General features: G+C 56.2%; 33 protein-coding genes, 1 tRNA gene and 1 pseudogene. 24 read left to right on the forward strand and 11 right to left on the reverse strand.

What is annotated here, in order from left to right:
* The 12 genes and pseudogenes from ACEYDX_RS07505 to ACEYDX_RS07560 all read left to right on the forward strand — a co-directional run.
* A partial coding sequence (locus ACEYDX_RS07505) for an NADPH-dependent FMN reductase (protein ID WP_373741401.1) occupies positions 1-394 on the forward strand: 394 nt, incomplete at its 5' end.
* A gap of 78 nt (positions 395-472) precedes the next feature.
* Complete coding sequence (locus tag ACEYDX_RS07510; RefSeq protein WP_373741402.1) at positions 473-1156, forward strand: alpha/beta hydrolase; 684 nt, start codon at positions 473-475, stop codon at positions 1154-1156.
* 222 nt (positions 1157-1378) lie between these two features.
* Positions 1379-1900 (forward strand): translation initiation factor IF-3, encoded by a 522-nt coding sequence (gene infC / locus ACEYDX_RS07515; RefSeq protein WP_373741433.1) that lies wholly within the window; start codon positions 1379-1381, stop codon positions 1898-1900.
* A gap of 172 nt (positions 1901-2072) precedes the next feature.
* Entirely contained in the window at positions 2073-2270 is a 198-nt protein-coding gene (rpmI, locus tag ACEYDX_RS07520; protein ID WP_373741403.1) for a 50S ribosomal protein L35, read from the forward strand.
* Between the two features lie 13 nt (positions 2271-2283).
* Positions 2284-2640, forward strand: coding sequence for a 50S ribosomal protein L20 (gene rplT, locus ACEYDX_RS07525; protein ID WP_373741404.1), 357 nt, complete (start codon positions 2284-2286; stop codon positions 2638-2640).
* 293 nt (positions 2641-2933) lie between these two features.
* On the forward strand, positions 2934-3923 hold the full coding sequence (pheS, locus tag ACEYDX_RS07530; RefSeq protein WP_373741405.1) for a phenylalanine--tRNA ligase subunit alpha: 990 nt from the start codon (positions 2934-2936) through the stop codon (positions 3921-3923).
* Between the two features lie 27 nt (positions 3924-3950).
* Positions 3951-4550 (forward strand): annotated as a pseudogene (locus ACEYDX_RS07535) (Dam family site-specific DNA-(adenine-N6)-methyltransferase); the annotation flags it as partial.
* Between the two features lie 11 nt (positions 4551-4561).
* Positions 4562-5335, forward strand: a complete 774-nt coding sequence (locus ACEYDX_RS07540; RefSeq protein WP_373741406.1) for a DpnI domain-containing protein — start codon at positions 4562-4564, stop codon at positions 5333-5335.
* A 257-nt stretch (positions 5336-5592) separates the two neighbouring features.
* Positions 5593-7953 (forward strand): phenylalanine--tRNA ligase subunit beta, encoded by a 2361-nt coding sequence (pheT, locus tag ACEYDX_RS07545; RefSeq protein WP_373741407.1) that lies wholly within the window; start codon positions 5593-5595, stop codon positions 7951-7953.
* A gap of 155 nt (positions 7954-8108) precedes the next feature.
* Positions 8109-8411, forward strand: a complete 303-nt coding sequence (locus ACEYDX_RS07550; RefSeq protein ID WP_373741408.1) for an integration host factor subunit alpha — start codon at positions 8109-8111, stop codon at positions 8409-8411.
* On the forward strand, positions 8395-8721 hold the full coding sequence (locus ACEYDX_RS07555) for a hypothetical protein (RefSeq protein WP_373741409.1): 327 nt from the start codon (positions 8395-8397) through the stop codon (positions 8719-8721). The genes ACEYDX_RS07550 and ACEYDX_RS07555 overlap by 17 nt, the downstream gene beginning before the upstream one ends.
* Positions 8722-8747: 26 nt before the next feature.
* Positions 8748-8824 (forward strand) — tRNA-Pro (locus ACEYDX_RS07560).
* Positions 8825-9238: 414 nt separating this feature from the next.
* Here the strand turns inward: ACEYDX_RS07560 and dnaX are convergent.
* The gene (gene dnaX / locus ACEYDX_RS07565; protein ID WP_373741410.1) at positions 9239-11524 is read right to left on the reverse strand and encodes a DNA polymerase III subunit gamma/tau; all 2286 of its coding nucleotides are present in this window, start codon (positions 11522-11524) and stop codon (positions 9239-9241) included.
* 285 nt (positions 11525-11809) lie between these two features.
* On the opposite strand from dnaX, the gene ACEYDX_RS07570 reads away from it, so the two are divergent.
* From ACEYDX_RS07570 to ACEYDX_RS07580, 3 genes are all read left to right on the forward strand, one after another.
* Entirely contained in the window at positions 11810-12547 is a 738-nt protein-coding gene (locus ACEYDX_RS07570; RefSeq protein ID WP_373741411.1) for an aldose epimerase, read from the forward strand.
* A gap of 158 nt (positions 12548-12705) precedes the next feature.
* A complete protein-coding gene (gene mltB, locus ACEYDX_RS07575) occupies positions 12706-13773 on the forward strand; it encodes a lytic murein transglycosylase B (protein ID WP_373741412.1) in 1068 nt (355 codons plus the stop codon).
* Between the two features lie 566 nt (positions 13774-14339).
* Positions 14340-15263 (forward strand): AEC family transporter, encoded by a 924-nt coding sequence (locus ACEYDX_RS07580; RefSeq protein ID WP_373741413.1) that lies wholly within the window; start codon positions 14340-14342, stop codon positions 15261-15263.
* A gap of 159 nt (positions 15264-15422) precedes the next feature.
* Here ACEYDX_RS07580 and lptG read toward each other — a convergent pair whose 3' ends face one another.
* Both lptG and lptF read right to left on the reverse strand, forming a co-directional pair.
* Entirely contained in the window at positions 15423-16493 is a 1071-nt protein-coding gene (lptG, locus tag ACEYDX_RS07585) for an LPS export ABC transporter permease LptG (protein ID WP_373741414.1), read from the reverse strand.
* Positions 16490-17608 (reverse strand): LPS export ABC transporter permease LptF, encoded by a 1119-nt coding sequence (lptF, locus tag ACEYDX_RS07590; protein ID WP_373741415.1) that lies wholly within the window; start codon positions 17606-17608, stop codon positions 16490-16492. The genes lptG and lptF overlap by 4 nt, the downstream gene beginning before the upstream one ends.
* 157 nt (positions 17609-17765) lie before the next feature.
* Between lptF and ACEYDX_RS07595 the strand changes: the two genes are divergently transcribed.
* Positions 17766-19190: a leucyl aminopeptidase gene (locus tag ACEYDX_RS07595; protein WP_373741416.1), complete on the forward strand. Its 1425-nt coding sequence runs from the start codon at positions 17766-17768 to the stop codon at positions 19188-19190.
* 156 nt (positions 19191-19346) lie between these two features.
* On the opposite strand, the gene ACEYDX_RS07600 is transcribed toward ACEYDX_RS07595, so the two are convergent.
* Positions 19347-20252 carry a BPSS1780 family membrane protein gene (locus tag ACEYDX_RS07600; RefSeq protein ID WP_373741417.1) on the reverse strand — a complete coding sequence of 302 codons (906 nt, stop codon included), beginning with the start codon at positions 20250-20252 and terminating at the stop codon, positions 19347-19349.
* A gap of 470 nt (positions 20253-20722) precedes the next feature.
* Here ACEYDX_RS07600 and fdhD point away from each other — a divergent pair, with 470 nt between their 5' ends.
* Both fdhD and fdhE read left to right on the forward strand, forming a co-directional pair.
* On the forward strand, positions 20723-21523 hold the full coding sequence (fdhD, locus tag ACEYDX_RS07605) for a formate dehydrogenase accessory sulfurtransferase FdhD (protein WP_373741418.1): 801 nt from the start codon (positions 20723-20725) through the stop codon (positions 21521-21523).
* 394 nt (positions 21524-21917) lie between these two features.
* Entirely contained in the window at positions 21918-22838 is a 921-nt protein-coding gene (fdhE, locus tag ACEYDX_RS07610; protein WP_373741419.1) for a formate dehydrogenase accessory protein FdhE, read from the forward strand.
* A gap of 765 nt (positions 22839-23603) precedes the next feature.
* On the opposite strand, the gene bfr (ACEYDX_RS07615) is transcribed toward fdhE, so the two are convergent.
* Both bfr (ACEYDX_RS07615) and bfr (ACEYDX_RS07620) read right to left on the reverse strand, forming a co-directional pair.
* On the reverse strand, positions 23604-24077 hold the full coding sequence (bfr, locus tag ACEYDX_RS07615) for a bacterioferritin (protein WP_373741420.1): 474 nt from the start codon (positions 24075-24077) through the stop codon (positions 23604-23606).
* Positions 24078-24105: 28 nt separating this feature from the next.
* A complete protein-coding gene (gene bfr, locus ACEYDX_RS07620) occupies positions 24106-24570 on the reverse strand; it encodes a bacterioferritin (RefSeq protein WP_373741421.1) in 465 nt (154 codons plus the stop codon).
* Between the two features lie 468 nt (positions 24571-25038).
* On the opposite strand from bfr (ACEYDX_RS07620), the gene typA reads away from it, so the two are divergent.
* Both typA and ACEYDX_RS07630 read left to right on the forward strand, forming a co-directional pair.
* Positions 25039-26850 (forward strand): translational GTPase TypA, encoded by a 1812-nt coding sequence (gene typA, locus ACEYDX_RS07625; RefSeq protein ID WP_373741422.1) that lies wholly within the window; start codon positions 25039-25041, stop codon positions 26848-26850.
* A 481-nt stretch (positions 26851-27331) separates the two neighbouring features.
* Positions 27332-28108, forward strand: coding sequence for an SDR family NAD(P)-dependent oxidoreductase (locus ACEYDX_RS07630; RefSeq protein WP_373741423.1), 777 nt, complete (start codon positions 27332-27334; stop codon positions 28106-28108).
* A gap of 370 nt (positions 28109-28478) precedes the next feature.
* On the opposite strand, the gene ACEYDX_RS07635 is transcribed toward ACEYDX_RS07630, so the two are convergent.
* Together ACEYDX_RS07635 and ACEYDX_RS07640 are read right to left on the reverse strand one after the other, a co-directional pair.
* Complete coding sequence (locus tag ACEYDX_RS07635; protein WP_373741424.1) at positions 28479-28724, reverse strand: hypothetical protein; 246 nt, start codon at positions 28722-28724, stop codon at positions 28479-28481.
* Positions 28725-28778: 54 nt separating this feature from the next.
* Entirely contained in the window at positions 28779-30065 is a 1287-nt protein-coding gene (locus tag ACEYDX_RS07640) for a malic enzyme-like NAD(P)-binding protein (RefSeq protein ID WP_373741425.1), read from the reverse strand.
* Between the two features lie 290 nt (positions 30066-30355).
* Here ACEYDX_RS07640 and ACEYDX_RS07645 point away from each other — a divergent pair, with 290 nt between their 5' ends.
* Positions 30356-30559, forward strand: a complete 204-nt coding sequence (locus ACEYDX_RS07645; protein WP_373741426.1) for a hypothetical protein — start codon at positions 30356-30358, stop codon at positions 30557-30559.
* Positions 30560-31066: 507 nt separating this feature from the next.
* Here the strand turns inward: ACEYDX_RS07645 and ACEYDX_RS07650 are convergent.
* The gene (locus ACEYDX_RS07650; protein ID WP_373741427.1) at positions 31067-31885 is read right to left on the reverse strand and encodes a pyruvate, water dikinase regulatory protein; all 819 of its coding nucleotides are present in this window, start codon (positions 31883-31885) and stop codon (positions 31067-31069) included.
* Positions 31886-32309: 424 nt separating this feature from the next.
* Here ACEYDX_RS07650 and ppsA point away from each other — a divergent pair, with 424 nt between their 5' ends.
* A complete protein-coding gene (ppsA, locus tag ACEYDX_RS07655; protein WP_373741428.1) occupies positions 32310-34700 on the forward strand; it encodes a phosphoenolpyruvate synthase in 2391 nt (796 codons plus the stop codon).
* A 173-nt stretch (positions 34701-34873) separates the two neighbouring features.
* Complete coding sequence (gene serS / locus ACEYDX_RS07660) at positions 34874-36178, forward strand: serine--tRNA ligase (protein WP_373741429.1); 1305 nt, start codon at positions 34874-34876, stop codon at positions 36176-36178.
* A gap of 327 nt (positions 36179-36505) precedes the next feature.
* Here serS and ACEYDX_RS07665 read toward each other — a convergent pair whose 3' ends face one another.
* Both ACEYDX_RS07665 and fabI read right to left on the reverse strand, forming a co-directional pair.
* On the reverse strand, positions 36506-36994 hold the full coding sequence (locus ACEYDX_RS07665; protein WP_373741430.1) for a DUF302 domain-containing protein: 489 nt from the start codon (positions 36992-36994) through the stop codon (positions 36506-36508).
* A 77-nt stretch (positions 36995-37071) separates the two neighbouring features.
* Positions 37072-37824 (reverse strand): enoyl-ACP reductase FabI, encoded by a 753-nt coding sequence (fabI, locus tag ACEYDX_RS07670; protein ID WP_373741431.1) that lies wholly within the window; start codon positions 37822-37824, stop codon positions 37072-37074.
* A 273-nt stretch (positions 37825-38097) separates the two neighbouring features.
* Here fabI and ppk1 point away from each other — a divergent pair, with 273 nt between their 5' ends.
* Positions 38098-40164: a polyphosphate kinase 1 gene (gene ppk1, locus ACEYDX_RS07675; RefSeq protein ID WP_373741432.1), complete on the forward strand. Its 2067-nt coding sequence runs from the start codon at positions 38098-38100 to the stop codon at positions 40162-40164.
* The last annotated feature ends 231 nt before the right edge of the window (positions 40165-40395 follow it).

Consider the following 40395-nt stretch of genomic DNA (forward strand, 5'->3'; position numbering starts at 1 on the left):
CCTCGATGCCGGAAGCGTGCCGCAATACGAACGCGTGGGCGCGCAGCTCAATGCCGCCGACGCCGTGCTGATTGTCAGTCCCGAACACAACCGCGCCATGCCCGCCGCCGTGAAAAACCTGATCGACATCGCCTCGCGCCCCTACGGCCAAAACGTGTGGCAGGGCAAAAAAGTGGCCATTGTTACCGCCTCGCCCGGCAGCTACGGCGGCATCAACAGCGGCCTGCAAATCCGCCAAAGCCTGCAATCGCTGGGGGCAAACGTGTTAATCGCTCCCGAAGTGTTCCTGAGCCGCGCCAACGCCGCGCTGGACAACGGCAAAGTGGCCGACGAGCGCACCGCGCAGTTTTTAAACAAATTTGCCGCCGCCTTTTACGCTTGGGCGGGGCAATAAAGCGAAAGGCCGTCTGAACGTTTGTTTGCAGACTTTCAGACGGCCTATCCATACACATCAATTTTAAAGGAAATAAACATGAACAAACCTGCAATCGTATTAGTACACGGCTTTTGGGGCGGAGCCGCCCACTGGGCCAAAGTGATTCCGCTCTTGCACAAGCAGGGTTTCGAGGTGCATGCCGTAGAAAACCCGCTTACTTCGTTGGCCGACGATGCCGAACGCACCCGCAAAATGGTCAAACAGATTGAAGGCGACGTTTTGCTGGTCGGCCACTCATACGGCGGCAAAGTGATTACCGAAATGGGTAATCTGCCGAACGTCAAAGGCTTGGTTTACATTGCCGCCTTCGCGCCCGACGCAGGCGAGAGCGCAGGCGGCATCAGCCAAGCCAACCCGCCCGCCGCCTTTGCCAACATCACACCCGACAGCGACGGCTACTTGTGGGTAAAACCCGAGCTGTACCGCGAAAGCTTTTGCCAGGATTTGAGCGAAGAAGAAGCGTTGGTCATGGCCGTTACCCAAAAAGCCCCGGTCGGCTCGACCTTCGGCGACACGGTAAGCGCACCGGCTTGGAAAGAAAAACCGAGCTGGTATCAGCTTTCCACCCAAGACCGCATGATTCATCCCGACAACCAAAAAATGATGGCCGAACGTATCAACCCCAGAAAAATCCTGACGCTTGATGCCAGCCATGCTTCCTTGGCCTCGCAGCCCGAAGCCGTTGCCGCATTGATTATCGAAGCGGCCCAGAATATCTAAAACTTAAAAGGCCGTCTGAAAAAGCGCAACCGCCGTTTTCAGACGGCCTGCCCGCACACAAATGCCTGTCTGAAAATTTTTCAGACAGGCACCGCCAAAAACGATTAAAATACGGGAATTTTACCGGCAGGCCGTCTGAAAGCCCGCCGCTTTCCGCAAAAGCACGCAGCAAAAACAGACCCGAAATGCGTGCAAAACCGATTAACCTGTATAGGAGAATTCATCATCGCACAAGAACGCGAAGCACGGATTAACGGCGAAATCACCGCCAAAGAAGTGCGTTTAATCAGTGGTACGGGCGAGCAGCTCGGCGTAGTGAACATCAAAGAAGCCATGGCCATGGCCGAAGAGCAGGACGTTGATTTGGTGGAGATTTCCCCAACGGCGAAACCGCCCGTCTGCAAACTGATGGACTTCGGCAAATACAAATACGAACAGTCCAAAAAACGCGACGAAGCCAAGAAAAAGCAGAAACAGGTGCAGATTAAGGAAATCAAGTTCCGCCCCGGCACCGACGACGGCGACTACAACATCAAAATGCGCAACATCAAACGCTTTCTGGAAGACGGCGACAAGGTCAAAGTTACCCTGCGCTTCCGCGGCCGCGAAATGGCCCACCAGGAACTCGGCGCGCAACTGTTGGAACGCGTGAAAGCCGATTTGGCGGAAGAGGGCCAGGTGGAGCAGTTCCCGAAAATGGAAGGCCGCCAAATGGTGATGATGATTGCGCCGAAAAAGAAATAAGGCTATAATTCCGCGCTTCCGATTCGAGCCGCAGTCGGAAGCGGTTTTTCAGACGGCCTGTCTGAAAAACAGGAAAACGGCGGCAAAAAACCGTGGTTGCGGGTTACAAGTATTCCGCCGAAAAGCGCAATCTCCCGCTGCCTTATCCGATAAAATCCAATGGAGTTTTCCCATGCCTAAAATGAAAACCAAGTCCGGCGCGAAAAAACGCTTCAAAGTCTTGGGCAACGGCGGCGTAAAACGCGCACACGCGTTCAAACGCCACATCCTGACCAAAAAAACCACCAAAAACAAACGCCAGCTGCGCGGCACCGCCATGGTGAACGATCGCGATTTGGCTTCTGTTGCCAAAATGTTGCCCTACGCTTAAAGGAGTTTAGAATATGCCACGCGTAAAACGCGGTGTAACCGCACGTGCCCGTCATAAAAAAGTATTAGCATTAGCCAAAGGCTACCGCGGCCGCCGCAAAAACGTCTACCGCGTTGCCAAGCAGGCGGTAATGAAGGCAGGCCAATATGCCTACCGTGACCGCCGTCAGCGCAAACGCCAGTTCCGTCAATTGTGGATTGCCCGTATCAATGCCGGCGCGCGTCAACACGGTTTGTCTTACAGCAAATTCATGAACGGCCTGAAACGCGCCGCCATCGAAATCGACCGCAAAGTATTGGCCGATTTGGCCGTATTCGACAAAGCCGTATTCGCCCAACTGGTTGAAAAAGCAAAAGCAGCCTTGGCTTAAGCGATTCAAGATGAGAAAGGAAACTTCGGTTTCCTTTTTTGTTTTTCAGACGGCCTGAACTTTCAATGGGCTGCGGCAGCAGGCGGGCACAGTTTTACCGTTGGCCAAGCCGTAAACTGCGTTGTTTTCGGCAAGCCAAACCGGTTTATAAAACAAGCAATTTGCGTTAAAATGCGGCCTTGTCGAATTTTAGCGGATTGGCCGGAAGGCCGTCTGAAAACAGTTTTTCAGACGGCCTTATTGTATTTTGTACAATTTGCCATCCGCTTCGGAAAAACCTTAGAAAAAACATCATGCAAAACGTAGACCAAATCGCCGCCGCAGGCATCGCCGCCGTAGAATCCGCCGCCGACTTTCAAACGCTGGAACTCGTCAAAGCCCAATACATGGGCAAAACGGGCGAACTGAACGCCCTTTTGAAACAGCTCGGCCAAATGTCGCCCGAAGAGCGCAAGACCGCCGGCGCGCACATCAACGAATGCAAAAACCGTTTTCAGACGGCCTACAACGCCAAGCGCGACGCGCTCAACGAAGCCAAGCTGCAAGCCCAGCTTGCCGCCGAAGCGCTCGATGTTACCCTGCCCGGACGCGGACAGGAAAGCGGCGGCCTGCACCCCGTCACCCTCACCCTGCAACGCGTGGTCGAACTCTTCCACGGCATGGGTTTCGAAGTGGCCGACGGCCCCGAAATCGAAGACGATTTCCACAACTTCCAAGCCCTCAACATCCCGCAAAACCACCCCGCCCGCGCCATGCAGGACACGTTCTACGTCGAAAACGGCGACGTATTGCGCACCCACACCTCGCCCATCCAAATCCGCTACATGTTGGACAAGAAAAACCCGCCCATCCGCATCATCGCCCCGGGCCGCGTGTACCGCGTGGACAGCGACGCCACCCACTCGCCCATGTTCCATCAAGCCGAAGGCCTGTGGGTGGAGGAAGGCGTCAGCTTCGCTGACCTCAAAGCCGTGTTCACCGAATTCATCCGCCGCTTTTTCGAGCGCGACGATTTGCAGGTGCGCTTCCGCCCCTCCTTCTTCCCCTTCACCGAACCCTCCGCCGAAATCGACATCATGGGCGACAACGGCAAATGGCTCGAAGTCGGCGGCTGCGGCATGGTGCATCCCAACGTATTGAAAAACGTCGGCATCGACCCCGAACAATACACCGGCTTCGCCTTCGGCATCGGCCTCGACCGCTTCGCCATGCTGCGCTACGGCGTAAACGATTTGCGGCTGTTTTTCGATAACGATTTGGCGTTTTTGAAGCAGTTTAAGTAAGTTAGCGGTTCAAGGCCGTCTGAAAACATGGCAACTTCCAAACCCTTTTTAAAATGGGCGGGCGGAAAAGCAAAGCTCGTCCCGTTTATATTGAGCAACTTTCCCAGCCAGCCCCGCAAACGCTTGATTGAACCGTTTGCAGGTTCGGCGGCTTTGTCGTTGGCTGTGGATTTTGACGCTTATCTGCTGAACGACAGCAACGCCGACCTCATCAATCTCTATCGGATATTGAAACAGGAAAAACAAGGATTTATTGCTTACGCGCGTTCGTTTTTCACGCCCGAAAACAATCAGGAAAACCGTTTTTACGCGCTGCGTGAACAATTCAATCAAAGCTAAGACGCAGCCGAACGCTCGGCCTTGTTCGTTTATCTGAACCGCCACGCTTTTAACAGGCTTTGCCGCTACAACAGCAAAGGCGGGTTTAACGTACCGTTCGGGCGTTATGCCGCACCGTACTTTCCCGAAGCGGAAATGCTGGGGTTTATCCAAAAATCCGATCGTATCGAATTGCTGTGTGGCGATTTTCAGACGGCCTTGGATGGGGCAAATGACGATGATGTGGTGTATTGCGATCCGCCTTATGTGCCGTTGAGCGAAACGGCTTCGTTTACTGCTTGTGTAAAAGGTTTTGTGCAATGAACCTGCATTTTGATACACGTTTAGCAGAAGGTTATAAAAGTGCTTCACAAATTGCGCGTGTTTTAACTGAAAACTGGATGGGTACAAATGTTTATTGCCCGAACTGCGGTTGCAAGCCAATAAATAAAGCACCGAATAACCGTCCTGTACAAGATTTTTTATGTTCACAATGTGATGAGCAGTTTGAGTTGAAAAGCAAAAACGGAAAATCAGCAGGAAAAATGGTTAATGATGGCGCATATCAAACCATGATTGAACGCATTCAGGCTGATGACAATCCCAACTTCTTTTTTCTGTCATACCGAAAAGCTGATTATTCCGTACAACAATTGATGCTTGTGCCAAAACATTTTATGACTGCTGATATGATTGTTCGCCGTAAACCGTTGCCCGAAACGGCAAAACGAGCAGGCTGGGTTGGTTGTACGATAAATATCAGCAGGCTGCCTGAAAGCGGTAAAATTTTACTGGTTAATCAAGCTCGGATTGTTGAGCCTGAACAGGTACACGAACAATGGAATGCCAACCTGTTTTTGCGAAAACAGAAATCAGCAAGCAAAGGATGGCTGTTAGCTATTATGAAGTGTATTGAAAGGCTGCCTGAAAAATTTGATTTGAAACAGATATATGAATTCGAGAAACAATTAGCAGTTCAATTTCCTGAAAACAATCATATTAAGGATAAAATCCGCCAGCAGTTGCAGATTTTGCGAGACCAGAATGTGATTGAGTTTTCTGCTCGCGGGCAGTATCGGAAAATTACTATTTAATATAAAGAGAAACTGAATATGGCATTATTTGAGATTGAAGTTAGAGAGGTTTTTAGCCGTAATGTCATTGAAGCAGATGAACACAAGGGTTACGAACGTAGCAATTTTCCCAAGAAACACATTTTTCATTCTGTTCTAGCATTAAAAGATATATTGGAAATTTATAAATGAACTGCCGTTTTATTTGATGAAATTTCCTATAAGTATTTGTTTTATATGCGAATAACCTTTTACATTTGGATTTAAAGATAAATAACATGCAATTCCCCTACACCTGGCTCAAAACCCAAGCCGATACCGATTTGTCCGCCGACCAACTTGCCCACCTGCTCACCATGGCCGGTTTGGAAGTGGAAGAAACCGCGCCTGCTGCTCCCGCATTTTCCGGCGTGGTGGTGGCGGAAGTGAAGTCCGTTGAAAAACATCCCGACGCCGACCGCCTGAACGTGACCCAAGTGGACGCGGGTACGGGCGGTTTGCTGCAAATCGTCTGCGGTGCGCCGAATGTGCGGGCGGGGATGAAGGTGCCGTGCGCGCTCGACGGCGCGGCCTTGCCGAACGATTTCAAAATCAAGCCGACCAAGATGCGCGGGGTGGTTTCCAACGGCATGCTGTGTTCCACCAACGAATTGGGCTTGCCCGACGACGGTGTGGACGGCCTGCACATTCTGCCCGCCGATGCGCCCGTCGGCCAAAACCTGCGCGATTATCTGGATTTGGACGACACGCTGTTCACGCTGAAAATCACGCCGAACCGTGCGGACTGCCTGAGCATCAAAGGCTTGGCGCGCGAAGTGGCGGCGCTGACGGGCTGCGCGTTCAGGCAGCCTGAAATTCAGACGGCCTCGGTGCAGAGCGCGAAAACCCAGCCCGTGCGCATCGATGCGCCCGAAGACTGCGGCTGTTTCCTCAGCCGCGTGATTGAAAACGTGAATGCCGCCGCGCCCACGCCCGCGTGGATGCGGCAGCGGCTGGAGCGCAGCGGCGTGCGCAGCATTTCCGCGCTGGTGGACATCGGCAATTATGTGATGCTGGAACTCGGCCAGCCGATGCACGTTTTCGATGCCGACAAGCTTTCGGGCAGCCTGATTGTGCGCCGCGCGAAAGAGGGCGAAACGCTGGCCTGCCTGAACGAGAAAACGGTATGCCTGTCTGAAAACACTTTGGTGATTGCCGACGAAAAAGGCGCGCTGAGCATGGCTGGTTTGATGGGCGGCGAGGCGAGCGCGGTTTCAGACGGCACCCGTAACATCGTGCTGGAAAGCGCGTGGTTCAAACCGGAGATTATTGCCGGAAAATCAAGGCAATACGGTTTCGGTTCGGACAGCTCGTTCCGCTTCGAGCGCGGCGTGGATTACCGCTTGCAGCGCGATGCGGTGGAGCGCGCCACCGAACTGGTGCTGCACATCTGCGGCGGCGCGGCGGGCGCAATTACCGAAGCCGAAGGCAGGCTGCCTGAAAGCCGCCAAGCCGCGCTGCGTTTGGCGCGCGTGGAAAAATTATTGGGCGTGAACATCGACGCCGAGCGCGTGCGCCAAATCCTGCACGGTTTGGGTTTGCAGCCCGAAGCAACCGCCGACGGCTTCCGCGTAACCGCGCCGTCGTTCCGCTATGATATTGAAATCGAAGCGGATTTGATTGAAGAAATCGCCCGCGTGTACGGCTACGAAAACATCCCCGACGATTACACCGCAGGCCGTCTGAACATGATGGCGCTGCCCGAAACCCGCCGCCCGCGTTTTGCCGTATACCAAAAAATGGCCGAACGCGGCTACCGCGAAGTGGTCAGCTACGCCTTTGTGGACGAAGCGTGGGAGCAGGATTTCGCCTCCAACGCCGACCCCATCCGCCTGCAAAACCCGCTGGCCGCGCAATACAGCGTGATGCGCTCCACGCTCATCGGCGGCTTGGTGGAAATCCTGCAAAACAACCTGAACCGCAAGCAGAACCGCGTGCGCATCTTTGAAATCGCCCGTGTGTTCCGCAAGCTTTCAGACGGCACCTTCGCGCAAAACGAACGCATCGGCGGCCTGTGGTACGGCTCCGCGCTGCCCGAACAATGGGGCGAAAAGACGCGCCCTGCCGATTTTTACGACATCAAAGCCGACGTCGAAGCCCTGCTGCAAGGTCAGGCCGTGTCGTTTGTGAAAGCCGGGCACGCCGCGCTGCACCCCGGCCGCACCGCCGAAATCGTTTCAGACGGCCAAGTCATCGGCTTCGTCGGCGAACTGCACCCGAAATGGCTGCAAAAATACGACCTGCCGCAAGCTCCGCTGGTGTTCGAAATCGACATGGCCGCCGTGTCGGCCACCGAGAAAACCCGCTACCGCGCCGTATCCAAATTCCAACCCGCCCGCCGCGACTTGGCGTTCGTGATGCCCGAAACCATGAGCCACGACGAACTTTTGGCGGTATTGAGAGACGTGAAAAGCCCGCTGGTGCAGGAAATCGAAGTGTTCGACGTTTACCGCGGAACAGGCCTGCCCGAGGGGACGAAGAGCATGGCGGTAAAAGTGATTTTGCAGGATGCGGACGCAACGCTGACGGATGAGGCAGTCGAATCAGTGATGACGGAGTTGGTTGCGGCGGCGGAGCAAACCGGCGTGAAGCTGCGCTGAGAAAAGGCCGTCTGAAAACCGGCCGAAAGGCCTGAACGGGTCTGTTCGGGCGGTATCGTTCCGGTCTGTCCGAAGCGAAAAATTTTCAGATATTCTCTTGAATTTCAAGCGGAATTTAGTGATAATGCCAACCTGTTCAAAATAAAGGTAAAAAAATGACATTAACCAAAGCCGAATTAGCAGATATTTTGGTCGACAAGGTCAGCAACGTGACCAAAAACGATGCCAAAGAAATCGTCGAACTCTTTTTTGAAGAAATCCGTACCACGCTCGAGCGCGGGGAAGAAATCAAAATTTCCGGTTTCGGCAACTTCCAATTGCGCGACAAACCGCAACGCCCGGGCCGAAATCCGAAAACCGGCGAAGAAGTGCCCATTTCCGCCCGCCGCGTGGTGACATTCCATGCCAGCCAGAAACTGAAAGGCATGGTGGAGCATTACTATGACAAACAGCGTTGATCAAACCATTCCGGCAAAACGTTATTTCACGCTCGACGAAGTGTGCCAACTGGTGCAGATCAACCCTGCGCAATTCGTCCGCTGGCAGCATGAAAACGGTGCGGTTATCGGCTACGGCGGCGAGCATTACACGCGCTTGGATGTGGTGAAACTGATGAAGTTGAAAGACAGCTTCGCGCCTTATGTCGACGGTTTCAACTACAACCTGAACGATGCGGAGGGAAACCCTGCCGCAGATGCGGAAGAAGTGCGTGCCGGACTGGAAAATATCCTGTCGGACATCGAAAAAGCACTTGCCAATCCGGCATAAAAAAAATATAATCTTTCTCCTTGAGTCGGAGTGTGGCGCAGTCTGGTAGCGCACTTGCATGGGGTGCAAGGGGTCGAAGGTTCGAATCCTTTCACTCCGACCAAAAACATATAAAGTCAGCTTGTTATCAGGCTGGCTTTTTTGTTGTCTGATGATTTGGAGTGGGGAAACAAAGCCGTTTAGGACTATGCCGATTAGGATTTTTGCAGATTTGGATGCGGGTGTTTAATGGGTGATTTCTGTTGCAGGCATCTGATGCGGTACGGGGCAGAATAGGTGAGGTTGCTGGCTTGCTGTTTGTGCGGGAATGTTTGCGGGAATGTTTGATGTACAAACGTACAAACATACATAACACCGTTAGAACCCGGATGAGCTGCATTACCTGCGAAATTAAGAGGTTTGCCAAAGTATGGTGATTTGATTTGGGATAAATTTTGCGAAGTCAGGAAAACATATATTCAGGCCGTCTGAAAAACGTTCAGACGGCCTGAATTTTTAAGGATATCGGTTTGGGCGGTCAGCTGTTATTTTCCGCTAAAACCAAGGTATCGGGCAGCCATTGGGCTTCGAATACCTGCAGAATCTGCTGTGCGGCGGCATCGGCTTCGAGTAGGGCGCGGGCGCGCTCCTTGCCTTCCTGCTGCCGTCGGCGGGCATACATGGACGGGGTTTCCCAGCCTGCATCGTCGCGCCACGGCTCGGTTTGCAGTTTGAGCGGCAGGTTGTATGCGGCGGCGAGGGTGTCGCGGATTTTGTCGAGACGCTCTTTGTTGGTGGTGGCGCGGGCTTCATCGGTAAGCGACAGCTTCATCAGGTGGGTATCGCTGTCGTAGCCGGTAAATGCAGCGTGTTGGGCCACCATTTGCGCCGCACCGAGCCTGCGGGCAAAGTGTTTGGCGATGTCGTGCCAATGTTCCGGAGCGAATGGTGGCGGTGGGGAGAATGCGGTATCGTCTTCCGCAGCTCCGGTGTCGGGTTCATCTGTTTCATCCGTACTGCTAGGGACGTCGGGAGCGGATGGCTCGGAAATGTCCGCAAGATAATCGCCGTCGTCGGGAAAGTAGGGCGGTTCGGGATAATCGGGCCGGTCTGTATGGTTGTAGGCAGACGTGTCGTAGGCCGTCTGAATACTGCTTTCCGAAGCGGGAAAACGGTTGTCGGACGGCGAGGTTTGGGCGGTTTCTCCGGGGGCGGACAAGGATGCGTTGTCTGCCAAGCCGTCGGAACCGTTTTCAGACGGTCTGTTCGGAGAAGATGCCGTCTGAACGTTATGCCGCGTGTTTTCCGGAACATCGGAATGAGGTTGAACGGATGTTTCGTCTGCCGGAGTATCTGTTCCGCCTGTCGGTCGGTTTGTTCCGGCGGTTGTCGGTTCGGCGGATTCAGGCGGATTGACCGTATGCGGGGCCGTCTGAATGCGGTCGGTCGGTCGGGCTGTGTGCGGCGTTTCTTCCCAAGGCGGAGTGTCCTGCAATGCCTGTGTAGCGGCGGATGCGGAGCGGGTGTCGCTTTGTGCCGGCTGCGGCTGTTCCGCTTTTTCAGACGGCGTTTCAGGTGCGGGATGAGATGCAGGAGCAACGGCCGTCTGAACGGAATCGGGCGAAGCTGCGGCGTGTTCAGACGGCCTGCTGTCGGGCAGGCTCAAGGGCTTCTTTGCCGCGTGTTCCGCATGAAGCTGCGTGCCTTCGATTACGCCGTCGGCGCTGTGGTTTTTGGCGGCAAACGGTGCGAACGCCAGCATCCGCAGCAGCGTCATCACGAAGCCGGCGTATTCGTCGGGCGCAAGGCTCAAATCCTGTTTGCCGTGGACGGCGCATTGGTAGTAGAGCTGAATCTGTTCGCCGCTCAGGTATTGGCTGATGCGCAGCAGGGTTTCGCGTTCGGGGTCGTCGGCGGCAAGGGAGGAGGGCACAATCTGGATGGTGGCCAGCCGTTGCAGCAAAACGGCCAGCTCGCTCAAGGCGCTGTCGAAACCGATGGCGCGGGCGGCCATTTCCTGAGCTTTGGCCAGCAGGGCTTCGCCGTCTTGGTTGACGATGCCTTGCAGCAGTTCGTACAGATAATGTTTGTCGACAGCGCCGATCATCTGGCGCACGTCGTGCTCGGCCACGCTGCCCGAACCCATGGCGATGGCTTGGTCGAGCAGGCTCAGCGCGTCGCGCATCGAACCCATCGCCGCACGTCCCAAGAGTTGCAGCGCAGGGGCTTCAAACGGGATGTTTTCCTGCGTCAGCACAAAGGCCAGATGGTCGGCCACCTGTTGTGCGGTCATGTTGCGCAGCACGAATTGCAGGCAGCGGCTCAATACGGTAACGGGCACTTTGTGCGGATCGGTGGTGGCGAGAATGAATTTGACGTGTTCGGGCGGCTCTTCCAGCGTTTTCAGCATGGCGTTGAAGGCCGATTTCGACAGCATGTGCACTTCGTCGATGATATAGACTTTGTATTTGCCCGCCGTCGGCGCATACTGCGCGTTTTCGAGCACTTCGCGGATGTTGTCGATGCCGGTGTTGGATGCCGCGTCGATTTCGAGCAGGTCGACGTAACGCCCCGAATCAATCTGCGTGCAGCTTTGGCAGTGGCCGCAAGGTTCGCCGTGGTCGGCGTTGTCGCAGTTCAGGCTTTTGGCCAAAATGCGCGCAATCGTGGTTTTGCCTACGCCGCGCGTGCCCGTGAGCAGGTAGGCGTGGTGCAGACGGCCTTCGTCGAGCGCGTTGCGCAACGCTTTGACAACATGTTCCTGGCCGACCAAATCGGCAAAGGTTTTCGGACGCCACTTGCGGGCAAGCACTTGGTAAGCCATAGGGATTCTCTACAAAAACAAAACACATCAGGCGTTTCAGACGGAGCGGGTGTCCGCCCGTCCGCAACCGTGTTTTCAGACGGCCTGAACATAACGGTTGCAGCCTGTATCTTCAATATAAGCAGCACGGTAATGCAGGCGGTGGTAAGGCCGTCTGAAAACCGAAAAAACGGCGCTATTCTAACATCCCTGCCTGACGAACGCTTAACTTGATGCCCGCCGTTTGTGCGGCCATATCGTGTTATAATCTTACGCAATTATCACAAAATGCTTCTATAAACAAAAATGCCTGCAACCACCCTGCAAAACCGCCGCGCCTGCGTGCGTATCGACACGCGCGGTGCCTACATCGACACGCTCCGGCTGGCCGGACGCGACGTTTTCTTCCCCAAAACCATGCTGCCCGTCAACGGCACACCCAAGCTGCGCGGCGGAATGCACGTCTGCCTGCCGCAGTTCGGCATGGATGCAGACGGCGTGTTCGACAACCACGGTTTCGGCCGCACGCTTGATTGGGCAATCACCGCGCAAAGCCAAGACGCCGTCCGCCTGCTGCTCGACCGCCCTGCCCAAGCGGGTTACGCACACAGCCAGTGGCAGCTCGATTACAGCCTGCCCGACGAAAACCGTTTTTCCGCCGTGCTGACGGTGCGCAATTTGGGCGGTGCGCCCATCCGTACCACGCCGGGATTTCATCCTTATTTTCATGCCGAATCTTCCCGTTTCGGTTTCAACGGCGAAACATATGATGCGGCGGACTTGGGTAAGGCGGCGTTTGTCGATGCCGGCCGTGAGACCCGTGCTGCTTTCGACGGGGAAGGCATCGTTTTTGCCACGGACAACCTGCCTGTTTACGCATTGTGGAGCGACCGCAACGGCAGCTACATCTGCGCCGAACCCACCGCGCAGGGCAATGCCTTCCTTTCGCCCGCCGACGAAACGCAGTTTGTACCGCCGCAGGGCGAAAAAACTTACGGCTTGGAAATCCGTTGGGAACACACCGCAGACGCGCAGGGTTCATAAGTTTATTGGTGCACAAAGGCCGTCTGAAAATGTTTTTCAGGCGGCCTTTGCACTTCTTGCCGCGCCATACCGTAAATTTCTGTATCGAACCCAAAATACTTGTTAAACTCACGCTTTTCTTATCCAACCTTACCCGATTGATCACACGGACGACAAAAATGAAAAAATATTCCGCCCTGATGCTGGCCGCCGTTTTGGCCGCCTGCGGCACACCGCCCACCGACACACCGACCGTTCAAGAAGAAACCCCCGTCAAACCTTCCGCCAAACGCCCCGTATTCGACGCGGCGGCCGAATCCGTGGCCAGCAGCGGTTTCAACGGCAACGTCAACGTGCAGGAATTCATCAAATACGAAGTGGCCAACAGCCGCATGAACGCCGCCGAACTGAAGGATTTCTTCGACAACGCCGTTTACAAGGCCAACATCATCACCATTATGTACCGCCCGGGTACTTCGCGTCCGTGGTACGAATTCCGAACCGGTAACTCCGGCGAAGCCAAATTCAGCGGCGGCCGACGTTTTTACGCGCAGCACCGGGCCGTGATTGATGAAGCCGCCCGCAGATACGGCGTGCCGCCCGAGCTGATTGTCGCCATCATCGGCATCGAAACCAATTACGGGGCGAACATGGGCAGCTTCCGTCTGGCGGATTCCCTGAGTACGCTCGCGTTCGACTATCCGCGCCGCGCCGAATTTTTCCAGCAGGAACTGCATGAATTCCTGCTGCTGGCCAAAGAAGAAAAACGCGACGTGTTCGGCTTTAAAGGCAGCTATGCCGGCGCGATGGGCATGCCGCAGTTTATGCCGTCGAGCTTCCGCAAATACGCGGTCGATTTCGACGGCGACGGCCGCCGCGACATTTGGAACAATGTCGGCGATGTGGCCGCTTCCGTGGCCAACTATATGAAAGAACACGGCTGGAAAACGGGCGGTAAAATGGTTGTACCCGTCAAGCTGACCCATTCGCCGCAGATTCAGGCCATCATCGACGAAAAAACCGCGCTTACCCGCACCGTAGCCGACTTCAAAAGCATGGGCATCGTACCGCAGGAAGCCGTGGCCGACAGCGAAAAAGCCGTGCTCTACCGTCTCGAAACTTCGCCAGGCGTGTACGAATACTATCTCGGCCTGAACAATTTCTACGCCGTCTGGAAATACAACAACAGCCGCATGTACGCAACCGCCGTGCGCAATATCGCCAATGCCGTCGGCGCCCGTCTGTAACCCGCTTGAACAAAACACCCCGAAGGGGTGTTTTGTTTATTGTGCCGTCTGATAAAAACGGCGTAGGATGTGCATTGGCCCGCCGCTTCCTGCCGTGTGGCGGATGGGAGTTCGCTCCTGTAAAACCGTGTATCCGGAAGGTGTTTTCAGACGGCCTTAGAGTTTAAAAAACGTGTTTTCGCGGTGTCGGCCGGCAAGGGAAGATGATCGGGTACACTCTTTCAACATGCGTTTAAGGCCGTCTGAAAATTGACGGTGGGGGTATCGCGGCACGGTTTTGTCACGGGCGGATGCGGTGGCGTAAGCTGTAAAACCACAGTTTCCGTGCAGATGGAAACGTTCCTTGCGGTCAATCAAAAGGCTGTTTAAAAGGCAGTTTATTAGATAATACGTTGGTATCCATGCCGTCATTCATTTGCAGGCGGGAATCCGGCTTTAAGTTTCAGAAACTTTGCTTGTTCATGTGTTTGCCATCAGCCATGGATCCCCGTCTGCAAAGGAATGACGGAACTTCCGTCTGCACGGCAAATCCACTGCAAACAACCAAAGCAACTAACAGAAAAAATATGGCTGCCATTTTCAACATCATCCTGCCCGTATTCCTGCTGATTGCGCTGGGCTATGCGGCCATGCGTTTCAGTCTGTTTACGCGCGAACAGATTGACGGGATTGGGCGGTTTATCATGGTGGTGGGTATGCCGTCGCTGGTGTTCAATGCGCTGGCTACACGGCCGTTGGCCGAAGTGGTCAACCCCGTGTATCTGGCCGGTTACGGCATCGGTTCGGCGGTGTCTTTTGCCGTGATGCAGCGGCTGTGTCTGCGCTGCGGACAGCCGCCCGTTTTGTCGGTACTCAACGGGTTGGCGGCGGGCATGGCCAATTCCGGCTTCATCGGTTATCCGGTGCTGATGATGGCCATCGGCAGCGCGGCGGGCGGCTTTTTTGCCATGAACGTGCTGGTGGAAAGCATTGTGATACTGCCGGTTATGTTTGTGTTGATTGAAATTTACCGGGGCGGCGGCGGAAATTGGGCGGTGCTGTTGCGGCGCATCGGCTTGGGGCTGCTGAAAAATCCGATTGTTCCGGCACTGCTTGCCAGTTTGCTGGTTGCGCTGACGGGTATGCCGCTGCCTGCGGTATTGGCGAAAACCGTGGCGACGCTGGCTTCCGCAACCGCGCCGCTGGCCTTGTTTGTGATCGGGGCATCGCTGTTCGGCCTGACGGTGCGCGGCAACATGAAGGATTTGCTGCTCGGCAGTATGGGGAAGATGGTGCTGATGCTCGTGTCGGTGGTGTTTTTCCTGTGGCTGTTCGGTGCCGACAGGGATACGCTTTACGCGGGCGCGCTGCTGGCCTGTGCGCCGACGCCCAGCATTTATGCGCTGTTCGGGCGGCAATACGGTTACGGCGAGCAAACCGCCGGCGTGATGCTGTTGACGACGGTGGTGTCGGCGGTGCCGTTTTTTGCGGTGTTGTGGCTGTGGCGCTGACAGGTGCGGCAGAAACGGAGAACGCGGATGTCGGACGACAAGGCCGTCTGAAAATGCGGTGTCGGAGAATATGGCGGAAACGGCAGAACGGATTCGGCAAACCGCTTTTGCCGCTGCTGTTTTTAAGGCCGTCTGAAAAGTTTTTCAGGCGGCCTTTGTTCAGCGGCGTTCCTGCCTGCGTATCAGATAGATGCCCAAGAATGCGAATGCGGCGGTGGGCAGCAGGGCGGCGATAAAGGGCGGCACGCCGTAGAGCTGGCTGGTGAAGCCGAACAGCCGTCCGGCAAAGTGGAACAGCAGGCCGAGACAGATGCCGCCGAAGAGTTTCAGCCCCATGTTGCCGTGGCGGGTGTTCTGCGGGGTAAACGCCAGCGCAACGAGCGCCATCACCAGGGCGGCGACGGGGTACATGAGCTTGCGCCACCACGCGATTTCGTACAGGCCGGTTTCCTGACGGTTGGCTTTCAGATGGCCTATGTAGGTGGTCAGCGCGGTAACGGACATCTGCTCGGGTTCGACCAGCAAAACATCCAGCAGGCCGCTTTGCAGCTTGACCGGCCATTGCTGCTCGGCGGCGGTTTCGGTTTTGACCGAATCGTCGGCCAAAATGCTGCGGCGCACGTTTTGCAGCCGCCATGTGCCGTCTGAATTCAGGACGGCGCGTTCTGCTTCGGCGGTTTCGGCCAAGCGGAACTGCTCGTTGTGCCGCCAGATTTTGACGCCGAGCAGGGTGTGGTCGGGCAGCATTTCGCGCACGTTGATGATGTTGTTCTGCTCCTTGAGCCACAGGCCGGACGTGCCGGTGCTGATGCGGCCGTTGACGGCGGCGGCCTTCATGTTTTCCGCCTGCCTGCTCAGCGACGGGGCGAGCCATTCGCCCAAAAGTGCGGTGGCGACGGCGAAAATCAGGCCGAATTTCAGCAGGATGCCGATGAGTTTTCGGGTGCTCAGGCCGCTGGTTTTCATCACGGTCAGCTCGCTGCCGGCGGCAAGCTGGCTCAGGGCAATCAGGCCGCCGATCAGCACGGCCAACGGCATCAGCTCGTAAGCGCGGGCGGGCATCTGCATCAAAACGTACTGCATCATTTTGAAGCCGTTGTAACTGCCTTTGCCCAAATCGCCCACTTCGTCGATGACCACGAAAAAGCTGTACAGCGCAAGGAATGCGAGCAGGGCGTACACCGTCATCACGGCCAACTGGCCGATTAAGTAGCGGGGAATCAGTTTCATCGTGCACCGCCTTTCAATGCGAAGCTCTGTCTGACGGCTTTCCAGAAGGGCTGGGCGGGCATGGTGCGCACGCGCAGCAGAACGAATGCGGCCAAGGCCATGACGGCGTGCATGGGCAGCAGCCCCAGCCAGAAATTGAGTTTGCCGTCTTCCACCGCATCGCGCAGGAAGGTCAGGCCGTTTTGGTAAACCAGATACATGCCGATGGCAATCAGGATGTTATAAGTATGCCCCGTGCGCGGGTTGAAGTAGGACAGCGGCACGGCCAAGATGCTCAGCAGCAAAACGCTCACCGGCAGCGACAGCCGCCACATCAGCTCGGCCTGATACTGCGGATTGTCGCTGCCGAACAGTTTCGCCGTGGGAATGGTGCGGCGGTGGGCAATCGGATCGACCAGCTTGGGTACGGTGCTGATGACCAGGCTGAGCCGTTCGAACGACACGCGGGTGTAGTCTGCCTGTCCGGGTTTGCCGCCGTAGCGGTAGCCGTCGCGCAGCTGGAGCGTGCGCCTGTTGTCTTCGAGCGAGAACGTGCCTTCTTTGGCGAAGACGATGTTGTCGTTGCCTTTGTCGTCGAGTTCGCGCAGGAACAGGTTTTTCATCACGCCCGAATCGGTATCGAACGTTTCCACGAAATACACGCGGCTGTTGCGTTTGCCCAAGGCGTTGAACGAACCTGCCTCAATCAGGGAAAGTTCCTGTTTCTGCTTCAGAATTTCCGCATATTCGCGGCTGCGCAATTCTGCCCACGGCATCACCCAGAGCTGCATCACCGCAATCAGCACGGCAAACGGCACGGCAAAGCGCAACACGGGGTTGAGCCACTGTTTCAGCGACAGTCCGCACGACAGCCAGACCGACATTTCGCTGTCGCGCCAATAGCGGGTGAGGACGGTGAGCGTGCTGATGAAGGCGGTCAGCACCAGCAGCAGCGGCGTCATGCCGATAACCCAAAAGCCGACCAGCGCGGCCACAGCGTCCACCGCCACCCGTCCGTCGGCAGCGCGCCCGAGCAGGTTGATGGCCTGCGTGGACACCAAAACCGCCAAGAGCACGACGAACACGCCGACGGCGGTAAAGGAGAGTTCGCGGATAAAGTTTCGTTTGTAAATCATGGATTAGGATTTGTGTTTGCGGGGTTTTCAGACGGCCTGTCAAGCGTCCGAACTATCGGGTACAATCGTTGCAGCCACACCGCGGCAGGCCGTCTGAAACAAGGCCGCCAAAACGCGGATTGAGTGTGAAACAACTGCCCGATTTAGGAGAACCAGCATGAAATTTAGCATAAAAGCCGAGAAATTGCAGCCTGCCCAGGCCGGTGCGCTGCTTTACATTTGTTTGGACAGCCACCCGTGCAGCACGCACAGCGACAATGAAACCGCCGCGCTTTTGTGCGGTGCGCTCGAAGAAGGGCAGGTGTTTGCCGAAACCAAAACCGTGGCGGAAGGCCGTCTGAAAGCGGTGGCGGTGGTGCGGATGAAGGATGCGGCGCGCACCACGCTCGCGAAAGCGGCGGCAGAAGCTGCACAGTGGGCGCAGAATCAGGAAAGCGTGGCCGTTTGTCTGGCACCGTTTTCCGCCAAGGAAGCGGCGGCGGTGGCGGAAGTGTTTGCCACGGCCTTCGGCAACGCGGCCTACCGTTTCGGACGTTACAAGCAGGATGCGAAACCCGCGAAACTGCAGGAAGCGGTGTTTTTCCATCCGCGCGCTGCGAAAGCGGCCGGCGATACCCTGAAAGCCGCCGACGCGCTGGTGTACGGCATGAGCCTGTGCCGCGATTTGGGCAATGCCGCCCCCAACGAATGCACGCCCGAATTTCTGGCCGACACCGCGAAGGCCGAAGCGGAAAAACTCGGCGCACGCGCCAAAGTGCTGGAGAAAGACTATATCAAGGAAAACATGGGCGCGTTTTGGTCGGTGGCCAAAGGCAGCAAGCAGAAGCCTTATCTTATCGAGCTTTCCTATTTCGGTGCGGCCGACAAGAAAGCCGCGCCGACGGTGCTGGTGGGCAAGGGCATTACGTTTGACTCGGGCGGCATTTCGCTCAAGCCCGGCCTGAATATGGACGAAATGAAGTTCGACATGTGCGGCGCGGCCACGGTTATCGGTACGTTCTGTGCGGCGGTGAAGCTGAAACTGCCGATCAACCTGATTGCCATCGTGCCGACCTGCGAAAACATGCCTTCGGGCGGTGCGAACAAGCCCGGTGATGTGGTGAAATCCATGAAGGGGCTGACCATTGAAGTGCTCAACACCGATGCCGAAGGCCGTCTGATTTTGTGCGACGCGCTGACCTACGCCGAACAGTTCAATCCCAAAGCCGTGATTGACGTTGCCACTTTGACGGGAGCCTGCATCATTGCGCTCGGCCATGACGTGAGCGGCGTGATGGGCAACGACCAGAAACTGGTCGACAGCCTGCTGGCCGCGTCGCGTTCCGCCGACGACAAAGCATGGCAGCTGCCGTTGTTCGACACTTACAAAGACCAGCTCAAATCCAATTTCGCCGACCTGCCCAACATCGGCAGCCCGGGTGCGGGCACGATTACCGCAGGTACGTTCCTGTCGTACTTTACCGAAGCCTATCCGTGGGCGCATCTCGACATTGCGGGTACGGCGTGGAAATCGGGCAAAGACAAAGGCGCAACCGGCCGCCCTGTGCCGCTGCTGCTGGAATATCTGCGTAATGTGAAGTAAGCCTAGCCTGAGAGGGCAGCGAAATGCCCGACGGCCAACTTCGGGCATTTTTCCGGAGAAACGGTTGCGCAGCCTGATTGAAGCAAACCGGACAACACGCAGCATAAAGGCCGTCTGAAAAACTTTTCAGACGGCCTTTATCTGATTGGCACGGGATTACTCCAAAGGAATGTCCGTCCATACGCCGCGGTAGCTGGTGTAATAGGTCAACACCAAAACCGGTAAGAGCACCAGCATCAGCGGAATCATCACGACAATCATGCCCAGCCCCATCATGATGGCGGTTGCAGCCTGTCCGCCTGCTGCGATAAACGGCAGCACCAGCAGCGACAGCACCACGGTAATCAGAAGGCTGAATCCGAAGCAGGCCAAGCCGTACACCAGCATCGGCCTGATGTTCGCCAAGCAGCCCTGCAAACTCATTTTCATTGCCTGCAACGGCTTGATGTCGTGCAGCATCACCAGGGAGCTGGCAAACCACAGCATCATCATGGCGGGCAGGTACAGAACGAAAAACAGCAGGATCGACAGAAAACCGGCGGGGCCAGACAGGGCCGAAGTCATTGTTTCGGCCGGTATCTGCTGTTCCATGCCCACCGACGACATCAGCATGAGTTTCCCCGTCGGGCTGACGAGCGACATCACAAGCTGCGCCAGCAGCACGCAAGCGTAATTGAACAGGGCAAGTATCGCGAAGCTGCTGAATTTCCGGCTGATGCCTTCAAACAGCATCGAGATTTCGAAACGGTTTTCGCCCAAAAGTTTGTGCGCGGCGAAAATCATGCCGGCCATCAAAGCCGTCATGACGATGCCGTTGAGAATGTTGGCGACCACGGCCAAGGCAGGCGAAATGCTTGCCAACAGGCCGAAAACAATCGTTACGCCGAGTGAAACCAAGCCCAATATCAAGGTCATCGCAACCCACATGCCCGAACGCATCCTGAAAATCCGCCAAGCCTGCCGTATCCACGCCCAGCCTTCGCCTGCGGGCAGGCGTTTGGGCTGTTCGAGCAGATGCAGCTGCACTTCCGGTTCGGGCAGGTTTTGGTGTTCGAAAGACATATCTGATTCCTTTTCCTTACTTTCCGATAACGAATGCCGCCGATTATAACAGACCGCATTCAGACGGCCCGAGTTTCTTTGGCGCGGCTTGGATGGCAGGCGTGTGCGCGGCAGATGGGAGACCGCGTTTATGGTGAAACGGGGAAGCCCGTTCCGATTCATCGGTTTGTAAAAAAACAAGGCTGTGTTTGGGCTTGCGTTGAGAACACACCGGCAAGACGGAAGCAAGCATCAATGCAATATCCGAACACAGCCAAAAACAATCGCGGGTTTTATCTGTGCGGCGGTAACGGAATCAGGCTGCCGTGCAAAACAATAATGGATTGAACAGGATTCCGTTATCGGGAAACAGGCCGTCTGAAAACGTTCAGCACCGCCCGCGGCAGCAGCGTTGCAGGCATTTTTCCCAAGCCCGTCCGCGATAACCCGTTATAATAACCGCCATCTTTGTTTTCAGACGGCCTTTTGCCATGAACCCGCCCGCCAGCCGAACCCTGTCCGTTTACCGTACCGATGCCGCAGGCATCCTTGCCGATGACGACGTTTTGGCCGAAGAAACGCCCGTCGCGCTGGTGTACAACGGCATCAGCCATGCGGTGCTGATGGCCACGCCCGCCGATTTGGAAGCGCTCGCGCTGGGGTTCAGCCTGAGCGAGGGTATTTTGGAGCGGCCGTCCGAGCTGTATGCCGTGGAAACCGAAACCGTCTGCAACGGCATCGAAGTGCGGATGGACATCGCCGCCGCCCGCTTCCTTGCCCTGAAGGAACGCCGCCGCAGCATGAGCGGGCGCACGGGTTGCGGACTGTGCGGCATCGATTCGCTCGCGGCGGTCAAACCCGAGGTTCGGCCGGTGATGCGCGGCAGAAAAATCCGTTTTGCCGACGTTCAGACGGCCTTAAGCAGTTTCGATGCCTACCAGCCCCTGCGCAGCGAAACCGGTTCGGTACACGGCGCGGCATGGGTGGCAGGCGGCCGCATCGTCTGCGCGTTTGAAGACGTGGGCCGCCACAATGCGCTCGACAAACTCATCGGCCACGGCGTGAAAAACGGTTTCGATTTCACGCAGGGCTTCGCGCTCGTATCCAGCCGCGCCAGTTACGAAATGGTGATGAAGGCGGCGGCAGCGGGCATCGGCTGCCTCACCGCCGTATCCGCGCCCACCGCTTTGGCCGTGCGGCTGGCCGAAGAAGCGGGCATGACCTTAATCGGCTTTGCCAAACCGCAGAAATTCACCGTGTACAGCGGGCAGGAATTTGTAGAGGCCGTCTGAAAAAAGCTGCGGCAGAGGTTTTTTCTGTGCGGTCTCATCCGAATATTCCCGGCATATTTTCCGTTGCGGCGGATTGTTTCAGACGGTCTGAGGTATGCCGTCTGAAAAACGGCGGTTGTACGGAATGTGATGTAAACGATTGATTTGGGAAGGCTGTTTGGATATTCCGTTGGTGTTTGCTTACGTCATTCCCGAGCGGTCGGGAATCTGTTTGGGAAGTTGAGCAATCATGGAACAAAGTAAGATTTCCGCAGAGTAAGATGGCTTTCCGTCTGCGCGGGAATGACGAAAAATAAAAGCACCAACGCAATCCAAACACGGCCCGAAATATTTATCGGTCCTGCACAGCCGGCAGGCCGTCTGAAAACTGAAAAACACCATGGAAAGAACACCTATGAACACCCCCGTCAAACCCGCCGCCGACATCGGCAAAGGCCTGTTCCACACACCGTTTTGGCTTGCACCCGAGAAAAACGTTTTTGCCAACCGCAGCACCCGTTTCAAGGAACTGGCCGATGCCGAACACAGCGGCTGGCGCGATTACCTCAACCTGCTTGCCGCCGTCTGCGCCGCACAGCAGGCCGTGGCCGACGGTCGGGATATTGCCGCACCCGCACGCGGGCAGGGGAAAACCGTGTTGCCCGAAGCAGGGCAGGGGGGCGTGCCGTCTGAATTTTTTGCCGTTTTCACCGCCTTGCTGGACGAAGTGCAGGGCAAAATTCCCGCAGCGGCGGCGCAGGAAACCGAACGGCTGAAAAAGCTCGGCCGCGCCGATGCCGAAGTCTTGGCCGGACGCGTGTTGGCCGGAAGCACGCAGGCCGACGACCGTGCCGCCGAAATCTGGGTGCAGGCAGCGCTGCAAATCGTTTGGACGGCTTGGGCAGGTCGTCTGAACGAAAACGATGTGCCGCCCACCGAAGCCGACACGCGCACGCACTGCCCCTGTTGCGGCAGCGAAGCCGTCGGCAGCGTTGTTCTCATCCGCAGCGATTTGAACGGTTTCCGCTATATGCACTGCCCTTTGTGCAACAGCCGCTGGAACGTACTGCGCGCCAAATGCCCGACCTGCGGCGACGCGGGCGCGATGCGCATCCAGCAGTTCGAAGGCCCGGACGGCCTGCCGCCCGCCTATGCCGCCGCCAACGCCGAAAGCTGCAACGCCTGCCGTACCTACCGCAAACTCTACCGCCAAGACAAACAGCAATACGCCGACCCTGTGGCCGACGATTTGGCCACTTTGGGACTGGACATCATGGTTGGCGAGGCAGGCTACGAACGCGGCGGTGCGAATCCGTTTTTGTTGGCGGAAGAGTGAAACGCTTGTCCGGAAACACATCAGGCCGTCTGAAAACGGCAATGTGTTCTATGGCGGAATATGGTACGAAGGCAGTCGGGTGGGGGGTTTTGAATGTTCGGACGGCATGATTGCCCGAACTTTGAAAACGTTGGTTTATCCCTAAGCGGCGGTTCATAGGCCGTCTGAAAACAGGCCGTCTGAAAAAAGTTTATTTTCACCGAAACTTGCCTCCTTCCCTGTTAGGGGAGAGTGAACGGTTGCCGTCGGAAAATAATCATCCGAGCAGCCCGAATAAGCTCTCTCTCTCTCTAATTTTCTGCGGGAGTGGGAAACGGATGGCGGGTATTTGCCGTTTTCAGACGGCATTGAAAAGCGTGCGGCATGGTTTTACGGCATGGTTTCCGTTTTTCGGCGATAGGTTCGGGTGTCATCCGACGGTTTCGGTACGGTAGTAGGTTGGCGGACATGGCGGCATCTGTTCCGCCGACAACCGTCATTCCCGTGCGGGTGGGAATCTGTGTCCATATTTTAAGCAGCTTTTTGATTTTTATGGGTGTCAGCAATGGATTTCAGCCTGTGCGGGCATGACGATGTTGGTGCCGCTGACGCACTATTCAAACGCAGCCTAAATTGAAAGACAGATTCCCGTCTGCACGGGAATAACGCTTCCGGCGTGGCCGGAACATTATCCAAAAAACAGTCAAAATAAAAACGGCATCCTCGCGGATGCCGTTTGCTTTTCGGGTTTCAAGAGAACCGATATGTTTGGCAGTGGTTTGTGCTTTAATCCTCTTGCGCCCCGGTTTGAAGGTAGTTTTGCAGGCCGAGATTCGCGACCATTTCCTGCTGGGTTTCCAGCCAATCGATGTGTTCTTCGTTGGTGTTTTTCTGTTTTTCCAGCAGCGCGCGGCTGACGTAGTCCTGTTTGTCTTCGCATTCGGCGATGGCTTCAATCAGCGCGGCGTGTTTTTCCTGCTCTTTTTTCAGATCGCAGGCAATGATTTCTTCAACGGTTTCGCCGATAAGCAGTTTGCCCAAATCTTGCAGGTTGGGCAGGCCTTCGAGCAGCAGCACGCGTTCGATGATGTCGTCTGCGGCTTTCATTTCGACGATGGACTGTTTGAAAAAGTGTTCGCCCAGTTCTTCGAAGCCCCAGTTTTTCAGGATGCGGGCGTGCAGGAAGTATTGGTTGATGGTAACGAGCAGCAGGCCGAGGTTTTTGTTCAGCCCGCGCAATACGTTTTTGTCGCCTAACATGGGTGTTTCCTTTCAGACGGCTCGGTGTTTACAGTTGGCTTTGCAGGTAGTTTTGGATGCCGACGAGTTCGATCAGGCGCAACTGCTGTTCGAGCCAGTGGGCATGGTCTTCTTCGGTGTCTTTAAGCTGCGCCACCATCAGGTCGCGGGTAACGTAATCCTGTTTTTCCTCGCACAGTTTGATGCCTTTTTTCAGGGCGGCCTGAACTTCGTATTCGGTGTTCAGATCGGCTTTGAGACAGGATGCGACATCGGTGCCGATGTTGACTGCGGCGGGAACCATTTTCGGCGTGCCGCCCAGCATCAGGATGCGGCGGATAAAGGCTTCCGCGTGATCGGTTTCTTCTTCCATTTCGTGGTTCAGACGCTCGAAGAGCTTGTTGTAGCCCCATTCGGCATACATGCGCGAGTGGATGAAATATTGGTCGCGGGCGGCCAGTTCGCCGGCCAGAAGTTCGTTCATGTAGTAAATGATTGCTTGATCGCCTTGCATGGTGGTCTCTTTCTTGAAAATTTGTTGGATGTCGTGCCGCGTCTGCGGCGGATTGGTTTTGTTGTGGATGTTATTGTAGGTCGGTTTTGTGGTGTTTACAAATTTTCTATTTAAAATACAAACAATTATCACGAAAATCCTGAAGGCAAAAAGGCCGTCTGAAAAGTTATGGCTTTGTTTGTTTTGAAAATTTGTTGCTGATGGTTTTGATAGTTTGTTGCATCGGGAATTTTTATTTACACTATTTAACTTGAAAGTGTATGTATCAAGCGCAGACGAAGCGTTCGGGAACTCATTTTCAGACGGCCTTATCGTTTTTCCGCTTAAGTTTCAATACGATTGCGCGTTTCGGTTCTGGCCGTCTGAAAATTTGCGGCCGTTGCAGGGTAGGCGCAGCCGTAACTCGGAATTGTTAAAAGCGTGCTATAATTCACAGTTATTTTTCTGTTCCCGATAAGAATTCATTCCATGAAACAAATCCGCAACATCGCCATCATCGCCCACGTCGACCACGGCAAAACCACGTTGGTCGACCAACTTCTGCGCCAATCCGGCACTTTCCGCGCCAACCAGCAGGTCGACGAGCGCGTGATGGACAGCAACGACCTCGAAAAAGAACGCGGCATTACCATCCTTGCCAAAAACACCGCCATCGAATACGAAGGCTACCACATCAACATCGTCGACACTCCCGGACACGCCGACTTCGGCGGCGAAGTGGAACGCGTGTTGGGCATGGTGGACTGCGTGGTGCTGCTGGTCGACGCCCAAGAAGGACCGATGCCGCAAACCCGCTTCGTGACCAAAAAAGCCCTTGCGCTCGGCCTGCGCCCGATTGTGGTCATCAACAAAATCGACAAGCCGTCTGCCCGCCCGAGCTGGGTGATTGACCAAACCTTTGAATTGTTTGACTCTCTGGGCGCAACCGACGAACAGTTGGATTTCCCCATCGTGTACGCCTCGGGTTTGAGCGGTTTCGCCAAGCTGGAAGAAAGCGACGACAGCAGCGACATGCGTCCGCTGTTCGACACCATTCTGAAACACACGCCCGCACCCAGCGGCAGCGCCGACGAAACCCTGCAACTGCAAATTTCCCAACTCGACTACGATAACTACACCGGCCGTCTCGGCATCGGCCGCATCCTCAACGGCCGCATCAAACCCGGCCAAGTGGTTGCCGTGATGAACCACGAAAACCAAGTGGCGCAAGGCCGCATCAACCAGCTGCTCGGCTTCAAAGGTTTGGAGCGCGTGCCCTTGGAAGAAGCCGAAGCCGGCGACATCGTGATTATTTCCGGCATTGAAGACATCGGTATCGGCGTTACCATTTCCGAAAAAGACAACCCCAAAGGCTTGCCGATGCTGAGCGTGGACGAGCCCACGCTGACCATGGATTTCATGGTAAACACCAGCCCGTTGGCCGGTACCGAAGGCAAATTCGTTACCAGCCGCCAAATCCGCGACCGTTTGAACAAAGAACTGCTCACCAACGTCGCCCTGCGCGTGGAAGACACCGAAGACGCCGACGTATTCCGCGTTTCCGGCCGCGGCGAATTGCACCTGACCATCCTCCTCGAAAACATGCGCCGCGAAGGCTTTGAGCTGGCCGTTGGCAAACCGCGCGTGGTGTACCGCGACATCGACGGCCAAAAATGCGAACCCTACGAAAACCTGACCGTTGACGTACCCGACGACAACCAGGGTGCCGTCATGGAAGAACTCGGCCGCCGCCGCGGCGAACTTACCAACATGGAAAGCGACGGAAACGGCCGTACCCGTCTCGAATACCACATTCCCGCGCGCGGCCTCATCGGTTTCCAAGGCGAATTCATGACCATGACCCGCGGCACCGGCCTGATGAGCCACGTGTTCGACGACTACGCCCCCGTCAAACCCGACATGCCCGGCCGCCACAACGGCGTACTCGTTTCACAAGAGCAAGGCGAAGCCGTCGCCTATGCCCTGTGGAACTTGGAAGACCGCGGCCGCATGTTCGTATCGCCCGGCGAAAAAATCTACGAAGGCATGATTATCGGCATCCACAGCCGCGACAACGACTTGGTGGTCAACCCGCTCAAAGGCAAAAAACTCACCAACGTGCGCGCCAGCGGCACCGACGAGGCCGTACGCCTGACCACGCCCATCAAGCTCACGCTGGAAAGCGCGGTAGAGTTTATCGACGACGACGAACTGGTCGAAATCACCCCTCAATCCATTCGCCTGCGCAAACGCTATCTGCAGGAACACGAACGCCGCAAGCACTTTAAAAAGCCGGAGTAATTCGGTATCCGCCGCATAAAAAAGGCCGTCTGAACATATTTTCAGACGGCCTTTATTTGTTGGCATCTATCTTGCCTCGGGACAAAAAACGTTGCCATCATAATAGATGTCTGAACCGTAAACAGAATTTCCGAAATTGCGTCTGAACCGGTTGTTTTTCAGACGGCCTGTCTTGTTGATAACCGAACGTTCGGCTATTGGTACGGCAACAGTTCTGCCGTTATTCCCGCGCAGGCGGGAATCCGGTGTAAGAACCGAGAAACAGATATTTTTTAAGGGCATCGCAATGAAACCGTCCGGATTCCCGCCTGTGCAGGAATGACGGTTGTTATAGGCCGAATAAACGGCAGGCCGTCTGAAATTGTTCAGACGGCCTGCCGCTTTGCAGAGGAATCTTTAACAGCTCCCGTATTTTATTTATCAAACAGCCGAAGCCACAGGCTTTGCTATACTGCCGTTTTACCTGCAAAGGCCGTCTGAAATGAAAACACCCGACTGCGCCATTCTCGGCATGGGCTATTTGGGCCGTCCGCTGGCCGAAAAACTGTTTGAGCACGGCGGCCGCGTGTCGGCACTGAAACGCAGCCTGACTTCCGACGACATCAACCTGCCTATCGGGCTGCATACCGTCGATTTGAGCGACCCGCAGGTTTTCCGCGCCGACTTTTGGCAAACGTGGGCAGATAAGCCCGTGTGGTTCTGCCTGTTGCCGCCTTCCGCCGTGGGCGATTACCTTGGTGTGTTGTCGGAATGGCTGAAGCTGGCGCAACGTTTCGGCATCGGCCATATCGTGTATGCAAGCAGCACGGGGGTTTACGGCGATGGTGAGCGCGAATGCAGCGAACACAGCGCGCCCGACCCGCAAACGGTTTCGTCGCAGAAAGTTTACGCTGCGGAACAGTTGTTTTTGGCCAGCGGCATCGGCAACATCGACATTCTGCGCCTGGGCGGCCTGTATTGTGCCGAACGCCACCCGCTGACGAGCCTGCTCAAACGCAGCGGCATTGCGGGTGCGTACCGGCCGGTCAATATGCTGCACCGAAACCGCGCCGTTTCTGCTCTGCTGCACGCCGCCCGTATGCCCGGCGGTTTGAGAATACGAAACATCGTTGAGCCGCAGCATCCGCCGAAACACGAGTTCTACCGAACCGAAGCGGCCAAGCTCGGCCTGCCCGAAGCCGATTTCGATATGGCCGATACTGGCGGCGGTAAAACCGTTGATACGGTTTATGATGATTTCGCCGAAGTTTTACGTTAACCGCAGGCCGTCTGAAAAGTTTCAGACGGCCTGCGGGTGGGGAGCAGCCTGAATGACGGTGAACTTTACGCCGTTTTTGCCCTGAGTGCGTATCGACGGGGGTTGTCCGTTAAAGGCATGTAGCCGTATGGCGTGAAATTTCTAATAAACTGCCACGGTGTGTCCTGCCTGCCGTACTGTCTGCGATCCGCCGCTTTGTATCTGTATTAAGATTCACTCTAGTGGGCCGTTACCCCGTTTACCGTGATAGGCCGTCTGAAAAATGCACCGGTATTTTGAAGCGTTGCGTACGGTTACGGCGTGCCGCCTAACCGTACCTACTGCGGTTTTGAAAGAGTGGGTTTGGGTATTGTGCCGATGCGTGCTTCCGTTATTCCTGCAGGCGGGAATCCATCTTTGAAATCAGGTATCCTTTAATTTTCAATAGGTACTTGTGAATATCAAAACCGGATTCCTCCTGTGCGGGAATAACCGAAGTTGGAGAAACCCGCCGGAGGAGAAATCCGTCGGTATGCTGTCGGCACGGCATCCGGACAAAGCCTTTTGCAAAAAAAAGGAGCACGGAAAGTACCGTCGGGTTCCGCCTGTACGGCAACGGCGGAATGGTCAGCAGCAAATCGAAAGGCCGTCTGAAAAGTTTCAGACGGCCTGTTTGTTTGCGGGCGGTGTTTTACAGTTCCATCGCGTCCAACTGTTTGGCGTAGGCATCCAAATCGGCAATCGGACGCGTTGCCACGCCGGTGTCCATCGCGGCTTTGGCGACGGCGGGCGCCAGGCGGGAAATCAGGCGGCTGTCGAACGGGGTGGGAATCAGATAGTCTGCGCCGAACGAGAAATCCGCGCCGCCGTAGGCTTTCTTCACTTCCTCGGTAACCGGTTCGGTAGCGAGATCGGCGAGTGCGCGCACGCAGGCGAGCTTCATTTCTTCGTTGATGGTGGTGGCGCCGACATCGAGTGCGCCGCGGAAGATGAAGGGGAAGCACAAAACGTTGTTGACCTGGTTGGGATAGTCGGAACGGCCCGTGCCGATGACGACGTCGGGGCGGGCGGCTTTGGCTTCGGGCGGCAGGATTTCGGGAACGGGGTTGGCCATAGCCAATACGATGGGTTTGCCGTTCATGGTTTTCAGCATCTCGGGCGTGAGCAGGCCGGGGCCGGACAGGCCGAGGAAGATGTCTTTGCCGGCCACGGCGTCGGCCAAGGTGCGCTGGCCGTTGTCGTCGATGGCGTAGAGTTTTTTCGATTCGTCCATGCGCTCTTTGTCTTCGCGGGTGTGGTAAATCACGCCTTTGGAGTCGCAGACGGTAACGTTTTGGCGTTTCATGCCCAGCGACAGCAGCAGGTTGAGGCAGGCGATTGCGGCCGCGCCCGCGCCGGAGCAGATGAGGGTGGCGTCTTCGATGTTTTTGCCGACCACGCGCAGGGCGTTGAGTACGGCGGCGGCGCTGATAATGGCCGTACCGTGCTGGTCGTCGTGGAAGACGGGGATTTTGCAGCGTTCGCGCAGGTGTTTTTCGATGTAGAAACACTCGGGCGCTTTGATGTCTTCAAGGTTGATGCCGCCGAAAATCGGTTCGAGCGCGGTGATGCTGCCGACGAGTTTGGCCGGGTCGGTTTCGTCGATTTCGATGTCGAACACGTCGATGCCGGCGAATTTTTTAAACAGCACGCCTTTGCCTTCCATCACGGGTTTGCCCGCGAGCGCGCCGATGTTGCCCAAGCCGAGCACGGCGGTGCCATTGGAGATAACGGCAACCAGGTTGCCTTTGGCGGTGTATTTGTAGGCATTGATCGGGTCGGCGTGGATTTCCATGCAGGGCGCGGCCACGCCGGGGGAGTAGGCCAATGCCAAATCGTGTTGGGTTGCCAGATTTTTGGTGGGGGTAACGGAGATTTTGCCGGGTACGGGGAATTCGTGGAATTTGAGCGCTTCGGCTTTTAAAGATTGTTCGTCCATTTGATTCGGTCCTGAAGTTTTAGGGAGGATGCCGTCTGAACACGGGAGGGACGGCGGTTCGGGTTGCTTTTCAGACGGCATTTCCGGCGGGGTGTTGCGGATGGTTGCCTGCCGTTTCCGAAATTGTAGGCGGGCGTAATTCTAACACGGGCGGACACGGGCGCATACTGCCTGCTTGGCAGGTGGCTGTGTTGGAAAGGTTTTTTCGGCGGAGCGGAAATCGGTTGGAAACCGTTAATGCAGGTGGAAAACGTTGCGGCGGATTGGAATCTTTGTTTGGGAAAATGGCATTGTCTGTCGTTTGGGTACTCGCGGGGACGGTAGGAAAACCAAACAGGCCGTCTGAAACAGGCCGTCTGAAAAAGTTTTCAGACGGCCTGTGGCGGTTGTGCAGGTTGGGTTTGATTGCATCGATAAGGCATCCGTTCAAGTTCGCTTTTCCAAACGGCTGCCCGTTCTCGGTCGGGCGGGAATCCAAAATAAACGGCGGTTAACGTTCTGCACGGCGGAATAACCGTCATGCCCGCACAGGCGGGAATCTACGGTCAATATCCGCCAACACATGAAAAACCAGGCTACTTAAATTGGGAAGATGGATTCCCGCATGCACGGAAACAGGCCGTCTGAAAGCAACGGCTGCGGATTCTCATCTGCACCGGAATGACAGTGGGAAACAGGCCGTCTGAAAACAACCAATCAGCGGTTGCAGACGCTTACCCGTGCGGGAATCACGACAGCCCTAGCAGTAACGATTGTCCGGCTGTGAGCCTTCGGGTTCTTGTTTGAACGGGCAGAATGGCTTCCATTGGATTTCTGCGTTATCCGTTGATGCCTGCCGTGGATTCCCGCTTGCGCAGGAGCGATGAAAAGCCGAGTATCGACGCATCATACGGATACAACCTTGCAACCTGAATTTAAACCCGTCCTTCCCGATCAGGCGGAAAGGACGGGTTTCGTGTCGTCAACGTGCACCATGCCGACACACTGATGTGCAGAAAAGCTTAAAACCTCCTGTTCAGACGGCATGCCTGCATGATGTTGACGGCGAGTTCCTCCACCGATTTGTCGGTGGTGTTGGTAAACGGAATGCCGTGGCGTTTGAACATGGCTTGTGCGTCGGCGACTTCGCTGCGGCAGGTGTCGATTTTGGCGTAGGTGGAGTTGGGGCGGCGTTCGTGGCGGATGGCTTGGAGCCGTTCGGGTTGGATGGTCAGGCCGAACAGCTTGTCTTTGTAGGGTTTGACCATGCGCGGCAAATCGGTGGATTCGAGGTCGTCGGGAATCAGCGGGTAGTTGGCGGCGCGGATGCCGTATTGCAGGGCGAGGTAGAGACAGGTCGGGGTTTTGCCGGAGCGGGATACGCCCATCAGGATAACGTCGGCTTCTTTGAGGTTTTTGTCGCTGATGCCGTCGTCGTGGCTGAGGGAGAAATTGACGGCCTCCATCCGTGCATCGTAACGGCGGGTGTCGCTGATACCGTGGCTTTTGCCGATGGCGTTGCGGGCGGGCGTGCCGAGTTCCTGTTCCATGATGCCGAGAAAGGCATCGAAGAAGTTGATGTGCAGGGCGTTGCCGGTTTTGATGATTTCGCGCACTTCGGGGTTGCTGATGCTTTCGAAAACGAGCGGGCGCAGGGTGCTCTGTTCGGCGGTGCGGTCGATAACGGCGGCCATTTCGCGCGCTTTTTCGGGCGTATCGACAAAGGGGTAGGTGGCGCGCTTGAAGGTCAGGTTGTTGAATTGGTCGAGCAGGGCTTCGCCGAGACTTTCGGAAGTCAGGCCGGTGCGGTCGGAAATAAAGAAGGCGGTGCGTACGGACATGTTCGGGCTTTCGTTCGGATGGTAAACAGGTTTTTCAGACGGCCTGCAGACGGTGCTCCCGGGGCGGAAGCTCAGGTCGTCTGAAAGATTACATTCCATTACATCACAAAGAGGGATATTTTAAAACACCTGTTTTCCGGTGTTGAGATGGAGTTTTTTGGTATTTTGTGCTAAATTTTTCGGAAAAATTTCGTTTGAATAAGTCGTTAATTTATTCTAAGCTTCGGATTTATCTGAAAAACCGCGGTGCAAAAGGCCGTCTGAATAAAATATTTCATTCTACTACACGGTCTGCGTCCCGCAATTTTTCAGACGGCCTGTGCTTTGTGCGTCGGCATAAAACACATGACACGCTGCGTTTGAATGTTTAGAATGAAGCCGATAGGTTCATTTCTTTTTTAATACACCATGGATAGGATGAAAAATGGCCGGAAATTATGTAATTTGGTTTGAAAACCTGCGCATGACCGATGTGGAGAGCGTGGGCGGTAAAAATGCTTCATTGGGCGAAATGATCAGCCAGCTTACTGAAAAAGGCGTGCGCGTGCCGGGCGGTTTCGCCACCACCGCCGAAGCCTACCGCGCTTTTCTGGCGCACGACGGCCTGAGCGACCGCATTTCCGCAGCCTTGGCCACGCTTGACGTGGAAGACGTGGCCGAGCTGGCGCGCGTGGGCAAGGAAATCCGCCAATGGATTCTGGATACGCCGTTTCCCGCGCAGCTCAATGCCGAAATCGAAGAGGCGTGGAACAAGCTGGTGGCCGATGCGGGTGGCGCGGATATTTCCGTGGCCGTGCGCTCTTCCGCAACGGCGGAAGACCTGCCCGACGCTTCGTTTGCCGGACAGCAGGAAACTTTCCTGAACATCCACGGTGTGGAAAACGTGAAAGAGGCGATGCACCATGTATTTGCGTCGCTCTACAACGACCGCGCCATTTCCTACCGCGTACACAAAGGCTTTGCGCACGATGTGGTGGCTTTGTCGGCCGGCGTGCAGCGCATGGTGCGTTCCGACAGCGGCGCTTCCGGCGTAATGTTTACGATGGATACCGAATCGGGTTTCGACCAAGTGGTGTTCGTTACTTCGTCTTACGGTTTGGGCGAAAACGTGGTGCAGGGCGCGGTCAATCCCGACGAATTCTATGTGTTCAAGCCCACGCTCCGGCAGGGCAAGCCCGCGATTCTGCGTAAAACCATGGGTTCGAAACAGATTAAGATGATTTTTACCGATGCCGCACAGGCAGGCAAATCGGTACAGAACATCGATGTGCCCGAAGCCGACCGCAACCGTTTCTCCATCAGCGACGAAGAAGTAACCGAGTTGGCGCAATACGCCCTGATTATCGAAAAACACTACGGCCGCCCGATGGACATCGAATGGGGGCGCGACGGTATCGACGGCAAGCTCTACATCCTGCAGGCACGTCCCGAAACGGTCAAATCCCAAGAAGAAAGCGGCCGCAGCCTGCGCCGCTACGCGATTAACGGCGACAAGAAAGTCTTGGTGGAAGGCCGTGCCATCGGCCAGAAAGTCGGCCAAGGCAAAGTGCGTCTGGTCAAAAGCGCAGCCGAAATGGAAAGCGTGGAAGCGGGCGACGTGCTCGTTACCGACATGACCGACCCCGATTGGGAACCGGTCATGAAGCGCGCTTCGGCCATCGTAACCAACCGCGGCGGCCGCACCTGCCATGCCGCGATTATCGCCCGCGAACTCGGCATTCCCGCCGTGGTGGGCTGCGGCGACGCCACCGATGTGCTTTCAGACGGCCAACAGGTTACCGTATCCTGTGCCGAAGGCGATACGGGCCGAATCTACGACGGTATTCTCGACGTCGAAGTAACCGATGTCGCGCTCGACAACATGCCGCCTGCGCCCACCAAAGTGATGATGAACGTGGGCAATCCCGAACTGGCGTTCAGCTTCTCCGGCATTCCCAGCGAAGGCATCGGCTTGGCGCGCATGGAGTTCATCATCAACCGCCAAATCGGTATCCATCCCAAAGCGCTGATTGAATTTGACAGTCAGGATGAGGATGTCAAGGCCGAGATTGCCCGCCGTATCGCAGGCTACGCATCGCCGACGGCGTTTTACGTCGATAAAATCGCCGAAGGCGTGGCCACGTTGGCCGCATCGGTTTATCCGAAAAAAGTCATCGTGCGCATGTCCGACTTCAAATCCAATGAATACGCGGGCTTGGTCGGCGGCGAAAAATACGAACCGCACGAAGAAAACCCCATGCTCGGTTTCCGCGGCGCGGCGCGTTACGTTTCGGAAGACTTCAAAGACTGTTTCGCGATGGAATGCGAAGCGCTCAAGCGCGTGCGCGACGAAATGGGGCTGACCAACGTCGAAATCATGATTCCCTTCGTGCGCACGTTGGCCGAAGCCGAAGCCGTGATGAAGGCTCTGAAAGAAAACGGCCTTGAACGCGGCAAAAACGGCCTGCGCCTGATTATGATGTGCGAACTGCCCAGCAATGCGGTATTGGCCGAACAGTTCCTGCAATACTTCGACGGTTTCTCCATCGGTTCCAACGACATGACCCAGCTTACGCTCGGTGTCGACCGCGACAGCGGCGGTCCCATCGCGGCCACGTTCGACGAACGCAATCCCGCCGTCAAAGTGATGCTGCACCTGGCCATCTCCGCCTGCCGCAAGCACAACAAATACGTCGGCATCTGCGGACAGGGTCCGTCCGATCATCCCGATTTCGCCAAATGGCTGGTGGAAGAGGGCATCGAAAGCGTGTCGCTCAACCCCGATACCGTGATTGAAACCTGGCTGTATCTGGCCAAGGAATTGGGCAATAAATAAGGTTTGAGGCCGTCTGAAAAGCGGCTCGGAACAAAACCGCCGTGGTCAAACGCGGCGGTTTTGTTTTTCAGACGGCCTGCCCGCCGACGGCCTGCGGGCCGCGTTTATGCCGCATCCGAATTGGTTTACAATAACGCCCATTCTTTTATAGACACGTTTTCCGAAAGCAGATCATGTTAGACATCCAACAACTCCGCAACAACACCGCCGCCGTAGCCGAACGCCTTGCCGCACGCGGCTATGCGTTTGACACCGCCCGTTTCAACGCGCTGGAAGAGCGGCGCAAAGCCCTGCAGGTGCAAACCGAAGAAATGCAGGCTTCGCGCAATACGCTGTCCAAACAAATCGGCGCATTGAAAGGCCAAGGCAAACATGAAGAAGCGCAGGCGGTGATGGAGCAGGTAGGCCGTCTGAAAACAGGTTTGGAACAGGCCGCCGTGGATTTGGAGGCCGTGCAGCACGAACTGGAAAACTGGCTGGCCGCCGTGCCCAACCTGCCGCACGAAAACGTACCTGTCGGCAAAGACGAAACGGAAAACGTGGAAGTGCGTAAAAACGGCACGCCGCGCACGTTCGATTTCGAGATTAAAGACCACGTCGATTTGGGCGAACCGCTGGGCTTGGACTTCGAAGGCGGCGCAAAACTTTCCGGCGCACGCTTTACCGTGATGCGCGGCCAAATCGCCCGCCTGCACCGCGCGCTGGCACAGTTCATGCTCGACACCCACACCCTGCAACACGGCTACACCGAACATTACACGCCCTATATCGTTGACGACACAACGCTTTTCGGCACGGGCCAACTGCCCAAGTTCGGCGAAGACCTGTTCCACGTTACCCGAGGCGGCGACGAAAGCAAAACCACGCAATACCTGATTCCCACCGCCGAAGTAACGCTCACCAACACCGTGGCCGACAGCATCGTGCCGTCTGAAAAACTGCCGCTGAAATTCACCGCCCATTCGCCCTGTTTCCGCAGCGAAGCCGGTTCGTACGGCAAAGATACGCGCGGGCTGATCCGCCAGCACCAGTTCGACAAAGTGGAAATGGTGCAGATTGTGCATCCCGAAAAATCCTACGAGGCGCTCGAAGAAATGGTCGGCCACGCCGAAAAAATCCTGCAACTCTTGGAACTGCCCTACCGTGTGATTACCCTGTGTACGGGCGATATGGGCTTCGGCGCAAGCAAAACCTACGATTTGGAAGTGTGGGTGCCCGCGCAGAATACCTACCGCGAAATCTCAAGCTGCTCCAACTGCGAAGACTTCCAAGCCCGCCGCATGAAAGCGCGTTTCAAAGACGAAAACGGCAAAAACCGTTTCGTGCATACCTTGAACGGCTCGGGTCTGGCGGTCGGTCGCACGCTGGTGGCGGTGTTGGAAAACCACCAAAATGCCGACGGCAGCATCAACATTCCCGCCGCGCTGCGTCCGTATATGGGCGGCATGGAAAAGTTGGAGGCGGCAACGCAGGCGTAGCCGCAACCGGTTTGGCCGGAACATGAGTTGAAAAATACGGATGAAGCCGTGTTCGGATGTGCGTTGCTTGTTTCCATCATTTCTGCACAGGCGGAAAGCTGCCTTTGATATTCGCAAATGCTTGTTCCACATCAAGATGGCGGATGCCAAACACGGATTCCCGTCTGCGCGGGAATGACGGCAGCCGGAGAAGTCCGCAGAAGTCTGCCTTGCCGGTATGCTGCCAACGCAATATCCCGATACAGTCAAAACATAACGAAAGGCCGTCTGAAAACTTTTTCAGACGGCCTTGTTTTGTTTTTGGAGGAGGGCAGGGCCTTTGCCGTTTTATTGCGAAACCGTGGCGCGGATGAGTTTTTCCGCATTTGCCAGCGTATTTTCCACATCGCCGTATGCGATGCGGCTGCCGCGAATCAGCGCGCGGGTATCGTTGAAAACGGCTTCGGTTTTGCCGTTGTTTTCGGTTACGAGCACGCGCAGGGGCAGTTGCAGGGCGAAGTACGGGTCTTTGACCATCAGCGGCGTGCCGGCTTTGGGCGTACCGAAGACGATGACTTTGGCCGGCTGCATGGTCAGGCCGTTGGCTTTGGCCGCGGCTTGGTGGTCGATGACGGTAAACACGGTCATGCCTTTGGCTTTGACGGCTTTTTCGATGCGGGCGACGGTTTCGTCGAAACCGTATTTGCTGGCCACGGCCTGCACGGGTTGTTCCGCTGCTGAGTGATCCGGTTGCGCCGAAGAGGAACGGTTGTGGGAATGGGCGCAGGCGGCAAGCGTTGCCGCGGCAAGAACGGACAGGATAAGGGCGGGTTTCATACGGTTTCCCCTTCCTTTGCGGGTTGAAAGCGGTTTTTCAGACGGCCTTTGCGGTCAAGGCCGTCTGAAAACCGTGTTTATTCTGCCTCGTCGATACTGAGTGCGTTGATGCTGTAACCACCGTCGACATAGGTGATTTCGCCCGTGATGCCTGCGGAAAGATCGGAGAGCAGGAAGGCGGCGGTGTTGCCCACGTCTTCGATGGTTACGTTGCGGCCGATCGGGTTTTGCTGGGCGACGTGGCCCAAGAGTTTGCCGAAGTCGGCGATGCCGGAGGCGGCCAGCGTTTTAATCGGGCCGGCGGAGATGCCGTTGCAGCGGATGCCTTCGCGGCCGAGGCAGGCGGCGGTGAAGCGGATGCCGGCTTCGAGGCTGGCTTTGGCCATACCCATCACGTTGTAGTTGGGCACGGCGCGCACGGCGCCGAGATAGGACAGGGCGACGATGGCGCTGTTTCTGCCGCGCATCATCGGGCGTGCGGCTTTGGCCAGCGCGGGCAGGCTGTAGGCGGAAATTTCGTGGGCGGTGTTGAAGGCTTCGCGGCTGATGCTGTCGAGGAAGTCGCCGCTCAAGGCTTCTTTGGGGGCGAAACCGATGGAGTGGACGAGACCGTCGAGGCCGTCCCAGGTTTGTCCCAAATCGGCGAACACTTTGGCGATTTCGTCATCGCTGGCCACATCGCAGCGGAACACCAGTTCGGAGCCGAGTTCGGCGGCCATTTTGCGTACGCGCTCTTCGAGTTTGTCGACCACATAGGTAAAGGCCAGTTCCGCGCCCTGCTCGCGGCAGGCTTTGGCGATGCCGTAGGCGATGGAACGTTCGGAAATCATGCCGGTGATGAGGATTTTTTTTGCCTTGAAGAAAGCCCATGGTTTTGTCCTTCGTGTGGAAGCCGCAGCGCTGCGGAAGGCCGTCTGAAAACGGCTGCGGCGGGGTTGCAGAAAGCGCGGATTATAGCAAAAGCCTTTGATTCGGTATAGAAAAGCCGTGTAAACCGTTTTTCAGACGGCCTTACGTTTTATCCGCGGTGCGGGCTGCATCCGCCGGTAAGACGCGTTATACTGTATCATCTGCGGCACGCTGCCGTTTCAAGGAAGGACAATATGGACAACCATGCCGCCGAAGGCCGTATTCTCTGCCGCGAGCTGAGCCAGCTCGCTTTCAACCGCCGCGTTTTGGCGCAGGCGCAGGACGAGCGCGTGCCGCTGTTGGAACGGCTGCGGTTTCTGTGTATCGTGTCGTCGAATCTGGACGAGTTTTTCGAGGTGCGGATGGCGTGGCTCAAGCGCGAAGAGAAGCTCAGGCCGTCGATACGGCTCGACAACGGTACGACGCCGTCTGAAACCGTGGCGGCGGTGTCCCGCGAGGCCCATGCGCTGATTGCCGAGCAATACCGCCTGTTCAACGAGGAACTCCAGCCCGCTCTGGTGGCCGAAGGCATCCAGTTTTACCGCCGCAGCCAGTGGACGGAAGCGCAGCGCGCCTGGGTGGAGGATTATTTCGACCGCGAGATGCTGCCGATTCTGACGCCCATCGGTCTTGATCCGTCGCACCCGTTTCCGCGTCCGCTCAATAAATCGCTGAATTTTGCGGTGGCCTTGGAAGGCACGGATGCGTTCGGCAGGCCGTCGGGCATGGCGATTGTGCAGGCGCCGCGCGCGTTGCCGAGAGTGTTGCAGATGCCGTCTGAACTCTGCGGCGGCGAAACGGGTTTTGTGTTTCTGTCGTCGGTTCTGCACGCGAATGTGTGGAAGCTGTTCCCGGGGATGACGGTGAAGGGCTGTTACCAGTTCCGCCTGACGCGCGACAGCGATTTGAGCGTGGACGAGGAAGATTTGAAAAACCTGCGCGCGGCGATTCAGAGCGAGCTGCACGACCGCGAATACGGCGACGGCGTGCGGTTGGAGGTGGCCGACACCTGCCCGCCGCACATCCACGATTTCCTGCTGGCGCAGTTCAAACTCGATGCCGCCGAACTGTATAAGGTGCAGGGGCCGGTCAATCTGGTGCGGCTGATGGCCGTGCCAGATTTGGTCAACCGTCCCGATTTGAAATACCCGCCCGTGTCGGCAGGCCGTCTGAAAAAGCTGCATAAGGGCGGTTCGGTGTTCGACATGGCGAAAAAAGCCCCCGTGCTGCTGCACCATCCCTACCAGTCGTTCGAGCCGGTGGTGCAGATGATACGCGAAGCCGCGTCCGACCCCGACGTCGTCGCCGTGAAGATGACGATTTACCGGACGGGCAGCAATTCCGAGCTGGTGCGCGCACTGATGAAGGCCGCGCTGGCCGGCAAGCAGGTTACCGTGGTGGTGGAACTGATGGCGCGCTTCGACGAAGCCAACAATGTGAACTGGGCGCAGCAGCTCGAAGACGCGGGCGCACATGTGGTGTACGGCGTGTTCGGCTACAAAGTGCACGCCAAAATGGCACTCGTCATCCGCCGCGAAAACGGCCTGCTCAAATCCTACGCCCATCTCGGTACGGGCAACTACCATCAGTCCACGTCCCGCATCTATACCGATTTCGGCCTGATTACCGCCGACGAAGCCATTACCGCCGACGTGAACACCGTGTTCATGGAAATCACCGGCTTGGGCAGGCACGGCCGTCTGAACAAGCTCTACCAAAGCCCGTTTACGCTGCACACCATGGTGGTGGACAGCATCCGCCGCGAAGCGCGGGCGGCAAAAGAAGGCAAACGCGCCGCCGTTATCGCCAAAATGAACGCGCTCATCGAACCTTCCGTTATCGAAGAACTCTATGCCGCCAGCGCCGCGGGCGTGCAAATCGATTTAATCGTGCGCGGCATGTGCACCCTGCGCCCGGGCGTGAAAGGCCTGTCCGACAACATCCGCGTGCGCTCCATTATCGGCCGCCAGCTCGAACATTCGCGCGTTTACTATTTCTATAACGGCGGCGCAGAAAACACCTACATCGCCAGCGCCGACTGGATGGGACGCAACTTTTTCCGCCGCATCGAAGTCTGCACCCCGATAGAAAACCCCGATTTGAAACAGCGCGTTATCCGCGAAGGCCTGACCCTGCCGCTATCCGACAATACCGGCGCATGGCTGATGCAGGGCGACGGCAGCTATGTCCGCGCGCCCCGTTCCGAAGACACGGAAACATGCAGCGTGCAGGCGGAATTGTGGAAGATGTATGAGCGGTAAGAGCGGTTAGGGTTTCGTTTCGAAACTGCGGCAAAGGCCGTCTGAAAAACGTTTTCAGACGGCCTGAATCTATTTTCATGAAGAAAAGTGTTATCCGATGGGATAACACTTTTCAAAGCCTGAGACCTTTGCAAAAAAACCAAAACTCCTCTAAATTCTCCTAAAGAATTCAGAGGAGTTTTTTATGAGCAGCTTTTTCCACCAACAAGCCCAAATCATGATGAGCAAACA

Source organism: Neisseria sp. (assembly GCF_041804105.1).
In the GTDB taxonomy this organism is placed as follows: domain Bacteria; phylum Pseudomonadota; class Gammaproteobacteria; order Burkholderiales; family Neisseriaceae; genus Neisseria.

Bases quoted from the DNA above. Each gene is read 5' to 3' on its own strand.
- ACEYDX_RS07510 (WP_373741402.1), top strand. From the start codon at position 473: ATGAACAAACCTGCAATCGTATTAGTACACGGCTTTTGGGGCGGAGCC.
- rpmI (WP_373741403.1), top strand. From the start codon at position 2,073: ATGCCTAAAATGAAAACCAAGTCCGGCGCGAAAAAACGCTTCAAAGTC.
- rplT (WP_373741404.1), top strand. From the start codon at position 2,284: ATGCCACGCGTAAAACGCGGTGTAACCGCACGTGCCCGTCATAAAAAA.
- pheS (WP_373741405.1), top strand. From the start codon at position 2,934: ATGCAAAACGTAGACCAAATCGCCGCCGCAGGCATCGCCGCCGTAGAA.
- ACEYDX_RS07540 (WP_373741406.1), top strand. From the start codon at position 4,562: ATGAACCTGCATTTTGATACACGTTTAGCAGAAGGTTATAAAAGTGCT.
- pheT (WP_373741407.1), top strand. From the start codon at position 5,593: ATGCAATTCCCCTACACCTGGCTCAAAACCCAAGCCGATACCGATTTG.
- ACEYDX_RS07550 (WP_373741408.1), top strand. From the start codon at position 8,109: ATGACATTAACCAAAGCCGAATTAGCAGATATTTTGGTCGACAAGGTC.
- ACEYDX_RS07555 (WP_373741409.1), top strand. From the start codon at position 8,395: ATGACAAACAGCGTTGATCAAACCATTCCGGCAAAACGTTATTTCACG.
- dnaX (WP_373741410.1), bottom strand. From the start codon at position 11,524: ATGGCTTACCAAGTGCTTGCCCGCAAGTGGCGTCCGAAAACCTTTGCC.
- ACEYDX_RS07570 (WP_373741411.1), top strand. From the start codon at position 11,810: ATGCCTGCAACCACCCTGCAAAACCGCCGCGCCTGCGTGCGTATCGAC.
- mltB (WP_373741412.1), top strand. From the start codon at position 12,706: ATGAAAAAATATTCCGCCCTGATGCTGGCCGCCGTTTTGGCCGCCTGC.
- ACEYDX_RS07580 (WP_373741413.1), top strand. From the start codon at position 14,340: ATGGCTGCCATTTTCAACATCATCCTGCCCGTATTCCTGCTGATTGCG.
- lptG (WP_373741414.1), bottom strand. From the start codon at position 16,493: ATGAAACTGATTCCCCGCTACTTAATCGGCCAGTTGGCCGTGATGACG.
- lptF (WP_373741415.1), bottom strand. From the start codon at position 17,608: ATGATTTACAAACGAAACTTTATCCGCGAACTCTCCTTTACCGCCGTC.
- ACEYDX_RS07595 (WP_373741416.1), top strand. From the start codon at position 17,766: ATGAAATTTAGCATAAAAGCCGAGAAATTGCAGCCTGCCCAGGCCGGT.
- ACEYDX_RS07600 (WP_373741417.1), bottom strand. From the start codon at position 20,252: ATGTCTTTCGAACACCAAAACCTGCCCGAACCGGAAGTGCAGCTGCAT.
- fdhD (WP_373741418.1), top strand. From the start codon at position 20,723: ATGAACCCGCCCGCCAGCCGAACCCTGTCCGTTTACCGTACCGATGCC.
- fdhE (WP_373741419.1), top strand. From the start codon at position 21,918: ATGAACACCCCCGTCAAACCCGCCGCCGACATCGGCAAAGGCCTGTTC.
- bfr (WP_373741420.1), bottom strand. From the start codon at position 24,077: ATGTTAGGCGACAAAAACGTATTGCGCGGGCTGAACAAAAACCTCGGC.
- bfr (WP_373741421.1), bottom strand. From the start codon at position 24,570: ATGCAAGGCGATCAAGCAATCATTTACTACATGAACGAACTTCTGGCC.
- typA (WP_373741422.1), top strand. From the start codon at position 25,039: ATGAAACAAATCCGCAACATCGCCATCATCGCCCACGTCGACCACGGC.
- ACEYDX_RS07630 (WP_373741423.1), top strand. From the start codon at position 27,332: ATGAAAACACCCGACTGCGCCATTCTCGGCATGGGCTATTTGGGCCGT.
- ACEYDX_RS07640 (WP_373741425.1), bottom strand. From the start codon at position 30,065: ATGGACGAACAATCTTTAAAAGCCGAAGCGCTCAAATTCCACGAATTC.
- ACEYDX_RS07650 (WP_373741427.1), bottom strand. From the start codon at position 31,885: ATGTCCGTACGCACCGCCTTCTTTATTTCCGACCGCACCGGCCTGACT.
- ppsA (WP_373741428.1), top strand. From the start codon at position 32,310: ATGGCCGGAAATTATGTAATTTGGTTTGAAAACCTGCGCATGACCGAT.
- serS (WP_373741429.1), top strand. From the start codon at position 34,874: ATGTTAGACATCCAACAACTCCGCAACAACACCGCCGCCGTAGCCGAA.
- ACEYDX_RS07665 (WP_373741430.1), bottom strand. From the start codon at position 36,994: ATGAAACCCGCCCTTATCCTGTCCGTTCTTGCCGCGGCAACGCTTGCC.
- fabI (WP_373741431.1), bottom strand. From the start codon at position 37,824: ATGATTTCCGAACGTTCCATCGCCTACGGCATCGCCAAAGCCTGCCGC.
- ppk1 (WP_373741432.1), top strand. From the start codon at position 38,098: ATGGACAACCATGCCGCCGAAGGCCGTATTCTCTGCCGCGAGCTGAGC.